Source organism: Bradyrhizobium sp. UFLA05-125 (assembly GCF_059803515.1).
On record NZ_JBANBJ010000012.1, the window covers coordinates 57,672 to 115,342 of the forward strand.

At 58.9% G+C, this 57,671-nt stretch carries 53 protein-coding genes and 2 pseudogenes (2 of these 55 cut by a window edge); 19 read left to right on the forward strand and 36 right to left on the reverse strand.

All coding sequences use genetic code 11. The features are described from left to right. The 16 genes and pseudogenes from phnF to SO156_RS14300 form a co-directional block, all read right to left on the reverse strand. Positions 1-370, reverse strand: the 5' portion of a protein-coding gene (gene phnF / locus SO156_RS14225) for a phosphonate metabolism transcriptional regulator PhnF (protein ID WP_498535212.1). 350 nt of this gene lie to the left of the window's left edge; only the first 370 of its 720 coding nucleotides appear in the window; its start codon is at positions 368-370; the stop codon falls past the left edge of the window. A gap of 380 nt (positions 371-750) precedes the next feature. Continuing rightward, complete coding sequence (locus SO156_RS14230) at positions 751-1,800, reverse strand: succinylglutamate desuccinylase/aspartoacylase family protein (RefSeq protein ID WP_498535213.1); 1,050 nt, start codon at positions 1,798-1,800, stop codon at positions 751-753. A 181-nt stretch (positions 1,801-1,981) separates the two neighbouring features. Continuing rightward, positions 1,982-3,088: a hypothetical protein gene (locus SO156_RS14235; protein WP_498535214.1), complete on the reverse strand. Its 1,107-nt coding sequence runs from the start codon at positions 3,086-3,088 to the stop codon at positions 1,982-1,984. A 140-nt stretch (positions 3,089-3,228) separates the two neighbouring features. After that, positions 3,229-4,494 (reverse strand): extracellular solute-binding protein, encoded by a 1,266-nt coding sequence (locus SO156_RS14240; RefSeq protein WP_498535215.1) that lies wholly within the window; start codon positions 4,492-4,494, stop codon positions 3,229-3,231. Positions 4,495-4,514: 20 nt separating this feature from the next. Next, entirely contained in the window at positions 4,515-5,357 is an 843-nt protein-coding gene (locus SO156_RS14245; protein ID WP_498535216.1) for a carbohydrate ABC transporter permease, read from the reverse strand. Continuing rightward, positions 5,354-6,265: a carbohydrate ABC transporter permease gene (locus SO156_RS14250; protein WP_498535295.1), complete on the reverse strand. Its 912-nt coding sequence runs from the start codon at positions 6,263-6,265 to the stop codon at positions 5,354-5,356. The genes SO156_RS14245 and SO156_RS14250 overlap by 4 nt, the downstream gene beginning before the upstream one ends. Positions 6,266-6,324: 59 nt before the next feature. After that, a complete protein-coding gene (locus SO156_RS14255) occupies positions 6,325-7,497 on the reverse strand; it encodes an ABC transporter ATP-binding protein (protein WP_498535217.1) in 1,173 nt (390 codons plus the stop codon). A gap of 794 nt (positions 7,498-8,291) precedes the next feature. Next, positions 8,292-9,167, reverse strand: a complete 876-nt coding sequence (locus tag SO156_RS14260; RefSeq protein ID WP_498535218.1) for a DUF2156 domain-containing protein — start codon at positions 9,165-9,167, stop codon at positions 8,292-8,294. 436 nt (positions 9,168-9,603) lie between these two features. Further along, complete coding sequence (locus SO156_RS14265; RefSeq protein WP_498535219.1) at positions 9,604-10,053, reverse strand: CopG family transcriptional regulator; 450 nt, start codon at positions 10,051-10,053, stop codon at positions 9,604-9,606. 9 nt (positions 10,054-10,062) lie between these two features. Continuing rightward, a complete protein-coding gene (locus SO156_RS14270) occupies positions 10,063-12,039 on the reverse strand; it encodes a conjugal transfer protein TraG (RefSeq protein ID WP_498535220.1) in 1,977 nt (658 codons plus the stop codon). 91 nt (positions 12,040-12,130) lie between these two features. Further along, positions 12,131-13,858, reverse strand: coding sequence for a relaxase/mobilization nuclease domain-containing protein (locus tag SO156_RS14275; RefSeq protein WP_498535221.1), 1,728 nt, complete (start codon positions 13,856-13,858; stop codon positions 12,131-12,133). A gap of 241 nt (positions 13,859-14,099) precedes the next feature. Continuing rightward, positions 14,100-14,837, reverse strand: a complete 738-nt coding sequence (locus SO156_RS14280; RefSeq protein ID WP_498535222.1) for a lytic transglycosylase domain-containing protein — start codon at positions 14,835-14,837, stop codon at positions 14,100-14,102. A gap of 173 nt (positions 14,838-15,010) precedes the next feature. Further along, on the reverse strand, positions 15,011-15,517 hold the full coding sequence (locus SO156_RS14285; RefSeq protein ID WP_498535223.1) for a S26 family signal peptidase: 507 nt from the start codon (positions 15,515-15,517) through the stop codon (positions 15,011-15,013). Further along, positions 15,517-15,981 carry a DUF2840 domain-containing protein gene (locus SO156_RS14290; RefSeq protein WP_498535224.1) on the reverse strand — a complete coding sequence of 155 codons (465 nt, stop codon included), beginning with the start codon at positions 15,979-15,981 and terminating at the stop codon, positions 15,517-15,519. Before SO156_RS14290 ends, SO156_RS14285 begins: the two co-directional genes overlap by 1 nt. Before the next feature lie 359 nt (positions 15,982-16,340). Then, positions 16,341-17,207 (reverse strand): annotated as a pseudogene (locus SO156_RS14295) (replication initiator protein A); the annotation flags it as partial. A gap of 3 nt (positions 17,208-17,210) precedes the next feature. After that, entirely contained in the window at positions 17,211-17,489 is a 279-nt protein-coding gene (locus tag SO156_RS14300; RefSeq protein WP_498535296.1) for a helix-turn-helix transcriptional regulator, read from the reverse strand. A gap of 1,268 nt (positions 17,490-18,757) precedes the next feature. Between SO156_RS14300 and noeE the strand changes: the two genes are divergently transcribed. After that, complete coding sequence (gene noeE / locus SO156_RS14305; RefSeq protein ID WP_498535225.1) at positions 18,758-19,933, forward strand: nodulation protein NoeE; 1,176 nt, start codon at positions 18,758-18,760, stop codon at positions 19,931-19,933. A 533-nt stretch (positions 19,934-20,466) separates the two neighbouring features. Here noeE and SO156_RS14310 read toward each other — a convergent pair. The 3 genes from SO156_RS14310 to SO156_RS14320 form a co-directional block, all read right to left on the reverse strand. Next, complete coding sequence (locus SO156_RS14310; protein ID WP_498535297.1) at positions 20,467-20,988, reverse strand: DUF2285 domain-containing protein; 522 nt, start codon at positions 20,986-20,988, stop codon at positions 20,467-20,469. 58 nt (positions 20,989-21,046) lie between these two features. Beyond that, positions 21,047-21,178, reverse strand: a complete 132-nt coding sequence (locus tag SO156_RS14315) for a transcriptional regulator domain-containing protein (RefSeq protein WP_498535298.1) — start codon at positions 21,176-21,178, stop codon at positions 21,047-21,049. Positions 21,179-21,395: 217 nt separating this feature from the next. Next, on the reverse strand, positions 21,396-21,671 hold the full coding sequence (locus SO156_RS14320) for a DNA -binding domain-containing protein (RefSeq protein WP_498535226.1): 276 nt from the start codon (positions 21,669-21,671) through the stop codon (positions 21,396-21,398). Between the two features lie 150 nt (positions 21,672-21,821). On the opposite strand from SO156_RS14320, the gene SO156_RS14325 reads away from it, so the two are divergent. Beyond that, positions 21,822-22,076 (forward strand): helix-turn-helix domain-containing protein, encoded by a 255-nt coding sequence (locus SO156_RS14325; RefSeq protein WP_498535227.1) that lies wholly within the window; start codon positions 21,822-21,824, stop codon positions 22,074-22,076. A 103-nt stretch (positions 22,077-22,179) separates the two neighbouring features. On the opposite strand, the gene SO156_RS14330 is transcribed toward SO156_RS14325, so the two are convergent. Then, a complete protein-coding gene (locus SO156_RS14330; RefSeq protein ID WP_498535228.1) occupies positions 22,180-22,500 on the reverse strand; it encodes a DUF736 domain-containing protein in 321 nt (106 codons plus the stop codon). Positions 22,501-23,480: 980 nt separating this feature from the next. Between SO156_RS14330 and SO156_RS14335 the strand changes: the two genes are divergently transcribed. The 3 genes from SO156_RS14335 to SO156_RS14345 all read left to right on the forward strand — a co-directional run bounded on the left by SO156_RS14335 (position 23,481) and on the right by SO156_RS14345 (position 25,311). Next, a complete protein-coding gene (locus tag SO156_RS14335) occupies positions 23,481-24,362 on the forward strand; it encodes a type IV toxin-antitoxin system AbiEi family antitoxin domain-containing protein (RefSeq protein ID WP_498535229.1) in 882 nt (293 codons plus the stop codon). Between the two features lie 37 nt (positions 24,363-24,399). Continuing rightward, positions 24,400-24,891 carry a nucleotidyl transferase AbiEii/AbiGii toxin family protein gene (locus SO156_RS14340; RefSeq protein ID WP_498535230.1) on the forward strand — a complete coding sequence of 164 codons (492 nt, stop codon included), beginning with the start codon at positions 24,400-24,402 and terminating at the stop codon, positions 24,889-24,891. Positions 24,892-25,044: 153 nt separating this feature from the next. Beyond that, positions 25,045-25,311 carry a thioredoxin domain-containing protein gene (locus SO156_RS14345; RefSeq protein ID WP_498535231.1) on the forward strand — a complete coding sequence of 89 codons (267 nt, stop codon included), beginning with the start codon at positions 25,045-25,047 and terminating at the stop codon, positions 25,309-25,311. 587 nt (positions 25,312-25,898) lie between these two features. Here SO156_RS14345 and SO156_RS14350 read toward each other — a convergent pair. Both SO156_RS14350 and SO156_RS14355 read right to left on the reverse strand, forming a co-directional pair. Continuing rightward, complete coding sequence (locus tag SO156_RS14350; protein WP_498535232.1) at positions 25,899-26,963, reverse strand: PDR/VanB family oxidoreductase; 1,065 nt, start codon at positions 26,961-26,963, stop codon at positions 25,899-25,901. 10 nt (positions 26,964-26,973) lie between these two features. After that, positions 26,974-28,047, reverse strand: a complete 1,074-nt coding sequence (locus SO156_RS14355) for an aromatic ring-hydroxylating dioxygenase subunit alpha (RefSeq protein ID WP_498535233.1) — start codon at positions 28,045-28,047, stop codon at positions 26,974-26,976. Here SO156_RS14355 and SO156_RS14360 point away from each other — a divergent pair. Both SO156_RS14360 and SO156_RS14365 read left to right on the forward strand, forming a co-directional pair. Beyond that, positions 28,038-29,183, forward strand: coding sequence for a LysR family transcriptional regulator (locus SO156_RS14360; RefSeq protein WP_498535299.1), 1,146 nt, complete (start codon positions 28,038-28,040; stop codon positions 29,181-29,183). The genes SO156_RS14355 and SO156_RS14360 overlap by 10 nt on opposite strands. A gap of 451 nt (positions 29,184-29,634) precedes the next feature. Then, positions 29,635-30,222, forward strand: coding sequence for an Mpo1 family 2-hydroxy fatty acid dioxygenase (locus SO156_RS14365; RefSeq protein WP_498535234.1), 588 nt, complete (start codon positions 29,635-29,637; stop codon positions 30,220-30,222). A 124-nt stretch (positions 30,223-30,346) separates the two neighbouring features. On the opposite strand, the gene SO156_RS14370 is transcribed toward SO156_RS14365, so the two are convergent. The 3 genes from SO156_RS14370 to SO156_RS14380 all read right to left on the reverse strand — a co-directional run bounded on the left by SO156_RS14370 (position 30,347) and on the right by SO156_RS14380 (position 33,775). After that, entirely contained in the window at positions 30,347-30,667 is a 321-nt protein-coding gene (locus SO156_RS14370; protein WP_498535228.1) for a DUF736 domain-containing protein, read from the reverse strand. A 532-nt stretch (positions 30,668-31,199) separates the two neighbouring features. Continuing rightward, positions 31,200-31,643 carry a hypothetical protein gene (locus tag SO156_RS14375; protein ID WP_498535235.1) on the reverse strand — a complete coding sequence of 148 codons (444 nt, stop codon included), beginning with the start codon at positions 31,641-31,643 and terminating at the stop codon, positions 31,200-31,202. A gap of 986 nt (positions 31,644-32,629) precedes the next feature. After that, complete coding sequence (locus SO156_RS14380; RefSeq protein WP_498535236.1) at positions 32,630-33,775, reverse strand: TlpA disulfide reductase family protein; 1,146 nt, start codon at positions 33,773-33,775, stop codon at positions 32,630-32,632. Positions 33,776-34,559: 784 nt separating this feature from the next. Between SO156_RS14380 and SO156_RS14385 the strand changes: the two are divergent. Both SO156_RS14385 and SO156_RS14390 read left to right on the forward strand, forming a co-directional pair. Further along, positions 34,560-35,066: pseudogene (locus SO156_RS14385) on the forward strand (IS701 family transposase); the annotation flags it as partial. 1,332 nt (positions 35,067-36,398) lie between these two features. Beyond that, the gene (locus SO156_RS14390; RefSeq protein WP_498535237.1) at positions 36,399-36,839 is read left to right on the forward strand and encodes a VirK family protein; all 441 of its coding nucleotides are present in this window, start codon (positions 36,399-36,401) and stop codon (positions 36,837-36,839) included. A gap of 315 nt (positions 36,840-37,154) precedes the next feature. Here SO156_RS14390 and SO156_RS14395 read toward each other — a convergent pair whose 3' ends face one another. The 4 genes from SO156_RS14395 to SO156_RS14410 form a co-directional block, all read right to left on the reverse strand. Continuing rightward, positions 37,155-37,457: a group II intron maturase-specific domain-containing protein gene (locus SO156_RS14395; RefSeq protein ID WP_498535300.1), complete on the reverse strand. Its 303-nt coding sequence runs from the start codon at positions 37,455-37,457 to the stop codon at positions 37,155-37,157. A gap of 102 nt (positions 37,458-37,559) precedes the next feature. Then, entirely contained in the window at positions 37,560-38,417 is an 858-nt protein-coding gene (locus SO156_RS14400) for a group II intron reverse transcriptase/maturase (RefSeq protein ID WP_498535238.1), read from the reverse strand. A gap of 414 nt (positions 38,418-38,831) precedes the next feature. Next, positions 38,832-39,035 carry a hypothetical protein gene (locus SO156_RS14405; RefSeq protein WP_498535239.1) on the reverse strand — a complete coding sequence of 68 codons (204 nt, stop codon included), beginning with the start codon at positions 39,033-39,035 and terminating at the stop codon, positions 38,832-38,834. Positions 39,036-39,627: 592 nt separating this feature from the next. After that, positions 39,628-40,566 (reverse strand): DUF2493 domain-containing protein, encoded by a 939-nt coding sequence (locus tag SO156_RS14410; protein ID WP_498535240.1) that lies wholly within the window; start codon positions 40,564-40,566, stop codon positions 39,628-39,630. A gap of 1,482 nt (positions 40,567-42,048) precedes the next feature. Between SO156_RS14410 and SO156_RS14415 the strand changes: the two genes are divergently transcribed. The 7 genes from SO156_RS14415 to SO156_RS14445 all read left to right on the forward strand — a co-directional run bounded on the left by SO156_RS14415 (position 42,049) and on the right by SO156_RS14445 (position 46,057). Continuing rightward, entirely contained in the window at positions 42,049-42,489 is a 441-nt protein-coding gene (locus SO156_RS14415) for an IS110 family transposase (RefSeq protein WP_498535241.1), read from the forward strand. Then, the gene (locus tag SO156_RS14420; protein ID WP_498535242.1) at positions 42,453-43,082 is read left to right on the forward strand and encodes an IS110 family RNA-guided transposase; all 630 of its coding nucleotides are present in this window, start codon (positions 42,453-42,455) and stop codon (positions 43,080-43,082) included. The genes SO156_RS14415 and SO156_RS14420 overlap by 37 nt, the downstream gene beginning before the upstream one ends. A 332-nt stretch (positions 43,083-43,414) precedes the next feature. Continuing rightward, positions 43,415-43,759: an ArsR/SmtB family transcription factor gene (locus SO156_RS14425; RefSeq protein WP_498535243.1), complete on the forward strand. Its 345-nt coding sequence runs from the start codon at positions 43,415-43,417 to the stop codon at positions 43,757-43,759. Between the two features lie 11 nt (positions 43,760-43,770). After that, complete coding sequence (locus tag SO156_RS14430; protein ID WP_498535244.1) at positions 43,771-44,241, forward strand: ArsI/CadI family heavy metal resistance metalloenzyme; 471 nt, start codon at positions 43,771-43,773, stop codon at positions 44,239-44,241. 16 nt (positions 44,242-44,257) lie between these two features. Continuing rightward, complete coding sequence (arsC, locus tag SO156_RS14435) at positions 44,258-44,677, forward strand: arsenate reductase (glutaredoxin) (protein WP_498535245.1); 420 nt, start codon at positions 44,258-44,260, stop codon at positions 44,675-44,677. Continuing rightward, positions 44,677-45,348: an aquaporin gene (locus SO156_RS14440; protein WP_498535246.1), complete on the forward strand. Its 672-nt coding sequence runs from the start codon at positions 44,677-44,679 to the stop codon at positions 45,346-45,348. The genes arsC and SO156_RS14440 overlap by 1 nt, the downstream gene beginning before the upstream one ends. A 523-nt stretch (positions 45,349-45,871) precedes the next feature. Next, positions 45,872-46,057, forward strand: a complete 186-nt coding sequence (locus SO156_RS14445; RefSeq protein WP_498535247.1) for a hypothetical protein — start codon at positions 45,872-45,874, stop codon at positions 46,055-46,057. Between the two features lie 85 nt (positions 46,058-46,142). Here SO156_RS14445 and SO156_RS14450 read toward each other — a convergent pair whose 3' ends face one another. The 3 genes from SO156_RS14450 to SO156_RS14460 are packed head-to-tail and all read right to left on the reverse strand — an operon-like array spanning position 46,143 to position 47,130. Beyond that, positions 46,143-46,319 (reverse strand): hypothetical protein, encoded by a 177-nt coding sequence (locus SO156_RS14450; protein WP_498535248.1) that lies wholly within the window; start codon positions 46,317-46,319, stop codon positions 46,143-46,145. A 56-nt stretch (positions 46,320-46,375) separates the two neighbouring features. Continuing rightward, positions 46,376-46,882, reverse strand: a complete 507-nt coding sequence (locus SO156_RS14455) for a Fic family protein (RefSeq protein ID WP_498535249.1) — start codon at positions 46,880-46,882, stop codon at positions 46,376-46,378. After that, positions 46,879-47,130, reverse strand: coding sequence for a hypothetical protein (locus SO156_RS14460; RefSeq protein ID WP_498535250.1), 252 nt, complete (start codon positions 47,128-47,130; stop codon positions 46,879-46,881). Before SO156_RS14460 ends, SO156_RS14455 begins: the two co-directional genes overlap by 4 nt. A 356-nt stretch (positions 47,131-47,486) precedes the next feature. On the opposite strand from SO156_RS14460, the gene SO156_RS14465 reads away from it, so the two are divergent. Beyond that, the gene (locus SO156_RS14465; RefSeq protein ID WP_498535251.1) at positions 47,487-47,714 is read left to right on the forward strand and encodes a hypothetical protein; all 228 of its coding nucleotides are present in this window, start codon (positions 47,487-47,489) and stop codon (positions 47,712-47,714) included. 161 nt (positions 47,715-47,875) lie between these two features. Here the strand turns inward: SO156_RS14465 and SO156_RS14470 are convergent, their stop codons facing one another. From SO156_RS14470 to SO156_RS14485, 4 genes are read right to left on the reverse strand one after another with little or no spacing between them, the layout of a single operon-like run. Beyond that, entirely contained in the window at positions 47,876-49,066 is a 1,191-nt protein-coding gene (locus SO156_RS14470) for a Wadjet anti-phage system protein JetD domain-containing protein (RefSeq protein WP_498535252.1), read from the reverse strand. Between the two features lie 12 nt (positions 49,067-49,078). Further along, complete coding sequence (locus tag SO156_RS14475; protein ID WP_498535301.1) at positions 49,079-52,516, reverse strand: SbcC/MukB-like Walker B domain-containing protein; 3,438 nt, start codon at positions 52,514-52,516, stop codon at positions 49,079-49,081. Next, positions 52,516-53,157 (reverse strand): DUF4194 domain-containing protein, encoded by a 642-nt coding sequence (locus tag SO156_RS14480; RefSeq protein WP_498535253.1) that lies wholly within the window; start codon positions 53,155-53,157, stop codon positions 52,516-52,518. Before SO156_RS14480 ends, SO156_RS14475 begins: the two co-directional genes overlap by 1 nt. Then, complete coding sequence (locus tag SO156_RS14485) at positions 53,147-54,664, reverse strand: Wadjet anti-phage system protein JetA family protein (protein WP_498535254.1); 1,518 nt, start codon at positions 54,662-54,664, stop codon at positions 53,147-53,149. The genes SO156_RS14480 and SO156_RS14485 overlap by 11 nt, the downstream gene beginning before the upstream one ends. A gap of 640 nt (positions 54,665-55,304) precedes the next feature. Here SO156_RS14485 and SO156_RS14490 point away from each other — a divergent pair. Both SO156_RS14490 and SO156_RS14495 read left to right on the forward strand, forming a co-directional pair. Beyond that, positions 55,305-55,526, forward strand: a complete 222-nt coding sequence (locus SO156_RS14490) for a hypothetical protein (protein ID WP_498535255.1) — start codon at positions 55,305-55,307, stop codon at positions 55,524-55,526. A 381-nt stretch (positions 55,527-55,907) separates the two neighbouring features. Beyond that, positions 55,908-57,671, forward strand: partial view of a glycoside hydrolase family 127 protein gene (locus SO156_RS14495; RefSeq protein WP_498535256.1) — the 5' portion only. The gene runs 195 nt beyond the window's last position; 1,764 of the gene's 1,959 nt are visible here — the first part of the coding sequence; it begins with the start codon at positions 55,908-55,910; the stop codon falls past the right edge of the window.

A 57,671-nucleotide genomic window follows, 5' to 3' on the forward strand; every position in this document is an offset into this window, starting at 1 on the left:
TCGCTAAGACAGTGAGCTGACCCTTTTTCAGCTTCAGGGCGGAGGCGATCAATTGGGGTGGCGCGGTTTCGGCGAAGAACAGCAATCTGCGGCTTGGCACACGAGAGTTGGCAATCAGGTTCTCCTCGAAGCGGACCTTTAATCCTAGACGATAGACTAAGGCACCTTCCACGACGAAAGTGCCCCGCCCCCGCTCGGATCGTACCAAGCCCTCGCCAGCGAGGTGGGTGAGCGCGCGGCGGATGGTATGCCGATTGACACTGTAGCGCTTAGAAAGCTCCTCGTCCGTCGGCAGTTGGACCCCTGGTGCCAAGCCGCCTTTGTCGATCTGATGGATCAGGTCGTCCGCGATTTCACGCCAAAGCGTCACAGTCAGCTCACAATTTTGGTCGCCTGCTTAAACCTATTCAGCTAGGTTTGCCGCACGTCAAGTGGTTGCGAAGTCGCTTGATCTAAAAATCGCATCGCCAGGTTTTGGGCCGCCGGCGAAGGCAGGGCGAAAGGGTACAGAGGAGAATCGGAATGCCTCCGACGCCACTTCTGCCCAATGGCCCACACGCAGCCGCTCGCTCGCGCGGGATGGCTGTCACGATCATGTATCGGCCATCCGTTAATCCGGCCACCGTAAGAGGGCATTGCAGCATCTCCCGCTTGAGATGACCTGCGAGCCGCAATCGAGCTCGGTTCAATATCAGTTCGGCGGGAGAGCAGGGGGTGCGATCTTTTTGCGGCTGAGATGCGCGGCGCGGACTAGCCTTCCCAGGGCACCCCGAGGATGAATAGTTCATCGCCAAGGTCGGTCAGAGCGACTGAGCGTATTGCGAACACCGTCCCCGAATCTCGGAAATGCGCGACAGCGGGCGGTCGCCACGGCGTTCGCGGGAAGTGGATCGCGCCGGCACGCTGACCGGCTGTGACCGTCGCGCCAAGCTCGACAAATGGCTCAAACAGTCCGGTCTCCTCAGCGTAGACATATCGTCGGGTCGGCAGGCGAGTCATCAGTGGTGTCGGGGGTGGAGCCGGCACATCTGTCAGCGGGCGCGTGACCACGCCAAGATCGAACAACAGGCGCCGCAGCCCCTGTTCGGCCAGGCGGAGCGCATCAGGGGATACGCGACCTGCGCCCCCAAGTTCAGTTGACATGTGCGAAACGCCGGCGCGTTCGCAGGCACCAAACAACTTTTGGTCGTTGCCCATCAGGCCTTTCACGATGATGCTTGTCGGCATCCCAAAGACCCTCAAGAAATGCTGCCCGCGTGCGAGACGAGCGGCATCGGCGGAATAGAAGATGTGCGCCGAGGGAACGAATTCAGACGAACAGCCGCCCGAATGGAAGTCAAAGACGTGATCGACCCGGGGAAGCAGTTCATTCTCGATATAATGGGCCATCATCCGGGTTGGGCTGCCGTTCGGATCACCCGGAAAGCTCCGGTTTAGATTGCCATCGTCGAGGGGCGAGGTGCGGCGCCCGGCATAGGCGGCCGGTGCATTGGCGGCAGACAAGATGAGGATCTTCCCACGGACGTCGCTGATTTCGAGTTCGCGCAGCAATTTCATCAGCATGACCTGGCCCTCGAATTCGTCGCCATGGTTGCCAGCCATTAGGAGCACGCGCGCGCCGTCGCCGTTTTTGAAGCGAGCGATCGGAATTGGAATCCAGCTAGCACCGTGGAGGTGACGCGAACTTGGCAGTCGGAGATAGCCTTCAGCCTTGCCTTCACCATCCAGGTCAATGTCGGTCCAGATGCGGCTCCGACCTTGCGGGTATTCATCACCGGCATTGAATAGTGCCTGCGTCATGAGGGTTCTCCTAACAGTTCTATGGGATCGAGTTTCCGACGAAGGCTTAGTCGCGCGACATGTTCTACGGCTCTCGAATGCGGCCTGCCCAGGTCGGACTTGCCCGCGACATGGTGCGGGTCAGGTCGATGAGTTCTTCGAACGCGTAGAGCGGCGTTGGATTCGTATTCAGCTGCTAGCTTTATGGTCTTGTGCTGCGGTTTGGTTCGAGGATATCTTTGATCTCCGTCTGCAATCGTCGAACCTCAACGATAAGGTGCGCCATTTGGTCCACTGTTGCTTTCGCGCCCGCTTTTCCGACAAAAAAGAAATGACCTCCGGGGACCTCCCGATAAAGCCGATTAGGAAGCTCGCGGGTCAACTCTCGCAGATATTCCCATTGTTTGGCTTCCAATTCTGAGTGCGCCGCGATAGCCCGGATCATCTGCACGTTGAAAAAACTCCAGGCGCTCTGATCGCCGAACGCGTGCCCTTCATCAGATCTATCGGTGGGTGCGATCGTGGCCGTCAGTGGAAAAGAGGCAAACTGAGTGGCCCTCATATCGGCCTCGGCCGCTTCCTTGTCCCAAATTACCCCGAGCTTGGTGTAGCGCTGTGCAGAGCCTCGGAGCATGATCGGAGTGTTACAAAGATAATCGCGCAAATAGATCTCTTCGTCGAGAAGCTGCCGACCGTTACGCCGCGCTTGATCCGCCAAACTCCAGAGGAAGCGCTGAATATGACTATCTCGAATGCCGTCCGGCGCCGAAGCGGTGGTTCGCGCCCACAAGCCGCTAGGTGTAAGCGGCTCGCCGCCATGCTTGACCAGACTGAGACCTGGAAGTGGAGACGTAGCGGACAACGAAATAAAGCAGACGACCTCAATTCCCTGTTCCAAAAGTCTCGCGTTGACCGCTGCGGCCGACCGCCCTGCCATGCTCCACATGGCGACGATGACCGGACGATTTGGAGTTTTTTGTAGAACCTCGGCGGTTGCCGTCGCAATCCATTGCGCCCAACCGTCAATCGTGAGAGTGGGGATGATCGCGTCGATGGCTGGATGGTCACTGGGATAAGACAACGCCGCCAGTCCGATCCCTCGTTCTTCGAGCCAATAGTCCAGAAAATCAAAACGAGAAGACGTCGGGTCACCATATGCAATGCGCCCCAGATGCGCGCCGCCCGGCAGAAAGATGACGAGAGGCTGATCGTCGTGACCTCTGCGCAGATATCTCAGGCCTGCGACGCCGGTACGTAGCAAGCGCTCCTCGCCGGCGAACCAGATCGTGTCAGCCTTTTCTCTTGTCACAGCTATGCTTCGCTCGCACATCATTGCTACCGGGAAAGAGAGAATTTGGGAGTCTACTCAACCATCATCAATTTCATTTCATTCAGCGGAGGTCTGCCGAGTGATAGCGCTTGCGATCGGATGCCGGCCGCGCAGGCTTCTCAGTGAGGCAGAAGACTCTCGACGTCTTTCCTCAGGCTTGAAAGAGCTGCGGCAGGATCCTGCTTCTGCGAGACGACGAGTTGGCAACAGTCTTCAATGAGCCTGCCGATCTTTGAGTTGTTCTCGCCTGGGAACGCGTACCAACCGGTCATCATCGGAATGCGCTGATTAGCGACGCGGTGTTGGGGGTGTTCCTCGAAAAATCTACCAAGCCCGCTGAAATCCTCCATTGCTGCGGTATTCACCGATGCATAGCCGGTGGTTTGAACCATGATGCTTTGACCGACCGGTCCCACCGCGAACTTGATGTATTCCCAGGCTGCTTTCTGCTTCAAGGGATCATCGGCCAGGATGACGATGGCGTTTCCGCCGGCGGGAAGTCTGACGCTCGTCGAAGAGACCGGAAATGGTCCGACTTCTACATCGAATTTGCCTGCCGCCGATTGCTGGTAGCCACTTAGCCCACTGCTTGCGCCGGAGATGATGCCTAGCGTGCCAGCCCGAAACGCCTGCCGAGCCTGGTCTGTGTCGAACGCCGGCTGGCCTTCCCTCCCAAGGCGTTGCAATAGTTGCAGGGCCTGCTGGCCCGCCGGCCCATCGAACTCGATTCTTTTTTCGTCTTCACTCATCATTCGGCCGCCAAAGCTGCCCACGAGCGTTTGAAAAGACCAGCCGCGATTGGTGTGTTCGACATAGACACCGCTGTAACCCGCTCCGAGGGCACCGATCTTCTTGCCGAGTTCGATTACGCCATCCCAGTCGGCAGGCAAGCTGTTGGGGTCCCCGCCGGCCTTCTTGACGAGATCTGCGTTGTAGAAGAGCACCGGAATAGAAATCGCAAAAGGCAAGCCATAGATTTTGTCGCCGTAGGACGCCCATGACGTGATGGCGTAAGGAACGCCAATCGTCTTCCAAGCCGGATCGTCCGCGATGAAACCACTGAGCGGCACTGCAATTCGGCGATTGGCCAAACGCCGGATCTGGTTCAATCCCTGGTGAGAAACATCAGGGATTTGCTTCGTTATGCTCTGCCTCAACGTTTGCTGAACGAGGTCGTCGTAGTCGGCGAGGGGAAGATCAAGAACGACCTTGATATCTGGACGCGTATCCATGAAACGCTTCGCAAGCGCCTCATAGAGGTTTTTAAGCGAGGCTGGCGCATAGGAAACCCGGATCGTTGTTTGGGACTGCGCAACAGCCTTTAAAATCGGCACGGCGGCTACAACCGTTGCTGTCGAGAGAAAGATCCTGCGTGAAAGTAGCATCGGCCTGCTCGATTAGTCTATTATTTGACCGCTCCCCCCGTCATTCCTTCGATGAACCACTTCTGCGCGGCAAGGAAGGCGATGACGAGGGGTAGCACGACGAGGGTTGAGGCGGCCATTAGGGGACCATAGTCGTTGCCGGCTTCTTCGTTTTTGAAGGCCATGATGCCGAGCGGTGGCGGCATCAGTGACTGGTCACGTACCGCGATCAGCGGCCAGAAAAGATCGTTCCAGTGGCCGACCACCGAAAAGATCGAGAACGCTATGATGGCCGGCACTGCCATCGGCACCATGATCCTCCAAACGATGGCGGTTTCTGAGAGACCGTCGAGCCGCGCGGCGTGAACCACGTCATCTGGAATAGTCTTGAAGAACTGCCGGAACAGGAAGATGCCGAAGGGTGAGACGATATAGGGGAAGATGAGCGCCGCATATGTGTTGAGGATGCCGAGTTGGTAGCCGAGGATGAACAGCGGCAATGAGAGCACCTGGTGTGGCAGCAGCAGACCGACGAGCACCATGGCGAAAAGCAGACCACGGCCAGGAAACCGCAGCTTGGCGAGCGCATAGGCGCAAGGGGCGCAGACGAGGATCTGAAGGCCGAGGATCAAAGCGCATACAATCAGGCCGTTGCCCATATAGCGCAGCAGCGGCGCTTCGGTCAGCGCCTTGGCATAATTCTCGACGCCATAGAATTGCGAAGGCCAGAAGGAGAAGGACGCGCGAAAGATCTCGCCCGGCGGTTTGATCGACAGTGACACCATCCACACGAAGGGGACAAGAGTAAGCGCTCCAGTGACGAGCAGCAGGGCATGTCGAAGAATAGCGGCCGGCGGCGACAGACGATGGCTGGTGGCGCTCATTGGTAGTGCACCTTCCTGTCAATTAGGCCCGCCTGAACGAGGGTAAGCGTCACGACGATGGCGAGAAAGACGACGGCAACGGCAGCACCATATCCTGTACGCAGATACTCGAAGCTCTCGCGATAGAGCGTGTAGAGCAGGACTTCGGAGGCGTGGCCGGGCGCGCCCTGGGTTAGCACTTTCACGGTGTCGAAAGACTCGAATGCCCTTAGAGCCACGACGATGACCACGAACATCGAGACTGGCCCGAGCAGCGGCAGTGTGACAGTGCGCAGCCGGTCGAGCCAAAGCTCGGCGCCGTCGACATCAGCAGCATCGTAGAGATCCTGCGGGATGTTCTTAAGACCGGCGAGAAACAAGACCATGGCGTACCCGAGGTTCTGCCAGATGCCAATGACGGCCAGGACCAGGAGTGCGGTATTCTCGTTGCGCAGCCAGTTGGCGGTTGGCAGGCCCATGGCGGCGAGGGTCTGGTTGACGAGGCCGATCGTGGGATGCAGAAGCGCTTCCCAAGCAATGGCCATAGCCGTGAGCGTAGCCATGAACGGTAGAAAATGGATGGCACGGTAAAACGAGCGACAGGACTTTCCGCGTTCGATGAGAAGCGCAATCAGAAGACCAAGGACGACAGTGCCGGGTACGACGATTAGAACATACACGACAGTGTTGAGCAGTGAGCTCCTGAAGCCCTCGTCAGCGAAGACCTCGCGAAAATTGGCAAGACCGACGAAGGAAAGAGAACGCGCTCCAAACTGCCAGTCGGTCAGCGCGATAACAAAGACGCTGATCACCGGCAGGAAGAACAGAACGAGGAGGAAGAAGACGGCTGGCCCGGCCAGCATCCAGGCCGCCAGCGCTTGCGTGAAGGCCCGTCTGCGGGCTGATGCGGCGGCGGCCCATCGGAACATTCCAACGGTACCGGTCGCCGCCGGCTTATCGGAGGCGCCAGAAAGAGCAATATGCTCGTTCATCGGGCGATTTCCCGGATCAGTGTGACTGATCCCCGGCCGGAGTTCCGGGGCATGCGCCGCCCGTCACGGGCAAAGAGAAGCACGCGGTCCGGCCTGACGCCTACGTGCAAGGTCTGGCCGGGGGCGATATGAGGCGCCCGTTCGGCGAGCAGCCTTGCGTTCAGAGGGTGATCGACGCCCGCCAGATCGAGGTGGACGAACAGATCCGAGCCCATATGCTCGATCATGCGCACTGAACCGGTCAATGCGCCCCGGCCGCCGTGGTCGGCGAGATGAAAAGCCTCCGGGCGGATGCCAAGAGTGAGCGGAGTGCCGGCGAGTGCATCGGTCTCGATCGAAAGCGTCGATCCGGCTACATCGATCAGTCCGCGTTCCCGCACCACGCCGTCGAGCACGTTAATCTTGGGTGAGCCGATGAATTCGGCGACGCGCCGGTCGTCCGGATCGGCATAAATATCCTGCGGGGGAGCGACCTGCAACAACTCGCCATCGAGCATCACCGCCACTCGGTCCGACAGGGTCATGGCCTCGGCCTGGTCATGGGTTACATAGATAAAGGTAACTCCGAGCCGCTGGTGAAGCTCCTTGATCTCGGTGCGCATTTGCACGCGTAGCTTGGAATCGAGGTTGGATAGCGGTTCGTCCATCAGGAAAACGGTCGGATGGCGTACCATCGCCCGGCCGACCGCCACGCGCTGGCGCTGGCCACCGGAGAGCTGTCCTGGTTTGCGGGCCAGCAGGTGGCCGATGCCCAGCAGCGTGGCCGTACGGGTGACTTCCGCATCGATCTGGGCAGCGACTCGTGCTGTTCCTGGCAGCAAGCGACCGAGAAGAGGGAGCCTCTGGAAGGTCGAGAGCCTACGCATCCGAAGCGGCAGCGCCATGTTGGAGGCGACCGTCATATGGGGATAGAGCGCGTAGGACTGGAACACCATGGCCACGTCCCGTTGCTTTGGCCTGAGGCCGTCCACGACCTGCTCGCCGATCGAGACGGACCCCACATCCTGCACTTCGAGCCCCGCAAGGATGCGCAGCAGTGTCGATTTCCCGCAACCCGAGGGACCCAACAGCGTCAGGAACTCACCATTCGCTATGGATAGCGAAACGTCCCGCAAGACTGATGTGGATCCGTAAGTCTTTCGGATGCTGTCAATCAATACCGATGCCATAACCGTTATTTCCACATGTTCGTGACGTCTTTGCGGAGCTCGAGAATGAAATGCACCTAGTTTGGACGATTGTTGCGCGAGGCCTTAGAGACTCGAATTGCTACAGCCGAATGACGCTAATCGCATAATTCGATATTAATTTGCTAAACCGCGATGACTTGATTAAGGGCGCTTGGGGGATGAAAGTGTCGGATTAGCAAGAGCCGTCGCTGAATGAGGTACGTACTTTGGTAGAGATCGCTCTCAAACCGAGCTTGATACGAGCGGCAAAAGCTGCGGCATCATCCGACCAGAGTTCGACCAGCAGTGATCTCACGGCGATGGAAACCTATCTCGGCTGAAGGCTGAACAAGTGCGGGGCCGAAACAGCGGATTCATGTACTTCGGTCGGCGCTTCGCCGACGCCCTAGTCGAGCTAGCGAGAAGGGATGCGGGCGTCGCGGATACACCAAGGCAGAGGCAGAGGCCGACGCGAACCGCACCGTCGTGTGCACCTCACTCTTTTCGGTCTAAGTCTTTAGGCATGTTCGCGCGAGATCGGACGAGCCGCGATCGACGTCATCAGATCCCTGTCGAACTGTCGGACGTGCGCTCTTGCCGGGAACGAGCAGCGCCGATGACAACGTCAGCCACACATAGGCACACCGATAAGATCTTGCGAGTAGAGATTTTTCGAAAGCCCACGCTGATCAAGTGCTTCCGAGGCTTCGCTGTTAAGATTGACAGCGTCAATCGTCGAGTTCTCCACCGAAAGATGATCGATGATCGCTGTGCGTCGGTACATCCATAAATCACTATAAGGATATCAGTGCACTGTACTTTTCTACGAGTCCGGCGGGCTGCCAGCCGAGCTTCGCTTCGCGCAGGCCAGGAATTCCAAGATCCTGCTCTCGATTGAGGAACCTTGCTTCGGCTGCAATTTCTCCCGCGAAGGCATGAAGAACGTACTGGTAGGCGCCCTTGAACTCCCGCAAAGCCTTTTCATAGTGTTCAACAAACATTTCAGAGTTGAGCCGTTCACCGATGGCAAAAGCCACTAGCGTCTGATCTATCTCCACTACCACTCCCCTAATTGCCAAAGAGTCAAAGTGCTGAAAAGCAGCCTTAACGGCGGCGGTCTCCTCCGCGGCCGAACTTCGGTCGGCCTCCTGCTCGCTTAGCCATCTCTCTTGAAGCTGGATGCAAGCTGCCGCATCGCATGTCTGCAGCGATCGCACTCTCGGATTGAGACCGGAAAACCTCTTGATCTTGTTTCTCTTCACTTCGAACTTCTTGCCCCTCAACGTTGTCAACTCCTCGATGTTGTAATAGTAGTCACTGTTGTCACGATCGAATACGATGGGGACGCTTCCTGAAAGATCATCCGAAAGGGCCTTTGGAATCCTCACCCATTGATACGTTCGGAGTCCGGGAAGCGGCTCCAACATGATTTTCTTCGGATGCTCGCCTATCGGTGGAAAAAATTGCGGTTCGGTGTCGGATTTGCGCTGATAGGACACCAGGAGGTGATCATGATATACACAGAACTGGTGTCTCTTCGTGCCGGCCCAGCACAGGATGTTTGCAAATGTCATTTCAGAGCATTTGGGAGGATACTCGGCAAAGTAACGATCGAACTTGATTTTATGCCCAATCGATACCGCTTGCATCTCGTCAAAGATGCTTTTCATGGCTGTCCGTTTCCGAAGATGGTGCATTCTGATGGACCACGCCATGGTGAGCCCCCCTGCAAGCAGTCATCATCGCATGCACCACCTTCCGGGATGCAACTAAACGACGCCGCTGCCGCCACTTCAATCTACCGACTCTGGTAGTCAATATCGCTGGCAAGTTATTCAAGCGCTTAGAAGCGGCTTCAGGTACGTAACGGCAGCCGCAAGCGAGCGCTTGATGACGATCGCATTCTAGCGTACCGAAAGAAAGGAATGGCGGATTGATCAGGCGGAGCTTGCTTAGCCCCTCGTTCTTTCAGGGCCTGCGGCGTCCCTAGTCGTGCTAACCTTCGTCAGAGAGCTCAAGGACGGTGACTGCACTAACACCGGCGAAACGCCTTCGACTGCTCGACGATTACGATCGCAGTCTGGCGTAGTTAGAATGGCGACTTGATCAGGTGGGACCGGCTTTGTCCTGTGTCGGATCAAGGCTCCCCGCGTCATACGATTCGAGACTGACTTCCTTAAGAACGCTCGATCCGCTGGAGAGCCGCCGTCCGAGCGCTTCGACGAAGCGATCGTAGCGTTCAGCGCCCTTGGCGCGCGCTGCAGGGCTCGACTGCTCCGGTAACGCTGGGGTCGCCGTCAACCAGAAGCGGATGAACAGGGCAATCGTTTCCAGCGTAACACCGTCATTACGCTCAAGGCGCTCGAGCACACGGACGATCCGGTCGAGTCGCTTGGCTATCGCTGCTTCCCGCCGCTCGGACTCATCGGGAGACAGGAAGGAGGCAATGGCGGCCTCGGCAACCAGCGACTTCGGCTTGCCCTGACGTTTTGCGAATGCCTCAAGACTGCGAAAGATCTCTGGATCAAGATAGATGCTGAGCTGGACCTTCTTCATCTCAGCCCCTCAAAGGCCCATCTTATCGTCTGGGTCGAGGCTGACCGAACGTGCCAGCCCCTGCATCGAGCGGTTGAGGGGCGTCGCTTGCGCGGCATCAGCATCGCTGTCATCGAGCCCGGCATCGAATTCGTTGTCGGCGCGCGGCGCTGTGATCACGACCTCGTCCTGCTGCGGCAGTTCGGGCTCGCGGCGAATGCCGCCGTTCGCATCGCGAACGTTGCGCTTTAACGCGGTAAGCAGATCGATCGAGGGCGGAATCGGTGTGTGGCCCGACCAATCGTCGGGCTGCGAGATCAAGCCGACTGGAATGCTGCGCGACGTGCCTAATATCCGGCTTTGAAACTGGAGATCCTCGTAGTACCGCACCTTGTGGGCGCGCACGGGATGCACGCCCGAGACCATCACAATGGCCTCGTTGGGCGAGAGCTGCATGACTTCCCCGGGTGTGAGCAGCGGACGCGATGTTTCCTGACGGCTGACCATCAAATGGCCGAGCCATGGCGAGAGCCGATGTCCGGCATAATTCTTCATCGCGCGCATTTCAGTTGCGGTTCCGAGCGCGTCCGACACGCGCTTGGCCGTACGCTCATCGTTGGTCGCGAAGGCAACGCGGATATGGCAATTGTCAAGGATCGCGTGGTTCGCCCCATAGGCGCGCTCGAGCTGGTTCAGGCTCTGGGTGATGAGAAAGCTGCGGATGCCATAGCCTGCCATAAAGGCGAGCTGGCTCTCGAAGAAATCAAGCCGGCCGAGGGCTGCGAACTCATCGAGCATCAGAAGCAGCTTCTGGCGCCGTCGGTCGGTATCGAGGCTCTCTGTCAACCTCCGCCCGATCTGGTTGAGCACAAGACGCATCAGGGGCTTTGTCCGTGCGATGTCGGATGGTGGCACCACAAGGTAAAGCGAGATCGGTCGGGACCCGTCGACAAGATCGCGAATGCGCCAGTCGCTGCGCCCCGTGACCTTGGCAACAACCGGGTCGCGGTAGAGCCCCAGGAAGCTCATCGTGGTCGACAACACGCCGGAACGTTCATTTTCACTCTTGTTGAGGAGCTCCCGTGCTGCCGACGCCACGACCGGATGAACACGCTCTCCTAAATGGGGCGTCGCCAACATTGCATTCAAGGTCGTTTCGATCGGGCGCAACGGGTCCGACAGGAAGTTGGCAACGCCGGCAAGCGTCTTGTCTGGTTCCGCATAGAGGACGTGGAGAATTGCCCCGACCAGCAGGGAATGGCTGGTCTTCTCCCAGTGATTGCGACGCTCAAGCGCGCCTTCGGGATCGACAAGAATGTCGGCAATGTTCTGGGCGTCACGGACCTCGCAGTCGCCGCGGCGAATCTCGAGCAGTGGATTGTAGGCCGCGCTCGCCGGATTGGTCGGGTCAAAGAGTAGCACTGGCCCAAAGCGGGCGCGCCATCCGGAGGTCAGCTGGAAGTTCTCGCCCTTGATATCGTGGACGATCGTGGAGTTCGACCAGGTCAATAGTGTCGGAATGACAAGGCCGACGCCTTTGCCGGAACGTGTCGGGGCAAAGCATAAGACATGCTCGGGTCCATCGTGCCGGAGGTAGCGGCCATCAAAGAGGCCGAGCACGACGCCATCTAGCCCCAGAAGTCCCGCACGGCGAACCTCCCGCGCATCCGCCCAACGGGACGACCCATATGTCGTCACATGCTGAGCTTCCTTTGCCCGCCACACCGAGAGGAAGATGGCAACGCCCACGGATGCGATCCCGCCGCTTGCGGCGATGCACGCTCCCTTGACGAAGATGACAGGTGCGTAGGCGTCGAACTCGAACCACCAAATGAAGAAGGCAGCCGGTTGGTAGATGGGCCAGCCCGCGATCCTGAACCAGGCAGGCCCGAGTTGCGGCTGGAAAGCCAGACGCCAGGCCGTCCATTCGGTGGCCGCCCAGAGGAAAGCGAGCACGACCATCGAGACAAAGAGCAGTTGACCCCAAAGAATCTTCGTCGCGGGCATGGCCAGAATTGATGCGCACCGCGAGGGCGCCATTCAACGGCAGTCGTTTCGAGGTCGCGGCGCTGCGCAGCATGGCGAAGAGATCGGCGGGTCAGAGCGAAAGGTCGCGCTTGCGCCCAAAACTCCAGTCAACAGCGCCGGGACCCGCGATGCCGCTGACCTGTTTGCCCAGCTCACGCTCCAGCGACGGGACCCAGGGCACGAGCTGGAAGCCTAGCCCGTTGTCGATCATGGCAAAGCGACCCGAGGCGAGCGAAATCCTTTGGCGGTAGACCCCCGCGATGGTCTCTCCCGCCTCAGCGGGCAAATGCGCCAGCCCAGTTTCGGAGGCTAGGCGCCGGCCCACGGTATCGAGCTCACGGCTACGCAGAGTGCCGATCAGGTTGCGGCCTAGCGTGACTTTGTCGCCATCCCGGCGGGCAAGCCCCTGCTCTACTAGCGCATCGATCCGGCGATCGAGCGCGGACCGAACCTCGGCGCCGAATCCACCACGCGCAAGATCGACGGGCGCACGATCAACCAGGCGCCGATCGAGCCAGGTCGCCCCTGCCGAAGCCACCTGCTGGTCGAGATTAAGGTCCGAGCGGACGGCAAGCGCGATTCGCTGCCGGTCCCTCGTGTCCTCGAAGCGACGCAGCTCGACAATACCGCCAATCGGCCCGTCACCCGTGGCGTCGATGTCGGGGAGCCTAAGGTGATGCACGCGCCCGTCGATCCCGTCGACAACGGCAAATGCCGATCCCTTAAGCTCATCATCAAGCCCGCGGCTGATAAGGCGGCCGATGACAGGACCGCCATGACGTTCCCCCTCAAGCGCCCAGGAGGATGGCGCACGAGATGCACCGTCCTTCGCGAGTGTCTTGTGCAGCCGTTTGATGATATCGCCGCGCTCCCCAAGCGCACGCAAGCGCAGCTCCAAATCAGGGGCGAGAACCCAGCGCGCGGGGCCGGCGGGCTCGGCGAGCCCCAGCCGCTCAAGCGTCCGCATCCGGCCAATCCGGATCTCACGCAGCGGGTCGGACCCATCGCCACGCTCTGGCCGCAGATCGATCACACCGTCCGTCCGTCCCGCTTCCCGGGCAAGCGCGCGGTCGAGCCGGGTCCAGCGTTCGGCCGCCACCTCTGCCTCAAGGCCGCGCCGAACCTCAAGCTCCGATCGGGGACCAAGCTCGCGCGTGACTAGATCACTTGCGCGGGCCCGCAGGCCTTTGCTGATATAATCGCGGCTGATCACAAGGTCGGAACCGTCGTCGGCCCGGCCCCGGACCAGGATGTGAATGTGGGGGTGCTCAGTATTCCAATGGTCTATGGCGACCCAGTCAAGCCGTGTACCGAGATCGCGTGAGGCCTGGTCCATCAACTCGCGCGTAAAGCTCCGTAAGCTCCCCAGTTCGCCGGCGTCATCCGGCGAGACGATGAAGCGGAAATGATGCCGATCGTTCTCACAGCGCTCAGCAAAAGCTCGGCCATCTGCGCCATCTCCGGCAGCATCGAATAGCTCGCCACGCGATCCGTCACGGGTGACGCCGTCACGCCGCAGGTAACCGATATGGGCCCGCAGGCTGCCTGGCGAGCGCATCCGCCGCACGACACGCGCCTTGACCATGGCACTGCGGCCGCGATCTTGCAGGAGCCGGTTGGCCCTAAGGGTCGCAGCGCGCCCACGCCCAAACCTGCCGCCACGACTGCCGGCACGACGTGAAAGACCGCCAGCCTTTTGCGCGGCTTGCAAGGCTTGCGCCAGGAAGGGCTTTGCTCGCGGCCAGCGTGTCGAGCGAATTTGGCCTGGGCGAATGCGGAAATCATCGTTGCGCGTCATCTTGGCCCCCGCAATGTGTGGAAAGCCGAGCCAAAACAGCGTCGTGGCGAAAATGACAAGTTGTGCCGGATCTTCGCAAGGTTTGGAGCGTATCTGAATTCACTAGCAATTCTCACCCAACCGACCGGCCGCACCTTGCGGCTTTTATCCTGCCATCCGCGGTCGACCATTCCCTGCTCGTCCCCTAACACTCTCCAACGCGCGACAAACTTCGACAACACGCGACGAAATGCGATTGCGATCATCGGGACACCGCTTTGGTTGATCGCGGCACAAAGAGCCCGGTCGCACCCGGTACGAAGACAGGCCTTCCTGTGTTCGCCGGGTCGTTCGGAGTGTTCATCGAATGCAGAGCTGATGTCGATCCGGCATCAGCCGACGAGCTGTCGGAGCGGTCATAGAATAATGCTGCCTGCCGCCACGGAAGGATGCGTCGGATGGCATACGCCGCATGCTCGTTCCGCTCAATGCCGATCAATCTGACGAGCCTTGCAACGTAAACCTGGGTTTCCTGGGGTAGTGGTCGCCCTGTCGCCAGATGCGCCTCGTAACGCTCTGGGCCCGCGTTATAAGCTGCGAGAAATCCTTGCCATCCAAACCGGTCGAGTATCTCGCGAAGGTAGGCCGTACCTGCGAGAATGTTGTCGCGAGGGTCAAAGGGATCGACACCCAGGTTGTAGCGAAGGCTGAGGTCGACCCAGGTCTGGGGCATGATTTGCATCAGCCCCAATGCTCCCCGGGACGATACGGCGTCTTCGTTTCCGCTGCTCTCGACTTGCACGACGGCACGGATCCACTGTTTCGGGATCGCAAATCGGCGGGAGGCTTCGGCCATGAAGGCTGCATATGCATCGACATGCAGGGAGCTGAGCGAACGAGAACCAAGCGCCGGGATTGCGGTCTCAGCCCAAGCTTCGGACGACAATTCGAGGGCCAGCAGAGCTCCTAAAACCCAAGCCGCAATTGCAAAGATTGACACGCGCGCGCTTGCGCTCGCGAATGTGAGAGGTAGAAGATTCAGCCGCTGAGTACCAGGCGATCGCCGACAAGCACAGCGCACGATCTTCTTCAAAAGTCTGGCCGAGACGGGGCAATGGTGCAGCGATCCACCAACCGACGAGACTGCATATCCACGGAGCGGGTCCAACAAGATCAGTCTCCCTTTGTCGATACGGGCAGTGCTTGTCCGATGACGGCGGATGCCGGAATTGGCCCGAAATAGCGCCCATCGAACGAGTCCGCCGACTGCCAGTTCATGAGAAAGACTTCGTCTGGCGGTATGAGGCGGCATCCGAGCCAAACCGGCAGCGGACGGCCACGTGCATCGCGCTCCCGCGCCTGACCCATCTCGATGCCGTCGACGGAAACGACGAGGCCATTTCTGCAGACGGTTTGCCCCGGCAACGCCATGACGCGCTTGAGCATGGGAACACCGATCGGCAGATAGCCGTTCAAGTCCATGAAGGTGGCAAGCGGCTCGGGCGGGCGAACCGCCACGAGCTCAGTCACAGTCAATCGTCGCGATGGCTGCAGACGATAGAGGCCGATCGGAACACTTTCTGAAGCATTCCAGATGTACGATGGAGCTGCATCTCTGTCCGAGCACAACGCGAGAGCTGCCGATCCGCAGATCGCGAGAATAATCGTCAGCCGTCCCATCAGAGGCCCCGTCTTCGACGGTGCAGCCAAGCCTGGTGGCGCGCTCGGGTGTAGGTTCGCGGGGCTTCGTTGACAGAGAGACGGTTGTGAACGTGATGCCAATAGTCTGGCGCAGCATCGGCCGGATTGATCTCAAGTGCCTCAACCGCATCGATCAATTGCAGTGCGCGCTCGACTTTTGTCCATCCTGACAATCGCAGCAGACTTTCCCCGCCGGGATATACCCAAGGGACAGTTGAATATCGCTGCCGCGGCGCCGCGGCGCGCAGAATGTCGATACGCGACAGAACGGTTCCAAAATCGTTGGACGTCCAGCGCACGAACGCGAAAATGCTGCCGGCAGCAAATGAAAGAACGCGGCGATGGTGGTCAATGATCTTTTCCGATACGGGCCGGCCGAACCGAATTCGGTTCTCGATTCGCCCTTTGACCCACAAGAGTTCGACAGTTGTGACATCGCTCATTTGACGGCTCCTTTGTTCGGAGACGTCTCTGGTTCGCGCCAACAGACGCGTATCCGCTGGCCCGCGGCTGCAATAACGTTGGCTGCCGCCAAGTGGTTATAGCGAAGCGCAACTAGGCGCGGTCGCGAAGCCCTCGCGGCGGCCACCTTGCTGATTGCAGACGAAAGCGTCTGATGTGTTAGGAGGAACCGGAAGGATTCAGGGTTAGCAGAGCTAGTGGAGCGGGCAGCCACTGCGCAGCAGAACGTTACGAGCGCTTTCCGTCCCCGATGGCACGAAGGTCCGGCCCCTGAAGGGGCGAAAGTTGTGGCCAATAGCGCGATGCAGCTCTCAGCCCTTGCCTCGGCTCCGAGATGCGCCCGCCTTTGCAGCCGTTCTGCAATGGGACGGACCTGAAGTGGCGCGAAGTTCGATCGGTCCACAGCGTCAGTGTCATGCGTAATGACAAGCCGATATTGGGGTAGGGTTTGACGACGGTCGATCTGGCGCGGGTCGTAAGCAAAGTGCTCCAGGGGGAACAGGCTTTTCGGCTTGGCGTGGAGATGAACGAAATCAACGCGCCAGCCGCCCGTTTGACCACCATCACGTTTGCGTTTGAGGCGATCGAGGCAGCGTTCAAATCCGTCAGTCAGATCGAAACAGGCACGGGCAATCATTAATACGAGGGGCTCATTGCGAACACCCGTGGAGAACCGATCCCGCCCGATCAGATCGATTCCGCAGGCATGACCGTGCATATCTGCCGTCTCCTTCCATTCGTTGATCCCAGAGAAGCGATGGCGTCGGCCCTCGGTTGATTGGCGCATCGACGTCACGAGGGTTGTTGATTGCAGCCGGTCGTGTGTAGCCTTGCGGCGTTCGCAGACGCGCACGCCGGTAGCCCAACCTACGAAGGTTGGGATCTCGTATGGGGTGGCTGCCATCAGGTGGGATGTTGTCAGGCCGGCATCCCGAGCCTCGAGAATCTGCGAACCGGCGGAAATCAAAACGTCCGCACTCCAAATCGGAGCCATGCCATGTTCCGACATAGCTTCCGCACGAAACGTGATTGCCCCAGCGCGGAAGTTGATCGGTAAAACCCGTATCGACGTTGACGGCAAGGAGAACGGATATGCCGTCAGGTCTTGCGCATCGCATGGTGAGAGGTCGCCAGGCAATGAGCGCAACAGATCGCGTTGACCGCGATCAGAGTGACGCCCATGGGCAGAGGATATGCAGTCCGACATGGGTCAGCGCCGCTCCTTGCCTGCATACGGAATCGGTGTTTGCCGTTTTGCAGGCAAGACCGTGCCTATGCCGGGATCGCTGGTTGATTTCTTGGCTCCCCGGTCCGCCCAGGCTTTGAGGTCCTCCAGCGCATAAACAACGCGGCCGCCAAGCTTGCGATAGGTCGGCCCTGTGCCATAGGTGCGATGCTTTTCCAGAGTTCGGCCGGACAGGCCGAGAAAGCGTGCCGCTTCAGGGGTGCGCAATAATCGCGGCGGCAAGCTGGCGGTCGGATCGGGCATTTGAGCAGCTCCCGTGCTCGTCTGGAGGATGCGCGCGTTTGATCGCGCGCCGACGAGCATCATGGCGGAGTAGAAGTGCTTAGGGGATGCCGAAGATGCAGTCATGATTTTCGGCACCCCCGGCTCCGTTCCTGACAGCTGACAGGCAGAGCACTCTCCGTCAGCCAACGCACATCAGTTGACAAACGTTGCGCAAAGCGATGGTTCGCCGCTGCATCGTTGGCGCGTTTAGAGGCGCGCTCCCGGACAGTCCGAGGACTGACATTTGGACAGTGGCCGGACACGCGATGGCGTGTGTCCATCGAGGGCGCGCAGCACCAACCTCAAACTCTGGCGGCGCTGGATGATAACGTAATGGAGGTTCTGGCGGACGGCCCTCAATGCGTGCCGCAGACGATGTGAGCGTCTGCGCCTGTCTTTAAAGCCGCATCGAGCGGCAGTTTTGCCTGAATAACGGGCACCGAATCGACAGCCTTGTCTCTTTGAGACACAGAAGAAGCTGACCCGAGACGGCATCTATCCATCGTCCAAATGGTTCGATCAAAACCATTGATTTTGCCAATCTACGAATGGTCGATAATAAAGGTCAGTTGGAGAACTCAGATATCGGGATCATCTTCGCCCCAGCTCTGGGACGAATTCTAAGGTCTGCGACGCGTATCGGCCGAGGCGAACCCATGACGACCGTCATCTTCGGCGGACGCGCGAGCGGCGTCGTGCCGGCTCGAAGCGAAGGACTTCCTCTGGGTCGCTTAAGCACATTTCCAATAAACCACAGTATGCTTTTCCGAAGCTCCCCACGTTGATATGGATAAACACCGCGCGTCTGAACGAAACTTGCGCAGCTGCAGCTTCGCAGGGATTGGTCGCCACCGATTGTAGGTGGAGTGCTGCAGTCTGGCCAAATGAATCGATTTCATGGCAGCCAGATTGCCAAATATGAATAGTCCAGTCGTCGAGATCCGATGCGAATGGGAGCCATACATGATGCAAATCTGCCCGCCCCCTTAAATCACCGGCATTTATGTACGCCCCTAATCGGACCTGCCGCGCTTGGGGCGTCCGAACCCCACAGCATGCAGCGCAAAAGCCAAGCGCGACCATAATTTCGTCTGACTTTGTCGCGGCAAGTCGAGATCCTTACGGATGACACGTCATCTGAGCTGGATAGTTGAAGCCTACCTGAAGCGGCATTCCTGATAATGCCTCTTTCGATCGGTCGAAGGACTCAGGACGGGCGCTCGGTCTGTCCAAGGATAGGATATTGAATGATGAACCAGGATGTAAACCATTCGCCGGCGGTGTGCTTTCTTCTGGGTCTTCCCCGCTCGGGGACGACGCTGCTGGCGCATTTGCTTCAGCGGCACCCAGATATTTCGGCTCCGCCTGAGCCGTGGCTCATGTTGGCACTTGAGGCCTTCGGTAAAGTGGACCATCGTCACCCAGCCGGCGCATCCCTGGTTCAGATCGCAACGTCGGAGTTCTTGGGACGAATAGATCGAACGATCGTCACTCGCGCTTTTGCCGATGCTGCTTATGGCCGGTATTTGGCAGCTGCGGGCAAGCGCACCCTGATAGACAAGACTCCGCGCTATTGGACGGTGCTCGATTTTTTGGATTCCCTCTATCCCGAGGCGCCGCGACTGGTTCTCATGCGTAACCCCTACGCCATTGCCGCGTCGCTGAAAACGACGTGGGGCGTTCCCCTTCTGTCGGCAAGTTATCCGCCTGCGATCGCTTCGTGTGTTGCCGATATCGTCTTGGGCCAACCGACGCCTGCCATCGCATCTTCTCTCGCCGATCTCGTTCTGGGTTTACCTGCGCTTGCAGCGTACCGCAGTCGGCCTCAGACGCAGGTGGTGCAATACGAGGTCCTTGTGGCGCGCCCCGATGAGGAAATCCGGCGCGTGCTTGCCGGCCTGGGTTACTCCCCAACGGAGATGGCATCACCACCGATGGAGCAAATGGACTATCTCCGGTCCAGCACTTTCGGGGATCGCAAGATCCTGGAGAAAAAGGCTATCGATGACCGTTCAGTGCAGGCTTGGCAAACCGACCTGAGCATCGAAGAGATGCAGGTCGTGACCGATCTCGTTGGGACAGAGCTTTTGATAGAGCTCGGTTATGAGCAGGACCTTCGGTTCGCCGAACGGGCCGGCGTCGTTGATAAGGGTCCGGAAGTAACCCAAGGTTATCGCCAGTTATTTCGAGCCTGCTGGGATTTTCTGGAAGGCAAGACAGAAGGATCATTCGACATCCCCGCTGACGGCACCGTATTCGGTAATGGTTCGCAAGCAGAAGAGAACTCCACGTCGGCTTTCGGTCCCTCGATATTTCAGCAAGCGCAACGTCTGGCCGCCTCCAAGAAAGAGGAGACCTTACAGGTGGCAAATTCAATCGCGGCCCAGTTGAATGAAACGCTCACAGCTTCGAAGGCCGATTGAGATGCGCCGCCAGAAGGCCGTTCGTGATGGCGTGCCCGCATGATGATGTTGCGCGCCGAGATCGTGAGGCTTGGGGGGCGGACCTCATCATTTCAGAGGCCAATCGCGGCACAGGCTCAGCTGTCATGCGCAAACAACATGAAAGTGGAGAAGTACAAATTGCGGCATTTGAGGCACGGATGGCCAAGGTGTCTGGCACAGGTCAGAACGATTGCTCGCTTGCTTTCCTCGGAATATCCCGACCCCATGGGGCACACGCCACACACAAGCTGCTCTTCTACAATTGAGCTCGCTGAATTCAGAGCGCGGCGGTGCCATCGAACGTCCGAAGGCTTTGATCTGCCCTACCCAATCCAGATTGGCCAGTGTGGCGCCCGAGTAGACGTTCGCATACTCCAAGCTAGTTGAACCCTCGGGGGGCGTGGCGACAGCGGCAGACATGCCGGCAGCACTCCCAAGACTTAAACTCGCAGTTCCACGAAGGCGCTAAGGGAGTGCGTTCCAAGGTTGGGGATCGATTTTCAGTATTGGTTTTATTCCTTGCGAGAAGGTGGACGAAGGAATGCGCGATAGCCGCCGCGCATCAGCGCCAAGCCGGCCTGAACCAAGCGGATAACTCGGCTGCGCAGGTCGTGGGTTTTCCAGGCGCGCTCGGAGACCCGTCTTGCACCAAACAACACCTCGGCAACGGCACGGTATGTGGCGCCGTCCATGCGCCCATCGAATGCGCGCAGCGCCAGCGCCAATCGTTTACGTCGTTGGGCTGATAGGTGATGAAACGGCGGTCCTGGCGGGCGACCGTTGATCGCAAGCAAGAACCGATATGCGGCGTGGGCACGGATCTTAAACTCGGCGTCAGGCGGCAGTTCGAATGCATAAGAGGCACCGAACAGCGGGGCCTGTTTCAGCCATAGATGATGCTTGGTTCCGTGAATGCGCAATACAACATGCCAACCATCCGCTGCCCGTCTGATGCGACGCGATGCAGGATCAGCAAGCGCAAGGCCAGCGGCAACGATATCCGAGCCGGAAGCGCTCCGAACGATCGGCAGCACCGCCGGCAAAGCCTCGGGCGCCCAGAAGATAGTCTGCTCGTGAAAGGACCCCTGCGGGTCATGAGCGAAAGCAGAGGCCCCATCTCCTCCGAAATTCGGGAGTCACCCGCCCATGTTTCGAAACCGTGTCCCGATAGTCAGCTTGATACTTGGGATTGCGGCGGAGGATTTCCCAAGCGAAATCCGACATCTCGCCAGTTTTGACGCTCTGATACGACTCCGGTGAGCGCCAGTCGAATTTAGACACTGCTGTGATCTCCCGCTGAAACAAAATTGCGGCGCAGTGTCTATAAAGCCCAGGGTTGCTGTGGAAGTCTCTATTTGTGCATCACGTGATGCACAAAGTCGATCACGCCATCAACGGGAAAGATTATTTCTCCGCGTGCAATCGAGGCGATATTTTTTTGCTATTTGGGAGCGCCAGCGCGAAGCAAATCGCGGTAGCCGTGGTCAGCCATCCATTTTGCGCGCGCCAAATGGCTGTCGAATGCATTGCGAGCGCGCCCTGGCTCGCGATCCGGATCAATATGCAACACGATCCGGGCGACCTCGCTCCAATCGGCACCATCGGCCTCGGCGTCGAGGAGCCGCCAATACGTCACCAGATGCTGCTCGTCATAGGACGTCAGCGCCGCATCTGTCGGTGCCAAGTCCGCGACATCGGGGTCAAGCGGCGTTTGCATGAGAATCCCGCAAGGTATGAGAACAAACGTGTGTCGGTGGCAACTCGATGCTCGGGGAAAGGTCGCTCTATTCCCCTGGCTCGGTCCCAACCCGAGAATACATATTATAGGAGATAAACCTCCTAATATGTAAAGACGCAACTTGCGCAGATGGACATGCGTAAGTTGGTGGGGCGGAATTTCTTAAAGGAGCGGAAGCGGAAAGGCTTCACGCAGGAGAAATTCGCCGAGGCCTCCGGCTTCACTCAACAATATATCAGCAAGTTGGAGCGTGGTCAGCGCAATCCGACTGTGGTGACGCTGTTCGAGCTCGCAAGCACGCTAGGCATCAGCCACGTCGATCTTGTCGTGCCTGACGAGGAGTTTAGCAAACCGCGTGCCAAGTCAGCAAAGCGAAATCCATGATGCGATCGACGCCGATCGATCCGGCCCCGTTGGCGGCTTTTTCTTTCGGCGTCAAAAAGCGCCCCGCCCGACTGGATCGGGCGGGGCGTACTCGGCGCGAGGCTTACTCGCCGGTCTTGCGCGGCCGCGACCAGAGGAGCGTATAGCCTTCGCCGGCTTCATCCTCGAACAGGTTCGCGTAGATCGGCGCGTTGAACGAGGGGTCATCGAGCTTGAGCGAGAGGTAGTCGCGGCCTTCCTCGGAGCGCTTGGACCAGGCCGCTCCGATCTCCGCCCGGCCCACATAGACGCGGTGGCTAGGAGCGTTGTCGTTTGAGCGGTTGGCCTCGGGGACGATGCGGACGCCCCTCGCCTGCAAGCTCAGCGTAACGATCTCGCCCTGGAAATCGGAGCCGACCTTCTTGAAAGAACCGATGCTAGCCATGTGTACTTCTCCTTGAGTTGTTTCGAGCCCCGCGACCACCGCGGCCTCGATGGCGATCTGACGGCCGAAGACGATCGGCGACGCACCCGCTTTTCTGCGGGCCGGAGCGTTAAGCGGAGGACGCCGGCGGGGAGACTTTCTTGTCTCGCGAGGAATGGGCGTAGCCCAGGGGAAGAAAGTCTCAACCGACGGCGTTGCGGCTCAGACGATCGAGGCGCAGCCGGTCTTCGGCCAGATCAAGCCAACGAGGCGAGGTGCGTCCGAGCGCTGAACACAGACTTAAGCGGGAAAAGACGTGGCAGAGCTCGCTTTGCAGTACAAGAAGACGACCGGTTTCGACGTAGAGAAAGAAAGAGCATGCGGGAAAAGGCGACATTGCCGACGGGCAACAACCACAGCCGGCAGCTATCATCGACCGCTCAGACGGGCCAAATGACGGCGGCCGGTACGACCCAGCGCTGCAAAAGGCTGTCGCATTCAAACACTCTCGACGAACGTTTCGCGCTCTTGAGAGACCGGATAGCCACCCGTGAATGATGAGCAAAGGACTATTGCTCGCGTGTCGAGGCGATCAGAGTCGGTCGATGCAGATCCAACCGCCTCGTGCGTTCACTCAATTGAGGCGAGTCGCACCTGTTCGGCGTGAGGACGCGACCGACCGGCTGGCGGTCATTCAATCGCGAGCAGGGCTTGGTGATGTGGTGCCAAGCTCGCGGGTTACCGGCGAGGGGGGATGCGAAAGGTGCGGTCGCGATCCGTCATTGGATGGCTCACTCAATAAGGGCCAGTTGTCCGAAGGGGCATGTCGCGGATAATCTCCGGCCTGCAGATGACCGCAATTCCGAATATCGGAATCGCGATACGCCCCTGCTTCCCCGCGCGGCCGGTCTGGATCGATAGCCAAGCAGGGGAAGGGAAGAAATCCGCGCCGCACATTTCGGGTATTTTATACCCCAGTCGCGACAATAAATTATTGTGCCTTGAATTGGTGCGAAATCTGGGTTATTTTTTACCCCAAACGGATCACTAAAATGCTACACCGTAGACGTAAGGTTGAGCGGTTCTTGTCCTCCCGTCCGGTTTTCACACGGCGAGAGTTCCGCGAAATCGTATCTCCGGGCCAGCCTCTTTCGTCCGCGGATTCTTTACTAAAATACCACGTCTCGACGGGTCGCATACTTCACGCAGCTTCCGGTGTGTACGCCGCCGTGCCGCCGCACCTGATTGGCAAGCCCTTCCAGCCGGACCGCCTATTGGTCGCCTCCCGGATTCGGGAAGACAGCGTTCTAGCGTTCCACACCGCACTAGAACTACACGGACTCTCCTATTCCGAAGGTGTAGAGACCCAGATCCTCAGCAAGGGGCGTCCCGGCGAACTCAAGACGCGCGTCGGAATGGTGCGTTTCGTCGCGCAGCCGGCTGCGCTACGCAGGTCCGGCCGCGAGCTCGATGGCACGGTCGTACTTGACCGGCGAGGCCTAGACATAAGAGTGACCTCTCTGGAGCGAACGCTGGTCGATTGTGTCGAACGGCCCGATCTCGCAGGCGGCAACGAAGAATTATCCAACGCGCTTCAGACAGTAAGCGCGATCGAGATGCGCAAGCTCGTCGAGTTGGTGCTCGCGCGCGAAAATAAATCCGTCGCGGGCGTCCTAGGATGCTGGCTCGAGAGCCGCCGTGAAGATCTGCTCGTCGACGATGGCGTTCTTGAAGAGCTGAAGCGCTCGGCACCGTCGTCGACGAGGCCCGTCCTCGGGGCGACCATCCGAGCCGGTGAGCCGCATCCAAAGTGGAAGGTCATCTTGCCGAATGAATTCCTCCGCCCCTCCTTTGAAGGCGGATCGCCGGAGATGACGTCATGATATCGGTTCCTTCGAGGCCGCCACCATCGAGCGTGTCGTGCGGTTGATTGACGTCCTCGATCGTCTGACCAAGGACAAGGAGATCGGCAATCTGTTTGCGCTGAAGGGAGGGACCGCGCTCAACTTATTCTATCTAGGTCTAGATCGGTTGTCAGTCGACATCGATCTCAACTACATCGGTGCCGAAGATCGCGAAACAATGCTGAGCCATAAGAAATTAATCGAGCAGCGCTTGCCCCGGCTGATGCAGACCTATGGATATCAGCTGATCCGGGATCCTCGCAGCGAGCACGCAGGCGAGAAATGGCGCTTCAGATACGCATCGGGCTACCATCGACCTGGCACGATCGAAATCGACGTCAATTACATGTACCGTATTCCGTTCTTCGGCACAGTTGAAAGGGATTCGTCTGCTCTCGGCGGATACGTCGCAAGAAACATTCGCCTGGTGGATCTTCATGAGATCGCGGCCGGAAAGATCGTTGCGATGGCCGCTCGCAGCGCCTCGCGCGACCTTTATGACGCTTGACGGCTGCTGCACGCCGATGGTCTGGATTGGCAGAGGATCAAACTCGCCACGCTCGCTATCGGGGCAGCGACCAGGGACCTCGATTGGCGTGAAGCAACGCTGGGTCATTACAAATACGACATAAACGAGCTTCGCGGGAAGCTGCTTACTGTCGTGAAGAACGATATGTTCCATGGTGATGGCAATCCCGAAGCCTGGTGCAAGCGCATCCTTGGCGAATGCCAGGAGAAGCTTGCGCCGATGTTCGACCATGACGAACGAGAAATGGCCTTTCTAGATGCGCTATACGAAAATGGCCGGGTCGATGTCGACGGCCTCACTGCGGATGCCGCGACTAAGCGTGCCATCGAGAGCTTCCCTGCACTTCAATGGAAGGCACTCAATATCAGGAACTATAAACGCGGATTGACTCGACCTTAGCCGATGACGATCGGTGCTGTTGGTAGGCCCCGCTAGATTGTCCGTTGCCTACCCTGCCGACGCCGATCTGGCCTAACTAGCCGATTTATGCTGCCATCGAGCGACGACTTGCGGTCGATCTTGTTGGCCTACTTCCCTGAGATCTGATGGTTGTCCAAGACTTCTTCAGACCGATAGCTACGAGGACAGATCAAGCTAAATGGCTCGAACGCGTAGCGGCCGCGGGCCGGAGATGGGACTACGTTCGTTGCTTTTCTACGGCAGCTCGAACTCAGGGCTCTCAGCCGAACATATGGTGGTTTCTTGAAGTCCACTGCTTGTTTGCGGCAATTTCGAACGTTCCTGCAGCGCAGGGACCAGCGCGGTTGAACCGTGGTCCACCTCTTCGCCGCGATTGCGGACAGGTTCTGAACTGACACTCTGGGGAGCTCCGTCCACACGACAAGCCCGGCGGGCGATGCGTCTACGGCCGCTTCACCCGAGCTGTGGTATCTCTGGTCGTCTGGCCGCACCGATCGGCACGAGACAAGCTGCGGTCGCGCTTGCCTGCTGTCGGCTCCGAAAGGGCGCCCCTTCGCTCGAACAGATCAGGCGGTGCGTTGGTCGAGCGAAACTTCCTCGGTGGTCTTATGCGGCCTTGAGGCTCTACCCACGGGGGTGTCGGGGGAATGACGCTGAGTCGGCGTTCGATCAGGCGTATCGACGCTCAGGCAACCGCTCGCCGCGCGCGACACGCAGGTACACAGCTTGCCGTTCGTCGCCCGCTCTTCACTACTGAAGAACACGTCACGATGATCGACCTGGGCCGATGCCTCCAGGATCGGCAGCACGCAAAGGCCGCATTCTCCCCGCCGGCAACCGAAGATCATGCCGACGCCGGCGTCTTCAAGCGCCTCTAGCATGGAGCGGTTGGCAGGCACATCAATTTCCAGACCCAATCGGGGAATCCTGATCCTGAACGGCGCGTCTGCGAACTTGCCGGCATTACCAAACGTCTCGTAGCGGAGCTGTGCAGGAGGCCTGCCCGCTTCGCGCCACAGGCGCTTGGCCGCCTCCAACATGCCAAATGGCCCGCACACATAGAGCTCGCCGCGCGGATCCAGGTGGGCGATCTCGCCGGCGATATCGATGCGCTGTCCCTCTTCACTGACGAAGAGCTGAAGTCGTTCGCCAATATAGCGGCCAAGCTCGTCCGCGAGCGCCAGGTCGCGACGGCTATGCGCAGCATAGAGCAGGCGAAAATTCGCGTCCGCTTGCTTCAGTGCCAGCGCCATTGTGTAGATCGGCGTGATGCCGATGCCGCCGGCCAGCAGCAAATAGTCCGGCCGGCCGTAGCTGAGTTCGAAGCTGTTTCGCGGCTCGAAAATCGTGAGCCGTTCGCCCGCCTTGAGGCGCCACATGCCGACCGACCCGCCCCGGCTGGAAGCGACCCGCTTGACGGCGATGCGATAGAGCCCGTCCCCACAAGGTCCCACCAATGAATAGCTACGAAGCTGCGGCCGCCCGTCGATCGGCACGAGGACGTCGATGTGACTGCCAGGCGTGACCTTGGCTGACGGGTAGTCCGGCCCGATCTCGAAGAGACGGACGTCAGGAGTGAGATCGCGCGTGGCACGAAGACGTGCACTAATCCGTTCCATCGGCTTGGCCATGACTTTTCGCTCACTCGGCCGCAAGGTTTGCGACCACGCGGGCCTGCTCGTCGGCCATCATCTGGTCGATCAGTCGACGTGCCCAGAGCGCGCCCGCATCGATGTTGAGATCGTAGAAGGGCGAACGCGGATTCTTGTCGATGGCGGCCTGCTGCGCCTCCAAGATCCTGTGATCCTGATCGTAGACGCCTGCCCCGCCGTTGACGTGGGCGAGCTGGAGCTCTTTCGTCAGTTGCAGATCATCCTTCCGATAATTTCGAACGAAGTTCCAGAAATAGTGGCAGGTCGTCTCAGTTTCGGGCGTGATCGCCGCCAAGAACGCTCCGCTGACGCCGTGCGAGCGGTCGCCTTGCGGCGCGCCCGTATTTGTCAGCGCCACACCGACGTCGCCGACGACGACCGACGGCGCCTGGAATGTCACGATCTGCCAGCGATCGACGCGGCCCGGCCGTGCAAGCTGACGGCCCCAGAACGGGGGCGGCTCGATGTCGATCATCCAGCGCGTCATCGTCGCCGTGTTGTCCGTGTGGGTCACATCGAAGGGCGCAGCCGTGATCGCCTCGTCGCCGATGCTGCCGGCGTGCACATAGGTCTCGTGCGTGAGGTCCATGAGGTTATCGACCACCAGGCGATAGTCGCATTTCAACTGATAGAACGTGCCACCCTCGCCAACCCATTGGGTGCCACCGTTCCAGTGAAAATCCGGAATTTTGTCGGGGTCCGCCAGTGCTGGATCGCCGGGCCACAGCCAGACCAGGCGATGTCGCTCAGCGACCGGATAAGCGCGTACGCAGGCAGACGGATTGATCGTCTTCTGTGCAGGCATGTAGGAACAGCGGCCGGCCGAATTGAAGACCAGCCCGTGATAACCGCACATGACATCATCGCCCTTGAGATGTCCGAGCGACAACGGCAGCAGCCGGTGCCAACAGGCATCCTCAAGCGCCGCGATGGCGCCGTCCGTGCGGCGATAGAGCACGATGTTCTTGCCGCAGATGGTGCGGGCGGAAAGCTCGCGGGCGATCTCGTGGGACCATGCAGCCGCGTACCAGGCATTGAGCGGAAAGGGTTTTGGTGCGTTCACGGTGCAGCTATCTCCATGATTTAGTCGATGGTCGCGGGCTTGCCGTCTTAACTCCCATTTTCGAGCAGATTGCGTTGGCAATAGCTTTTGGACAATCGGACAGAGTTGATATCCCTTATCTACTCTTTCGATACGGCGGCTTGGGCCAGGCGAGGAGGATGTTTAAGGAGATGGCAAAGGATTGGGATCCACTCGCGATTGATTTTGCCGCGATCCGTACCTTACGCTTGGTGTCCGAACTGGGTTCGTTTTCGAAGGCCGCCGAAGCGCTCGGTACGAACCAATCGACGATCAGCTACACGATGGACCGGCTGCGCGCGGCGTTCCACGACAAGCTGTTCGTGCGCCAGCGCGGCGGCATCGCGCCAACGCCCCGCTGCGTCGAGATCGTCGAGTGTGCCAGCCGCCTGCTCGAGGGCTTTGAGGGCCTCATGCAGCCGGCGGATTTTGATCCGGCTAGCGCGTCCGGGCGAGTCACGATCGCCTGCAACTACTACGAACGCTCGATGATTCTGCCGCGTACAATCGCCGAGCTCAGGCGCCAGGCGCCCCGCCTGGTGCTGGAGATCAAGGCGGCACGCGCCAAAGGCATCGCGTATCTCAAACGCGGCGAAGCTGATATTCTCCTCGGCCCCTACGACGTGCAGGAGGACAGCCTCTATCATCGCAATCTGCTGGATGACCACTACGTGTGCGTCATGCACCGAGGCCATCCGCTCGCCGGCCGGAGGCTGCGCGTCGACGACTATGTCAAGGCGAGCCATGCCGTCGTCACCTACGGAGGCACCTGGCGCTCAGGCTACCTCAGAGAGCTCGATGAACGCGGCCTGTCGCTCAATCGGGTGGTCACGGTACCGAGCATCTCAGATCTCACCCACATTCTCCCCGACACTGATCTGATCTCGACGGTACCAAGCCGCATCGCTTCGAACATCGCCAAATCCGTCATAGCAACGTCGTGTCCTTTCCCGGAGCCGTTTCAGATCGGGATGACCTGGACGTCGCGGACGCATCATTCCGCCGCGCACCGGTGGCTACGGCAACTCATGGCCCGAATTGCCGGCGCTCTGCCGTACAAGGCCGTTCTCGCCGCGCCGTCTGGGCGCACCCGCGACGGTGCCAATTCCAGAGCTTGAATTGCCTGCCTGCCGGCACGTGGGTCTCTCCGCTTCTTTCGAATTTGACACCCCCTCCTGTATTCTCGACAAGCCGCCGACTTGCTGACGGCCCTGCACGACTGAGTCGGTTTCCGGCAGTCCGATTAGACAAGGCGGCTTCATTAAGTTCCAATCGGACGAGCTCTGGCCGTCCCGCCACGCGATCGGAACGAGAAAACCGGGGTTGCCAGTGTCTTGCTGTCGGCTTCAAAGAGCGTTGCTTCCGCGCGGATCGAGCGGGCGCGCACCAAGCTTACTCCTCGGACTTGCGCGGCTACGACGAAACGAGCCTGTGGTCATCGCCATCTTCGTCATCGAACTATTAAAGTCATCGAGAGAGCAAGCTTCACGAATCTACCAAGTATGATGTTTTTGGCAGATTTGACGTGCGGCTTTCCTGCGCGTAAGCACCGGAAACGTTTTTTCGACAATGGGCCAGCATATGCGGTTGGCAGACGATGAATCGTACCGTGGCCGCGGACACAACCAGCAAGGCGAGTGCGGCATGAACTCCTCTTTCCATCGGCTGCTCGCGGATTACGTGGAGTATCATCGCGCCCCCTGGAATTGCGCGATGCACGTCTTCGGCATCCTGTTCTTGTTGCTGGCTTCCACTCTTCCGCTCAGCCGTTGGGTCATCACACTATTCGGGATCCACATCAGCGTGGCGGTTATCGCGCTCTCGCCTGTGCTGATCCTTTGGCTCGTGCTCGACTTCGAGCTTGGCGCCGCGATCCTTGGCGCTGTGATCGCATTGCTTGAAGCTGCGGCCGTCATCCTCAACCATGTGACGACCATCGGGATGTGGTCGCTTACTGCCGTCTTGATTGTGCTCGGCGTTGCATCGCTGATCATTGGGCACTCGGTGTTCGAGCGCCGGCGGCCGGCCATGGTCGACAATCCTCGCCATCTATTGGTCGGACCCATGTTTGTCATGGCGAAGTTGGTTGTCGCGCTCGGCTTTCGGCACGATCTTGACGCCATCGTCGGGAAGCGTCGCCAGGTGCCTTTCCGGTGACCGGGTTTGCTTGCTACCGTCGCTTTGAGAGGGTCATTCTCCCCGTCTCACTTGTCCGCCTGTCCGCTCCAAAAAAATGTCGCCCCGCCCGACTGGATCGGGCGGGGCGCTCTCGGCGCGAGGCTTACTCGCCGGTCTTGCGCGGGCGCGACCAGAGGAGCGTGTAGCCTTCGCCGGCTTCGTCCTCGAACAGGTTCGCATAGATCGGCGCGTTGAACGAGGGGTCATCGAGCTTGAGCGAGAGGTAGTCGCGACCTTCCTCGGAGCGCTTGGACCAGGCTGCCCCGATCTCCGCCCGGCCCACATAGACACGGTGGCTGGGAGCGTTGTCGTTTGAGCGGTTGGCCTCGGGGACGATGCGGACGCCCCTCGCCTGCAGGCTCAGCGTGACGATCTCGCCCTGGAAATCGGAGCCGACCTTCTTGAAAGAACCGATGCTAGCCATGTGTACTTCTCCTTGAGTTGTTTCGAGCCCCGCGACCACCGCGGCCTCGATGGCGATCTGACGGCCGAAGACGATCGGCGACGCACCCGCTTTTCTGCGGGCCGGAGCGTTAAGCGGAGGACGTCGGCGGGGAGACTTTCTTGCCTCGCGAGGAATGGGCGTAGCCCAGGGGAAGAAAGTCTCAACCGACGGCGTTGCGGCTCAGACGATCGAGGCGCAGCCGGTCTTCGGCCAGATCAAGCCAACGAGGCGAGGTGCGTCCGAGCGCTGAACACAGACTTAAGCGGGAAAAGACGTGGCAGAGCTCGCTTTGCAGTACAAGAAGGCGACCGGTTTCGACGTAGAGAAAGAAAGAGCATGCGGGAAAAGGCGACTTTGCCGGCGGGCAATAGCCACAGCCGATAGCTATCATCGACCGCGCATAAAGGGCCGAATGACGCCGGCACAGCGCTATCGAGCGCCACCAAGGTCGCCATGTCCTGAGAAATTCATCAACGAGATGGCCTGGACACCCCGTTAGAGCAAAGCAACCCTAGAGTAGCGGAAGGAGGCTTCCTCTGCCGTCGCGGACGTCAGAACCGGTTGGGGCAGATTTGGTTACCCCGCCCGGCTTCACTCCTCGCTCGAAGACGCCGATCTGCGTCCAGGCTCTCCAGGCGATGAAGATTGCGCCGACGCAAGCGAAGGTCTCACGCCAGAACGGCCATGGTACGGCGATCTGCGATAACGCGAGCGTCACGTGGTAACCAGCAATTCCTGCCGGGACGGCAAAAACCGCGCCGATCATGCCGCGCACAAAGATCAGCCGCGCCATGGAATGGGCAAGCTGACCAATGGCGAGCGTCAAGGCAGCACTGATGATGGCGACAATGAGCGCACCAGCAATTCCGCCGCCGCGATCCAACGCCATTACAGCGGCGCTGACTGCAACAAAGAATGGGAGCGCATATACTGCGAGAGCAAAGGTCAGCCACAACAGGAGGCCGAGCCCAGCGAGATTGAGGGCAAGTCCAAGGGCAAGCACGGTGGTGGTCCCCGTTCATAGATGTAGGGATTGCGCCTTCCACCACCACCACGGCGCAACTTAACGTATAGAACGAAAACGTGATGAAATCGAGACACAAATCCGCGTTGTATGGGAGATGCAACTCTGTTCTCCGGCGATTGAGTTCTCGAGAAAGATTTAGCCGGGCTGTGAGCTTTTGGCTGAATAAGGACGGGCTCACCAGCGGCCCTCGCCAAATTTTGCAAAACAGGATGATCTTATAACCTAGGTCTTTTTTACTGAGTTGGGAGCTCGTTTCAGCGTTAGCAGGCTCCGCTACTTGCGAAATGGTCCGTCACCGAACCTGCTTTTTCGGCGCATTCAACGCAGGAAAGCGGTCGGATGGATGTCCACAATCGATGGCTGACATGTCTTGGACACCATCTCTGCAAAAGCCCCTATCTAGGCTCAAATTCGGGTAGGGTGGTCATCGCACGACCTCAGGAATAGTAAAATTCTGGGCTCCCGATGGCTAAGGGTGCGAAGCGCGCCTTCAAGCCAGCGCATCGGCAGCATCCCTGATCGCGAGGTAGAACGCCAACATTGCGCTACGTTTGAGCACCCGGCTATCGACCTCATTTGATCCGCTTGCCTTCTATTGCAAGCTGCGGTCATTGAACCCGGCCCCTTTGTGGCCCACCGGCATGGCCTTTGTGCTTATTCAGGTCCTTGATGACGAACGAGTCGGCCAGGATATAGTTCTAAACCGCGAGATTATCCCCCGCTCATGGGATCGCGGCGCGACTTCACCAGGAAGAAGCGATTCCGCCGCGAGCCGGCCGGAGTCATCGCAAGATTCGAACCTCGAAGCTGCCGCAAACGATCCGCCACTGTGCTGCATGAACTCTACTTGCGACCGGCCCCCAAGAGAAATGGACGAATTGGCCAGGACACGAATTCCGATTATAACTCCTTCTTCATGCTTCCTCCTCTGCCGGCTGCCCTTTGGTACTTTCAGGAGCTGAAGAAAAAGCCCCGTAACAAGCCTTTTCACCCTTGTAGTTGGCCAGGGCCTCGAGCAGCGGCGGCACGAAGTGCTGTTTCGCTTCCTCCTGCATGGGCTTCGGATAGTCCAGCGATCTCAGCGCCAGTTCGACCAACTCGATCGCTCGTTCTTTCTTGCCGCTCTCATAGTAGTACTGAGCGACCGCCCCATACGACAGGAACTTATAGCCGTCGCCTTGCGGGGGATTTAGGGCCAGGATGTGTTCGGACAAATCCCTCCCCATCGCAAAGCGCTCGGCACGCGGGAGGTGGAAGGTATCCTTCGCCGGATCGAAGAGTTGGCTTATAGCCATAGTCATCCACCCCTCGGACTTTTTGTCGATCGCGTCGCGAACCAATTGGCGCATGACGGACAAGCCGGTCTGCATGTCGCGCATTTTGTGAAGCAACAGATTGGCATGGCTCACGCGGAACTCGATTTTGTCTGGCATCAAGGCGAGGCCCTCTTCGACGGCCAAGAGCGCCGTTTTCCAATCCTCCGCCTCCATCGCCGGCCGAAGTTTGGCGTAGATCTGCTTGGTCAGCGCTCGTTCGCGCGTTACGCGTTGGTTTTCGTCGATCCGCTTCGTATCGGCGATTTTAGATTCATCGCTGGTGCGCCAGATGCCGTTGAGAACTTTCGGCAAAACGTCATCAAGTTGCGCTGGATGACCGATAAAGGCGATGTGGCCGTCACGGTCGACGACGAAGGAGGTGGGAATCCCGGAAGAAGAACTGGGCTCCATCCAACTCTTGTTCATTTCGCCTGCGTAGTCGAACGCGATCCAATAGTTCAGGTTCGGGAACTTTTCGGTCAACCACGCGTCCAGCTTGGTTCGAGCCTCGTCGGCTGTTGGAGCTTTTTCGTGGGCTGCGACTCCGACGACCTCAAGCCCGCTGTCCCTGTATTTCTCTTGCAGCTGCACCAGATGGGGCATCGCCGCCACACATGGTCCGCACCAAGTTGCCCAAAATTCGACGACGTACACTTTCCCGGGCTGGAATTTCGTGAGGGGCTGTCCACGCAGCCAGCTCTCCACTTCGATCGGAGGAGCCCGCGACTCGAAGCGTAGCACCATGTTGTTCTCCAAAGCTATCGCGAAATGTTGCGCGAGTTTATGCGCGAGTTTGTTTCTCTCTCAGAAACGACGCACACCAGCTCAAGTGAAGGAGAGCATCGCTCGTCTTACCGTCTGCTCAGACCTCACTGAGTGTTGCTGCATCCTCAATAGCAACGGACGCGCCAGCGCCGTCTGCGCGCATAAGGGTCTGATTACGCTTTGAAACCTCCACGGCGCCCCAACACGGCCGGTGTTTTGAACCTGACGGGCTTTGTACTATGTCAGAAACTGGACACGAATCGCGAGTGTCGCGCCCGCCGAAAAGAGCGTGGTGTAGCATTGTGAGCCGCCGAACGGAACTAGCTATGGCTCTCCGCCATCAAGCAGGATTAGAGGAGAACGACGATGCAGATCCGGGTCGAAGGAGCCAGGGTCGTGTTCGTGGCAGACAACGATGAAATCGTTCGCGGGCACTGCAGCTTGTGCTGCATGACGAGATCGAGACCGATGAGTTGGCGCCCCCGAAGACGTCTACGACAAAGGCCTCTACCATCAACGGCCGGTCGCACGAGATCGCCTGTGCCATGCGGGCGGAGCGGCCCCATAGACCGAGATCGCGGAAGCGCTGAGCGGGGAGCCGCGAGTGGCGCCGTGTTGCGCGAGAAGGCATTCGGTACGAGATCTGAGAGAGCTTTCATCGAGCCGTGAGTTCCCACACAATGCGGACGTGCCCGCCTGGTATCGATGGTCGGAAATATGCACATCATTTCGTCGGTAGCGGCACCCGGTCGGATTAGAAGGTGCTGGGCAAGGTACGCTAGATGGCCCTGCCGGCGTTGAACGCCAGGGCCCGATCGAAGCTTGGATCATCGAAGACACCGGATTCTCAAGCAGGGGCGACATTCGGCTGGAGTTGCACGGCAAGATTGCGGGCAACTCGGCAAGCAGGATAGTTGCCAAGTGACGGTGTCACTGTCGATTGCCAACCACCACGCCAGCCTGCCTGTCCCCTTTATCTTCAGAAGGAATGGGCTGAGGTTGCGATCGGCGGCGCAAGGTGGGCATTCCTGCCGAAGTAGGCTTCCGGACAAAGCCGGACATCGCGCTGGAGCAGTTGCAGTGGGCCTGTGCGACCGGCCTTCCGCGCGGTGTCGTGCTGACGGACGCAGGCTATGGCAACAACAGCGATCTGCGCGCGGAGATCACGGCGCCGGGATTGACCTATGTGGCAGGTCTTCTGTCGACCACAACGGTATGGGCGGCCGGCACCGGCCCCTTGCCGCCGGAGCCATGGTCGGGCCGCGGCCGGCACGATCACTAGGAGCATGAGGAGCTTCATTCGTCCTCAGTGTGGGTGCCCCTCTCCGCGGCCGATGAACTCGAACACCGAATCTGCCTTTTTGATCTCGCGTGCGATATGCTCCAATATCCGGATCATAGATGCTGGCGTCGGTGCAAGACCTGCTCGATGGCAGGCAAGTTCCAAATGATGCATCACCTGTTCGTGGGTGGGAGCGACCCGATTCTGCAGAGCGCTGATTGTCAATGATGCGAGCATGTACTCGACTACGCATTTTTCTGCTCGACTCAATACTGATTGCCCTCTTGATCGTCGCCTCTGTCCTGAAATCAGTTATCGGCAAAAGTGTGTGCACTGCGAGCAATCTGCACCAGTGAGCACGCACGTTGCGGATGGGCAACGCGCTTGATGCGGTGAGTTTCGCTTAAGCGTCCTGGCGTCCGCGAGCGAAGAGGCACCGGCGCGCGAAGGACTTGGCCGAGATCGGGCCAAGACGTTTGTCTTGGCCCGAGGCGCGAGCCACTCGAGGGTTTAGTCGAGAAAAGCGGAGAACGATCAGAAATCGCGACGCGGATCTAAATCTTCATCGTCTCTGAGGGGCCCGCACTCTTCGGCGTGCCTGGCCAGCTTGTCGTATTCCTCGGCGATTTTCAGAAGCCTGTCTCTGGGTTTGCCGGGCTCCAGCAAATCGGCCTTGGTCCGCGTTGCTTGCGCACGACGTCGCCAGAGATGCGGATCGTAGATTGGTCTGTATGGGGTCATGTAAAAGAAGATGCAATTCGTAGATCAAAAAAGTGCGACAGCCGCCCTCCGTATCATTACGTAGGGCCGCATCAGCAAAGCGTCGATAATGTCGCAGCACCGCCCCGTAAGCTAAGATTCTTGAGCGCTGCCTAAGCCGCTTTGCAGAGCGATGCGCGCGGCATCATTGGCCGCCTTGCAATGCTCCATGATGAGATCAAAGAGCTTAGGCATGAAAGTTCTCGAGATCTTGCCTCGTACTCGTCTTTTAGAAGATCTGCGCTTTTCAGACGGAGACGTCAGCAGACGGCGGCATTTCGCCGCCCCGGCGCGAAGCGAATGGTTTTCACTCCCTTGCAACTGCGATTACCGGGATTAGACGGCGCATCGGATATCGCAAAACCGTGACGCCACTTCGTGAACCTTACGTACGAGGTTGTGACGTTAGGTTGGCTTCGCTGCCGCTTGTGTGTGGTGGCAGCACATGTTGTCGTAAGGACAACATACCTGATGTCGGGAATGCGCCAAGCTGTTTGCGAATATGACATCGGGCAGGTTGCTGCTTGCGCGGCTAGTGGTCCTTGTGGAGGAGAAGAGTATATGCAGTTTAGTGCGAGAGGCCTGTCGATCCTGTTGTCCTTGCTTTTGGCTGCAAGCGTGAGCACGATCGCCAAGGCTGATGATCCCTCGCCGAAATACGCCGAGGTGCTCAGCGCCCTGCAGGCCGGCAAGGATGTCAGGCTCGTACTGGATCTCAGCCGCTGTACCACCGTCGATGGCGGTAAGCCCGGGCCGGCTGTGCAGGGCGGACTAGTTATCAGCGCCTTCAGGGTGAGCACGCAGCACGGCATCAGCTTTGCCAATGCGCACCAAACGGTGGACAGCTCGGGACACCCGGTGACGGAATACATTCGCCACAGCCTCAGCCGCGAAGGCAAGCTCACAGTGCGGGCCTCCAAGCTGACTGTCGGGGCGACCGAAGTCGTCAACCAGGGCGAATTCGTCTGCGAACTACCGGACGGCGCGAAGTTCGTCTGGTAATAGGAAGAACTGCGCACGACCGCGGTCCGGTTTCGCCTTCCTAGCGGCGGGATTCGGAGAGCAAGCGAGCGCCAAAAGATCCGCGGTGGGGACCATCATTGCTGATGGCCCCTGCACGGATTCTTCGAGCAGAACCATTTTGAGCGCTCGACTCCCATTTTGAGTGTCTCACAGAAACGCGCTTGCGACGAACCACGAGTCCTTCGCTTCAGCGAAGCGCCCATTGCGCGGACGTCCGCTGAAGGGGTGAGTAGGCCGGGGACCGCCGGCCTCTCGTAGAACCGAGCGTGACACTCTCGCGTCACTCGGCTCCCATCAGGCAAACACGCCGGTCATACCGAGCCGCCAATGTACGAAAAGGCTCGCGCTCGCCCGCGACAGCTTTTGCAAAAACTGGCTCGCGCGAATCTTGTGGGCTTTAAAGCGTTTGAACTTGCGCGTCGCCCAAGCCAATAGCGTCTGATTGACGTACCGGAGCAAGGGAGCGAGCGCCGACGGCGCATATCGCCCATAGTAGTTGATCCACCCCCGAAGGAGCGGGTTCAGACTATGGGCAATTTCGGCCAGCGACAACTCGGTTCGACGTCGGATGTTCAACTCCCGGATCGTCGCCCGCATAGACTTCAGTGCAGAGGGGCTCACGGCGGGTTGAATCCGCAGAACAACGTATTGTCCCGCGACTTCTTAACCAGCCGAGGCCGAAAGCAGTATCCAAGGAAATCAAACTTGATGTTCGGATACTGACCTTTGCGCGTTTCGTCCGCAGTAGACGATCTTGGTTTTTGTCGGATGCATTTCCAGACGGCACTCCGCCAAACGTGCCTGAAGCGCGGCCTTGACGGCCTGGGCTTCTAGCTCGTTTCGGCAATGAATAAGACCGTCATCGGCATATCGACACCATGGAAGGTCGGAGTATGTCCGCGCCATCCAGAGATCAAACGCGTAATGCATGAACAGATTCGAGAGAATCGGGCTGACAACTCCGCCTTGAGGGGTACCACACGTACGCTCCACCCTCGTTCCATCCTCGAGTTCCATCGGCGCCCTCAGCCATCTTTCGATGTAGAGCAACGCCCATCTGCATTGCACGTGCTTTCGGACAGCACGCAGCAAGAGTTCGTGGTCGATATTGTCGAACAGACCTTTTATGTCGAACTCTAGAACCCAATCGTATTTCCAGCAGCGCCCACGCGTGACACCTATGGCATCGAGAGCCGATTTCATCGGTCGATATCCATACGAGTCTGCCAGAAAGATTGGATCCAGATCAGGCTCGATGAGTTGTTTTACAACCGTCTGAGCTACGCGATCTGCTACGGTGGGCACCCCCAAAATCCGCTCACCTCCAGACTTCTTAGGTATGGAGACGGCGCGCACCGGCGGCGGAAAGTAGCTCCCCGAGCTCATTCTGTTCCAGAGGTCGGCGGGTTCACTTTCGTTCGTCTCCCGGACGCACACCTGCTCAGGATCATACCCTGAGCTTTTCCTCCAACGCTCACGACCACGGCTTTTGACCGCAGCCGCCTGGAGTGGTTTGAGACCCGCTCCTGAAAGCCGATCTCGGGGGCCTGCCCCCATCTTCCACGCAGCTGTACGACAGGTGTTATCGTCTCATATTCCCTCCTTTCTATCTGTCTCTGCAGCACACTGAAGCCGAGGAACTTGAAGGTTTACCGTCTGCCATACCGGCGCGGACTGCGACGGTTCGCCGCGAAGCGGCTAATGGTCACGAACCAGTCTTCCAAAATGTTCGCCTTCAGCCATTCCTGGATAAGGCCAATCATGCACGGATCAGCCGTCTGGTGCTTCGGAAAACAAATCGGCGCGTCCGTTGTCCTTCTCCCCAACCGACGCCGTAGATCCTGTGCATCTCGGCGTGGGCGCGGCAGATCATTGCTCGCTTGATTTGACGACCCGCAACTGCTCCGATCGCGAGCGCAAATAGGCAGGCCAGATAAGCATTCGTCCAATCCCGATAGACATTTGAGGCCATCAGGGAACAACGCGACCAGTATCGCGCTTCTGCGGATCAATCGCATTTTCTAAAAATCGCCCCCAGCCCAGGTGCGCACGAAAACCGCTATCCGACGAAAAAGCAGCACGGCAGGCGTTTTGCGCTCGACGTCTTTGGTAGGTGCAGGAATTCAACGCAAAAGGGCCGCCCAGCGAGAAAAACACGCGGTCAAGCTTGGACATTTGTCCGAGGAAACACTGGACAGGGGCTAGCCGCGGACTCGCATTTGTTATAGCAGCGCCTTTCCGGCAATGTATGGCCTCGCCATGTTGCTTTATCCAATGAGCGTTCAGATGGAAAACTGTGTGATTGTGCGTGCCTACGGAAGACTATTGGATCAGTTGCGCGAAGAGGCATCCCGCGTTTCACGAGGACACAAGGCGGACTGGTCGATTGAGCGTTGCGACAAAGGGGCACGGTTTTGTTTCGAGGACGCGGAAGCGAAAAAGGCGTTCGCATCGATGTGCGAAAACCTCGGTGTTTCGTATACGGAATCTTAGGTAGGTGATCCGAATCAGAGGCCGGCTGACGGAAGGTAACCGATGAATACCGCGGGATAGCTTAGCACCTGGCCATTGGCGTGCGTCTGCTCTCGCGAAGCGGCAGCAATCGGAGCAAGCGCTCTCTGTGCATCATCGCAAGCGCAAATAGTGGCACTCCAAACAATCGAAGAGAGCCGCCACCGAATCCCGGTCCGATGCACGCGTTGAGTTTCGCCACATCGCTCCGTTCAACTTGCTGCGCCGCCGCTTTCATCGGCCGCAAAGACGGCGCTCACGCGCCGTCCCTGCCAAACTTCCAGACCGGAATGCCAAGCTTTTTTGCCTTATCGGCGAGGTTATCCTGAATGCCTGTGCCGGGAAAATGCATGATTCCGATCGGCATGACCTCCAGCATCACATCGTTGCGCTTGAATGGTGCGGCCTTCGCATGTTTCGTCCAGTCCGGCCTGAAGGCGATCTGCGGCACTTTCCGATTGCTGGCCCATTTTGCAGCGATCAACTCGGCGCCTTTCGGCGATCCGCCGTGGAGCAGAACCATATCGGGATGCTTCGCGCGGACCTTGTCAAGCCGATCCCAGACGAGCGAGACGTCATTGAAATCGAGCCCACCGGTGAACGCGATCTTTGGTCCGGGTGGAAGCATGACCTCGGTTTCGGCCCGACGCCTGGCAGCGATAAAATCGCGACTGTCGATCATCGCGGCCGTGAGGTTACGATGGCTGACGACTGAGCCGGAGCGCGGCCGCCAAGGCGAACCCGTGTGGACTTCGAAATATTCGGCGGCCAGATCGCGAAGGAGCTCCATGGTGTTGCGGCGTTCAATGAGCGTGATGCCCTGGGCAGTGAGCCGTTCGAGCTCGACGGATCGCACTTCCGAACCGTTCTGCTCGCGTTGGCTCCTCTGCTGCGCTTGCTCGTTGGCATCGAGCTCGCGTTCAATGCGGTCCGCTGCGCGATGAAAAAGGTTGACGGTCGACCACAGCAAGTCATCAAGGTCGCCTTCGAGGCGCGTGTCATTCAGGGTCGAGACGAGCGCATCGAAGATGTCGGCGATGGCGCCGGTGATGGCCTTGCTTTCGGGAAGCGGCCGTGGATCGGGCTCATCCTGCAAGGGATGGAAACCGAAGAGCTGAAGTTCAGCGAGAACGTGATCGGTCGGGGACGAAGCATGTGGCGCCTCGAAATGAGGGTCGTCGTGGTCGGTCGTCATGGGTGAGGTCCTTTGCCGAATCGGCCGCGCCCATCGCGGCCTTCGTGGCGATCACCTGACGGCGAGCGGAACGGACCAGAACCCGAAGCGAAGCGGCGGGCCGAAGCAGAGCGAAGGATGGAAGAGGCACGGCTATTTTGTTTCGCGCTGCAAAGGCGCGGAACGCGCCGGCGGAAAATAGCCGTGACTTCTGCCATTGCCGGGCCGTACCGCTTGCCGTGCGATCGCCCTTGAGAAGGCAAGGGGCGGCTCTATCGGCGATGGCAACCTCACAAGGAGCGATCATGACGAGCATTGCGAGCATCCGCTTGAACGGACCTCGAAACGCGATCGGACGCATGAGTCGCGCGGCGTATTGCACAGTATGAGCTGCAAGCCAGGCGAAATTCATCGCGGCCGAAGCGTGCATATCCTCCTCGGGGCGCCAGACTACGATGCGTCGAACATGGAAGACAAACGCTAGAGTCTACTAGCGTGTTGCTCTGCCCATTCGGTCGGCTTCCGCCTCAGTACAGAACTCGCGCGCGCCACGGTCATTCGACAGGTTGATCTGAGCGAATTGACCGGACACGCGATAGATGCGCTGTCCCCGTCGTATCACGCTCCCCTTGATCACGCATGACGGCGATGACACAGCCGGAAGCGCGACTTCGCCGAGAAGGAGGCTTTTAGCGTTGATCGGCTAAGATCGCACCAAGAACGAGCGTCGTCTTGTTCCGGTGCCGCCGATCCCACGGCGCGGATGCATGTTCCTGACCAACGACACGCACGGGCTTTTCTAGCTGCATGGAAGTATCGGACAAACGAGAGCGCCCTACGTGATCCCACCATCCACGGGCCTGCATCCTCGTCCTCAATGAAGAAGCTACGCAAGCGACCTTGCGTGTTGATCGCCCCCAGCGGTTACATGTCCAACGCCGCACGCTTGAATGCATGATCAGCTTGTTACTTGCAGCAATAACTGCAAGTCATCTCTGACCTCTGGCATCGAAGCAAATTGATCTGCTTCAGGCGCATTGATGCCTGAAAGGTGGATGCTTGCTTGACCGATCCCGATCACATCGCCATCGAGGATGCGGGCAAATTCCGCTGACTTCCGGCACGAGACCGGAGAGGTTACGAGCGCGAGCAATGAGATCACAAACGCGCTATATATCATCCCGTAAACAATGAGACTTGTCGCGTGGGATCAGGCGTGCGCCAGGGGCGCATCGCCTCACTGAAAATGGCACCCGCAGGAGCGTGAGCATAGCGACGCCGAAGGCGGCACGCGGGACCGAGTGCAGCGACGAGACCGGTTAAAAGGGCACCCGGGACAGGGGCAGTGATAACGACGCCGGCATACTTCATGGCGGCGGGCCCCTTTCCCGAGTGCCCCCGGCGAGGAGCTCAGTGTTGTGTTACGCGAGCTGGGGTAATCCGATCCCAGCCAGCCTTCGCTACTCTGCTGGGACCGATTCGGCCCAGCAAGGGAGACGCAACATGGCTTTGTTTGTCGGACTGGATGTTTCGCTCAAGACCACTTCAATTTGTGTCGTCGAGGCGGACGGCTCGCCGGTATGGGAAGGCAAGACCGAAAGCGAACCGACCGCGCTTGTTAAAGCCCTGATAGGATGGCGCGAGAAGATCACGCGGGTCGGCATCGAGGCTTGCCCTTTGTCAGAATGGCTCTACGGCGCGCTGGTCGAGAGTGGTTTTGAGACTGTGTGTATCGAAACGCGCCACGCTCAACGTTTCTTATCCTCGCGGCCGAACAAGACGGATCGTAGCGATGCGCGCGGCATTGCCGAGATGATGCGGCTTGGCCACTACCGGCCGGTGCACGTCAAAAGTAAGGCTCCGCAGATATTGAGGACTGTCCTGATTGCCCGTAGTTCGTCGATCATTTGCTGGCGATCGAAGACAACATTCGCGGCTTGCTGAAGGTGCATGGCCTTAAGTTGGGGCTTGTGCATCGCGCTCGCTTCGCCGCCAAGGTCGAAGCGATGCTTGCTGATGCGCCAGAGTTGAGATTGGCAATTGAACCCTTGCTCGAGATACGCAATGCGATGCGGGTGAAGAAGGCTCTCTTGGACCGTCAGCTTTCGCAAATGGCACGCAAAGACGAGGCCTGCGGGCGCTTGATGACAGTCTCGGGTGTTGGTCCAACCGTGAGCCTGTCCTTCAAGGCAACGATTGACGATCCGACGCGCTTCAAAGATTCCAAGGCTGTAGCGGCACACTTGGGGCTGACACCTCGTGTCTATCAGTCTGGTGAGATTGACCGGTCTGGAAATATCAGTAAGTGCGGTGACAAGATGATGCGCCACGCCCTTTATGAGGCAGCCAACTCGCATCTTCGGATTGCGAAGAAGTGGTCGGTTCTGCGAGCTTGGGGCGTGAAGCTCGGCGAGCGCATAGGTGCGAAGAAGGCATGCGTCGCAGTAGCCAGAAAACTGGCTATCATCATGCACCGTATGTGGCTGGCTGGCACGGACTTCCGCTTTGGCCAGCCGCCTGCCGCGCAAATGACTTAACGATCGTTCCGGCCTAGCCATCTACTCTGCCGAGGACGTAGGGAAGGTCAGTCCGTTTCGATCCCTGTGCGGCTTCAAGCACGTGCTGTGAGCTTGGACGACCTCGCCTCGCCGGATCCCATCATGGAGCGAGCCAATTCGGCCGACTCCGAACAGAAGCGCGGACCAGGCAGAAGCGGTGAGCGGCAACGATCGTTACCCAGAGGGCGGAGACGCTTCGGGGCTCCGGTCGCGGGCGTATGCCTGCGAGTAGAGCGTGACCGACGGAACGGCGGGCCGCCCCCCAACAAGCAGTCTTGACGCTTCTATATCATTTCTATATTCGTTGAAATATGGAAAAGACAGATGCCGTCACGGCGCTTGCTGCGCTAGCGCAGGACAACCGCCTCGATGTGTTCCGGCTGCTGGTGCAGGCGGGTCCCGAGGGCATGCCTGCCGGTGCAGTCGCCGAGGCCCTCGACCTCGCGCCCAACACACTCACCTTTCATTTCGATCGGCTGCGAACGGCGGGACTTGTCACTGTCCGTCGCGAAGGCCGCTCGATGATCTACGCGGCGCAGTTCGAAACCATGAACGCGCTTCTCGGCTTCCTCACTGAAAACTGCTGCGGCGGCGCTCCTTGCACGCCTGTTGCCGCCTGCAAACCCGTGCGCAAGCGCACCAAAATCCCAGCCTGAAAGGACACGCCATGAAGCGTCTGCATGTTCACGTCTCGGTCGAGGACATCCCGCACTCAATCGGCTTCTACTCGGCGCTGTTCGCGGCGCAGCCAACCGTCGTCAAATCCGATTATGCGAAATGGATGCTGGAAGATCCGCGCGTCAATTTCGCGATATCGACGCGCGGACGAGAGCCGGGCCTCGATCACCTTGGCATTCAGGTCGAGAACACAGATGAGTTGCACGAAGTCTATGGCCGGCTGCGCCAGGCTGGCGGCAACGTGATTGAACAGGGCCAGACGACGTGCTGCTACGCGCAATCTGAAAAATCCTGGATCGATGATCCCGCCGGTATCGCCTGGGAGACCTTCCACACAACCGGCGAAAGCACCCTCTATGGCGATGGCACCGGCGAGAACCGGGCGCGTGTTGCCCATGAAAAGCAATCCGCTTGCTGCGCGCCGCAGGCTGCCCCGCAAAAATCGTCAGCCTGTTGCTAACGAAGGAGCGAGCGCGATGGATGCGATCATCTACCACAATCCGGATTGCGGTACATCGCGCAACACGCTCGCGATGATCCGCAACGCTGGTATTGAGCCGCACGTCATCGAGTATTTAAAAACGCCGCCGTCGCGTCCAATACTCAAGCAATTGATCCAGCGCATGGGGATTTCGGCACGTGATCTCCTACGCGAGAAGGGCACGCCGTTTCACGAACTGGGGCTTGGCGACTCGAAGCTGAGCGACGATGAATTGCTGGATGCGATGATGGAGCATCCGATCCTGATCAATCGCCCGATCGTGGTAACGCCAAACGGCGTGAGGCTGTGCCGGCCATCGGAGTTGGTGGTAGACCTATTGCCGCCGCAGCACGGCGTGTTCGTCAAGGAAGACGGCGAGCGCGTCGCCGACCCGCGCGGCCCGGCGGCGGTCTGATGCCTTCGCTCGGCCATCGTCTCGTGGCTGAAACGCTCGGCACGGCCTTCCTTCTCGCCGCCGTGGTCGGCTCTGGCATAATGGCTCAGAGGCTCGCGGGCGGTAACGTCGCGCTTGCGTTGCTCTGCAACACCATCCCGACCGGCGCGATCCTGGTTGTACTCATCTTAATCTTCGGCCCGCTCTCCGGTGCCCATTTCAATCCCGCCGTTACGCTGGCCTTTGCGTGGCGCGGCGATTTGTCGTGGCCCACCGCGGTCCTTTACAATTTTGCGCAAATCGCCGGCGGCATCGTGGGCGTTTGGACTGCGCATCTGATGTTCGAGCTGCCGCTCTGGGAATTGTCGCTGACGGTACGGACCGGAACCGGGCAATGGTTGGCGGAGGGCGTGGCGACCTTCGGGCTCCTTCTCACGATCTTCGGGTGCGTCGCCCGGGCGCCGAGCGCCGTCCCCTATGCCGTCGGCCTTTACATCACCTCGGCCTATTGGTTCACGGCTTCGACTTCGTTCGCCAATCCTGCCGTCACCATCGCACGCTCACTGTCGGACACCTTCGCCGGCATTGCGCCCGGCAGTGTCCTGGCGTTCATAGCCGCACAACTGTTTGGCGCGGCCATAGCGACGGCGCTATCGGGTTGGTTATGGAGCTCGCGGACGAAGCCCGCCTAAATTCCCGCGCCTCTTGGTGAGGGGGTGACGACAGAGCTTTGATAGCGAAGTGGCCGCCACTATCAAAAAATGAGCCCCCGGGGTACCGCAAAAGAGCTTGACGTTCCAGGTCATAGCGCTTTCCGCAAATATTCGGTTGCGTGGATTGGAACGATCGTACCGATTAAAAGATCCGTAGGTCCGTCGCGCCCGAAATATAGGTGTAGCGAACCGAGATAGCCCTGAGCGATCGGTGTAATAGCACTCTTGCGAGTTGAAAAGTCAGCGTCCATTCGGCGCAACTAACCGGGAGCACTCGCCACGCGGCAGCAGAGCCGGGATCAAATTGGCCGTTCTCTAAGCATGATCCGGACCGGAAGGGCCACGTTAGTGCAAGGTGTGAAGCGGTTTTCCCTCGTGACATCAGCGGAACGCGTTTGCGGCGTTTTCAAGCAGGGAGACGAAGGCTTACCACGCAAAGCTCGTCATCGCGCGTGACAGGCTGCCTCGGGAGAGCGATCTTTACCTGGAATGGTGCGCGTTTATGCAGTGGGGCCGTCTTCTGGAAGAAAATGCCGGGAATCGAAAGGCCGCTGGACAAGTGGAAGTCTGGGAGGAGCCTATCCCGGAGCATGGCGACCGCGAGCTCGGCGTGATTTTTGCCGACAGCGGCGAGCATGTCCTGGCGCTGATTGAAGAAGCAATCACCCACCTGCGCACGACGCGTTGAGAGAAGGGACTGCTAGCACTTTCACGTGGTCGCCAAACAACTGCTATTGATATCTGTAACGGACCACAAGTGCGTCTAAAGCGATTCAGCCTTTCTGCGGTGAGCCTTCCGCACCCTGGCGCTTGAGTTCTTGCGCTTCGTATTGTGCCCTCGGCGCCGAGTCGCTCGTCTCGCCCGCGACCGCATCCGCGTTGCTGCCGTCAAGGCCCGGCGCGGCCTTGATGGCGTCCCCAACGTCCGTCATCTCCGAGCCCTTGCGCATGAACGGCTTCAGGTAGGCATCGAGCTTGCCTTTGCCAGGTTCTTCGAGCTCCTGCGTCAGGGCGGCGAGGTATTGATCCTTATCGGTGGCGGCCCAATCGATACCGATGCCCGCGCGGCCGCAAGCTCCGCATGGATCAGCATGATCGTGCGGCCGTCGCCGTCGAGGAAGGGATGACCATAGGCGAGATAGCCCATGACTTCACCCGGCTTCTCCGCCACGAACGCCTTGCCCTGTCCCTTATCAAGCGCGTAGTCGATGGCTTTGCGAATATCGTTGGGATGGGCGAAGATAACGGAGCCCTTCTTCACAAAGATATGGGACGCGTTTGCGTGGCGATCCTCCCCGGCCCACGGGAACACCGCCTCGAAGAGCGTTTTGTGCGTTTGCAGAACGTCGGCGTAGCTTAGAGATTTCTGCGCCTTGAGATGAGCCAACGCTGCATCGATACCGGTCAGGAAAGAGTTATGCAGGAGGCGCTGAACGATTTCCGGATCTTTGGCCTTGGCGACGTTGCGCAAATAGCCGCGCGTCGCAAAATCCCCGAACGGATCGAACGTCACGGGCGATTTTCGCGCAGATAGCGCGCCTGCAGGCGCACGGCCTGGACGCGGCTCAGGACGCCCGCCCGCTGCAACGCCACGATGGTATTTTCGACATCGTCAAACGTGACGTCATCGCCGGAGAGCCGGGTGACATGTTGAGCAAACATATCGTTTGATGACACAACGACTGCCACATTATTGGCGCTCGCCAGCCCCTGGATCACACGGGCCGTAAAATGCGGGCGGTTGGAACGTGGGACAGACATCGGCGCACTCCTCGCGCCCAATATAATATGCCAAGGGCTGAAAATCCATTAACTTGCGCCCTTGCAAGCAAAATAAGCCTTTGAAAAGACTTGGAATCAAGCCTCCTTGAGGAAATCTTCCCCGATCTGATGCGCGCCGCACGAAGGAGATTCCCGCCGCCGCCAAGTTTAAGTTGCCCAATGCTTGGCCGCCAACTGGCAACAAGCTAGCTCGTGAACGTTCCCCGGGGCTTTGGGACAAGAAGCGACTCTTATAGGTTCGCCGCATGTCCATTCATATCGAACGAACCGACGGCCCTCCCGATCTGCCCGCCGCTTTCGCGCATTTTGTCCTCCATCATCTTCGCGGGCGGTCCTTGGACGATAATAAGGACGAAGAGGCCAAGCTCGGAAAGTTTCCGGACTTTGCCTGCTATCGTGACCTGGTGCTGATCGAGATGAAGCATCTCGAGACGGACCAGAAGGAAAGGATCAATGAGACCTACAAAAGTCGAGTGCCCGCGAATGAGGTGCCGTTCTACTACGGAAAGAGACGGCTCGACCTCAACCAATTCAGCAAACGAAGCCAGCGTCCGGAGACGTAACAGGACAATTTTTGCCTCGACGGTTCTTGGTTCGCTGACTGACGTTCATTGGGAAACGGATAACGTCGGTGCTCATAAAAGACCTCTCGGTTTGCTTCACAAGAGACAGGTGAATCTTGACAAAAAGCAGTCCGGTTCGCCGTCTCGGTCCCCACTATTCACTACCGCTCGGGCACTACGGCGCATTCGCAGAAGGGGAGCCTGGGATCAAGCTCCTCCTGTTCTAGCCACTTGGCGTCATCACCCCTAAGATAGGCGACGAGGTCGGAGATGGCAGACGGGACTGCGCCTATCGGCAGCCTGGTACGATCGGCCGGCAGCTTGCCCAGCCTGTCGGCCAAATCTGCAGACATAAGGTGAGGCTTCAAATCCCTCGCTAATGAGCTCTCTATGGTGCGGAAGATCCAGGTCCCGTCCGGATCGATATCCGACCAATGGAAGAATGGAACGTCGGCAGGCAGCGCTGTCGCGATCGATTTCAAAGCATCCTGGGTCGCAAGCGACGGATATCCACCCACGTAAATGGTAATGCCGGTGCGCTGCGGGTCTGCCTCCATGACGTGGCGACTAAAGCTCGCGAAATTCTCGACAGTAAGCACGTATTGCGGTCGCTCTGGAAATCTCAGTCGCTCGGCCTCGCCGGGCGGTATGCCGAAATACATGGGCGCGGCGGCTGACAACTCCGCGACATCAAAATCTAACCGCCCGGAGAGCAACATCGCCGGTGCGAACTTCTCCAGTCCTAACGTCCGGAGCGCATCCCGCGGACGAGCGGCCGGCGGAATCTCAACCAGCCCACTTAAGATCCGAACAACCGGTCCTTCGAGCCGTTCAAGGGCTTTGCTATCACCGGCAAAGCGTCGCGAAAAGGTCCGGTAGTCCAGACCGACGTGCCGATGCTCAAAGATTGCTTTCGCCATGACGAAGGCCGGCTTGAGGCGATCGGAGTCGTCGAGCGAGAAACCCTGCCACTCCCGGCCGCGAGACCAGGCCGACCGAAGCGCCTCCAACGAAGCTTCGAATTGGACCGGCAGTTGCAATCCCTCCAGCAGACGGTCCGTCGCCGCCTCCACAAGCTCTCCGACCGGTCTCCGTCCGAGCAGTTCGTACACCAGTGAGGCGTTCTCTAGCCTGGCGTGCTTGATCTGCTCGCTTTTAACCCCCCGCCCTCTGGTTAAGCGGATACCCCCACGTCCCTCCGCGTCGCGAAGCTCCCTGACAAACCTGTCCATTTGAGCGACATCAATAAACCCGTCGTAGTCCGGATAGGCGATCGGGCTTTCGGCCCCGCCTTCATATCGGTCCAGCAGATCTGACATGAGCAAGCGTGAGTCGGTGAACTGCCTTGGCATCCCCTTGGCATCCTATTCCGCGGCCATCTTTTTGAGCTCGTCATCCGACATGGGGTCGGGATCCATCGCTTGAAGTTCTCTGCGAGCGCGCTCCTTGAGTTCGGCCACCGTGACCCGAGCGCTTTCACCAATTCGATCCACTTCGACTACGGTGTCGATATGCTCGAGAACAGCGATCCTCTTCTCATTCGGCGCCGCAATGATGATCTGGAGCCCGAGCTTCTTATAGAAGCTCATCATCTGTCGTTGATTTTTTCCGTCCATTTTGGAGAACGCTTCATCGAAGATCGCTACCGACATGCCTGAAGGACGACCTGTTCCGGACTTGCCGCTGCCGTAGACAGAGGCGAGCGACGCTCCGATCGCGACATAGATCGGAACCTGTTGCTCGGCACCGGACCCCGTGCCGCGTCGCGTCTCCCATCGCGTCGTCCGGCTTGTGACGATGTCCTGCATATGGATCTCAAACGTGAAGAAGTTGCGATAGTCCTCGAAAAGACTGAAATCCTTGTCGGGATCCTCAAGCAGCGCCTCGATCTCCCGTAAGGTGTCCCGATGAGGAAAGTCCTCTGGGACCTCGTTCCCCTTGAACAACATGTCGAGCGCCTCTGGCGAGGTCTTGCTTATCTCGACGATCCTCAAAAACGGCTGAAATTCGACCAGGCGCGCGTGGTGGAATGAATATCGTTCATTGTGGAAAGGATGATCGGCCAAGCCAAGATTCATTGCCGATAGCTCCCGCTCCATTTTGCTGATGCGAGATGTCAAAGCGTTGATGAATTCGCCTCGCAACAGGGTCTTCGCCTTGTCGGCCGCGTCCCTTGCCTGTCGCTCGTACCGCCGTAGCTCGTTTTCTTCCATTTCCTGGATCAGCGTCTCCATCCAGGGCCTTACTTCCTGCAGAGGCTCGCTCTCGATGCCGACATGCGAAACGACACCGAATTTATCGAAGTAGGCTCCAAGCGCCTGCCGAACGTGTCTTTCGATCTTGATCCGCTCATCATCGGCGCCACCGGCCGCTTTCGATGCTTCGGAAGCGATCATCCTGTGTCGATCCAGGACTGCCTTCGGGGATAGATCATCAAACCGAGACCGATAGAATGCTCGTCCGGAAGTCCGATCGCAAAGCTTTCGATACTGGCCATACGACGACCACGTCACCTTGACGCTGAGCTTCGAGCCCGACGTGCCCTCTCCCGATTCAATGGTGTGCATCGCGATGTCGGCCGCTCTTGTATGCTTGCGATGAGCGTCTTCCTGCGGGGTCCTCTGCCCCGCGCGATGGCGCTTCAGTTCTAACTGGGCGTGTCGCTTTTGCGTCAAGCCGCCGTCACCTGCACCATCCAGCGCTGCGATCCGTTGCTCGAGTTCTTTCCGCTCCAGAGCCGACTTTTCGTAGTCTCCGACGATGGTCTTGAAGGACGGCAACTTGTCGTCAAAGATCCTCCCGAGCTGTACGTACGCCGCATCAGCGAGCTTGGCGGCTCCGTCGGACCTTAGGTGTGCATCGGAAAGCTGTTCGGCCTGGTCTTTCAGATCGCGAAAAGCCTGCGCCTGCGCCGCCTTGCCGATTTTGAAGTCCGAGGGCTCGGACGCGCGATGCGTCCGCACCAAGCCATCATCGTACAGACCATCCTTCATGATCGCCCGACCCGGCTCGTTGAACTGGGCGAGCGTATCCGCCAATCGCACCGTCCCATGCCTCCGGACGATGAATGCGATGGCATCCCGGTCCTCGGACTTGAAAAGCGCAGGAAACATTCCAGGGCGCGGTCCGGGACCGCTCGGATCGAGCTTGTTCAGGCTCACTAACGAAGCACGCCGGAACTCTCGACGTCCTTCTTTGAAGAGAGCCGTGGCGCGCGCGATATCGGGCCGATCGACGAAGACCGCCTCCCGGTCACGGCCTAAGAGGCCCTCCGCCGCTGCCGTCCAGGAGACATCCGATAGTTCAATGAGGTTGCACAACACGCGGGGCGACATCCCGGCCTGCCGCAACTTGAGGCACAAGCGCTCTGTGTCTTCATGCAAATAGATCGAGCTTCCACCGCTCGCATGCTGACGAAGCCGATCTTCCAGCAACCGTGCTCGCGCCCTTTCTTCCTCGGCCTTTCGAATCAGGTCGCGGCGCGCCTGATCCACCTTCAGCACCAGCGTCCGATCGGAGGCAAGCAGTCGCGTTTCCGCATCCAGCAAGCTGCCGGTCGGCCGCTCAACGGACACGTCGGCCGCGGCCCGCGTCAGCCCGGAAATCAATGGGATGAACTCGTCGAAGCCAAAATCCCTCATCGCAATCAGCGCCTGCAGAGAACGGACCGACTCCAACCTTCGCTCGAATTCAATGATTGCACGCTGCCCTGCCTGCAAGGCGGAGGTCAGCGATTGAGCGAGCGTGCTCCTTCCGCTCTTTGCATCATGCTCGGAGATTGCGATATCCAGCCTTCTGATTTCGGTCTCAATTGCCTTCAAGTCGCTATCGATGAAATCCATCTCAGCCTTGGCCGCGTCGCGCTTCGCCGCCTCCTCCGTGAACTTCGCGACTTCGGCGAGGTAGGCCGTACGTGCCCCAAACCAACTGGCACGTTTCGATATCCATTGTTCCCGGGCCTTGCGTTCATGGGACTCGGCAAGTTCCATAAGAATGGCTTTTAGCGCGATAAGCGCCTCAAGCTTCTCCCGCATCGTGCGGATCGTATCGTTGATGTTACGGTAGGTGCGGATCGATTCCCGAAGCTCTCCCACCTTCATGTTGTTCTTTTCGAGAATGTAGTTTCTCACAAACTCGGTGGCGGTCTGATCGTGATCCAAGGTCATCGCATTCACGATGGCCTTTTGGAGCGAGTTCGCGTTCTGCTCTCCCACGATCGACGCATGCGGGACCAGCTTGCGCATATACTCTCGAACGTAGTCAATCGCCTTGTCACGGTGGTTGACGAAGTTCTCTTGCCCGACCGCCGAGACGATACGATTGCGAACATCATCCCATTCTGCCGCAAATCGCTTGCCGTCCCGCATCTCGATGAAGTCCGCGGCCTTCAATATCTTGCCGGTAACAACGAAGCGGCCGAGCACGGTTTCATTGGTCTCCGACCGCCTGGCCTCAATCGCCATTCCGATCGATACGGGAGGGCGCTTGCCTTCGGTGTCGACAAATCCGAGACAAATGTAGGTGCGCGCCTGCTCTCGCTTACGCTCATCCTCACCCAAAGCGCCAAGGCAATAGTCCACAATAGTTCGTTTGGAAGCGCTACGACTTATCCCCTTGTCGCCAGCGACCGCGTTGAGGCGCTGAACGTTCTTGTTCCCGCCGGTCAACACCACTTGAGCCATGTCGAGAATGGTCGACTTGCCGGACCGGTTCTCGCCGAACACGCCGGCATGTCCCGTCAGATCGAAATCCTCGATGTCGAAGAGATGCCAGTTGACCATGGACGCATGACGCAGCTCCATCACGAATCGTCTCCATCAGTCCTCTGGGGCGCGCTCACTTCCTGAGATCGGACGTAACGTTCAATCCGTTGCAGGGCGTCCGAGCCGCTGATGAGTTTTATCATCGGACGTATCGCTACCTCGAAGTCCTGAGCCTCACTGTCGAAGTCGCCGACGTCGACGAGACTCCTTTGAGATGCCTCCTTCAAGATCTCCCGGAAGCGCCCCAGGGAGATTGCGCTTGAGCCGTTCGGCTGAACCATATCCTTGTAGCGGTCGAACAGATTGTTCACCGTGGTGACGACTATGGCGCGGTCCTCGACCGCGCCGACATTAACCTCGTCTTGCCAGTGGGCGGCCAACACCAGGATAACGATGGTCTCGTCGAGCTTCATTCGGGGCAACGGCACGTCTTCGCCCATAGCGGTGATGCCGGCCCACTGGGCTTCAGTGTCCCGGTGCACGCGATACCCGCAACTGTCGAAGAACTCGTCGATCACCGACCGGAAGCGGCCGTCCATGATCACATTGTAGACCGTACCGGTTCGCGGATCGCCAGCGAAAATGAATTGCCGCCTCAATAGGAAGTGCACCGCCTTCCTGACGTCAGCGGCCTTTTCGGCGCCCAAGCTGCGCTCGATCGCTTCGAAATCACTGAGCATGGCGGCGCCTCGCAGCTGCATGGCGCCTGACTATGAAATTGGAACACCGCAACCACTCGCTATCATGCGGCGGGGAATCCGGAGCAAACTCGAGCTCGAAGTGAAGACCAACTTCTGGGGGAATTTCGTTCGTCAGGGCGAACCTGCGTGCGGCGTCAAAGGCCAGGAAGTCGTCAACCGTTTTGAGCGCCATAAATCGAGCTTCCCTTGTGCCCGCGACAGGCACCTGACTTTCGAGAAAACGCTGAACCTCCTTGGGACCGGGCGCAATTCTCTCGATGTATCGCCGACGCAGTTGCTTACGGAGCTCGTAGAGGGGATCGTCAGGCCAATCGCCTAAAGGTTTCAGTTCAATAGGTCTGCGCGGCTCGCGGCTCGGCGCATGATGGAATTCCGACCAAGGGGACCTAAGCGGCTCGAGGCTCCATTCGACGGTGGCGTTCCCGTGGCGCCCACGCGCGATGAGCGCGTCAAGGCGGCGCACCAGATCCCCTGCCCGTCCCACCAACCCGTGGGTCCCGCGCTCGGCGTATTTGATGGTGTTCCGGACGCGGGCCTCGAGTTGGCGGCGAAAGGCCTCAATTCGTTCGAACATTTCGCCGATTTGACCGAACGTGCTTTCGATCGCGAGAAGATCACCTTCGACGTCGAGGATCGCCTCCGACATGGATGGCGAAATGCTCGCATTCACGTACTCCTCCGAAAGCACCTGCATGGTTGCAGGCGTATGGGCAATTCGTCTCGCTAGATCGACGATAGTGTCCCTGAAGCGGTAGGGGTGATTGAACGTCAGGATCGATTCGAAATCCCGTAGCAGGAGCTGCTCTACGAATTCTTCAAAAAACGCCTCGAGCCGATCGCCGATCGTTTTGGCGTCCATAACCGTACGACGGATCCGTTTCAGGTCCGATAGGATGGCCCGCAGGCTCTTCGTGAACTGATCGACCTGGTTACGCGCCTCCCGCAGTGCTAGCGCAACATCCCGTTGCTTCCTATCAACGACCGTCGGGTTGAGTTTCTCCACGGCCTCGAGGTTTATGCGGACGGTAACGATAAGACCACCGAACCTTTGGGAGACATCCTTGTTCAGGCTGGCCAGGCGCTGGATCACGAGAAGCGGCCCCATCGACATATCGACGGTCACACGTAGGCCGTATTCCTCCTCCTCGAGCCAGCCCCACGCGATCAGGCGATGGTAGAGTTGACGCGCAATGAGAAGCGCCCGATCCGCCGTGTCAGTCTTGGTCGCCGCAGCGCGCTTAATCCGTCTGCGCCCCGCGGACACAACCTCCGGCAGTGGCTCGCCGAAGTCGTCGCTCTCATTCCAAAGGGACGGGTTGGCCCGCATCACGTCGTAGATTGCGTGCGTGACCTCCTGCGGGGTCGGGAAAGCTGGAGCGCCAGTGAAGAAGCGGTCGTACAAGTCTAACAAAATGAGGGAGTAAAGATGCTTGTGCTCTCGTGAAAACGCTAGAAATGCATCGTCATTTAAGTATCTGAAGAGCAAAATATTTCCCCGCCAATAGTCGTCCCTAACCGGCAGGACGCCCCGATATCGTTCCCTTTCCGTTCATGATAGTTGGACAAGCTACGGTTGTCCATCCGTCGAAAGGCTGCGCTGTGCTTCAGGGTGCAACGCGGGAACGCCCCCCTCCCAGAACCGTCAAGGGGTGGCCGGGTCAGGGACTTAAGCTCTGGTTGCCCTGACCCGAGGCCCCCCGGATTGCCTACGGCCTTCCGAGACGACGGACATCTCGCGCACCCCTCACGTCGAGCCAGGTCACCGGTGTCATATATTGCGGATGGACCTTAGATCAGGCGCTCCAATCTGCCGGTACCAAGCAAATGAATTCTATCGCTCGCTCGCCAATGGCCTCGAGGTCTCCAATTGTGTCTTGAGCCGAAACCTGCAGAAAACGAGCGCGCAGCCGCGAGCATATGCCCCCCCGAAACGGCTCGTCCTGGACGACGATCAGCCACGAGGATGCAGTCGAACCGCGCACTCACAAAGGACATCTGGCCCGTAGCCGAGAAGCTCGCGCAGAGCGCGGCTGTGCGCCAACGAGCGATCGCCTACGTCACCGAAGATCATTTGGGGTCTCTCCGCGGCGATCTCCACACCAGCGCCCCCATGGGTCTGATGGGCGATGGACGCGAAGTTGCTCAAGCGCCTTCATGACGGCGGTGTTGTGGTTCACGGCGTGCCCGGCTTGCATTCGAAGGTCATGCTGTTCGGCAGCCACGCGATCGTAGGCTCTCTGGCGGCGGCCAGAACCACGAAACGCGTGGCGCCCCGCCGGAACTGGAGCATCAGCAAGGCGGAGCGAAAATCCATCCGCGCCAAAGGTGGCGCACAGAATCCACGTTGAACCCGCTATGGACTGGTGGACACCGACGAGGTGATTGTTGCGGACAATCTGCGCCCGTTCCGGCACGGAAATTGCTGTCTTGAGCGTTTGAGCGTGCTGGTCAGCACGATGTACGGAGATCGACAATGTCGTTCGCGTCGAGCGTCATCAAACGTCCCATTCTGTTCGACGAAGGTGAGTTTACTCTCCGCCGCTGGTTCAGATTGCATGACCAAAGAGACGCTTCGATCGGTCCTCACGCCGCGGTTCCAACGCACGCGAAATGAGCTGATCAGATCAGGCAGGACGTGCTGGGGCTGCCAATTCATGACCCCGCAATCTTTGATATCGCACAGGCCTTCGTGACCTATGAGCCTGTGCATCCAACACGAAAGAGAGCGAATGAATCGGCCGACGGTTACGGAAGTCAATCTCCATGACTTAACGATCACGGATCCGCTTATTGGAAAATGCCAGCAATTGGTGAGGGACGTGACGATTCCTCATCAGTGGGAGGCGCTGAACGATCGTATTCCCGAAGCCACGCCGAGCCATGCGATAGAAAACTTCCGGATCGCCGCCAACCGAGCAAAGGGCGAGTTCTGCGGCACGGTTTTTCAGGACAGTGATGTCGCGAAATGGCTGGAAGCGGTCGCCTGGTCGCTGTGCCAAACATCCAACCCAGAACTGGAGAAAACCGCCGATGACCTGATTGAACTGATTGCGGCCGCGCAGTGCGGCGACGGCTATCTGAACACTTTCTTCACGGTAAAGGCCCCTGGGGAGCGCTGGAGCAACTTAAGCGAATGCCACGAGCTTTACTGCGCCGGCCATTTGATTGAAGCTGGCGTCGCTTTCTTTCTAGCTACTGGAAAACGGCGGTTGCTGGAGGTCGTTTGCAGGATAGCCGACCGTATCGCCGCGGATTTTGGGCCAGAGCGCCATCAGTTACACGGCTATGATGCTCATCCGGAAATCGAACTTGCATTGACAGGCCTCTTCGAAGTGACCCAGGAGCGCCGATATCTCACACTCGCCAATTATTTCGTGGAGCAACGCGGCACTGAGCCGCACTTCTATGACATAGAGTATGAGAAGCGATCCCGTCACCGCAAATCACACGCCCCGCCCCTGGTGGTGAAAGATAAAGCCTATAGCCAGGCGCACTTGCCGGTCTCGGAGCAGCGAACCGCAACAGGTCACGCGGTTCGCTTTGTATACCTCATGACTGGGGTTGCCCATCTGGCGCGTTTACTTCAGAACGAGCAGCAACGCCAAGCTTGCCTGCGGCTATGGCAAAACATGGTGCAGCGGCAGATCTATGTGACCGGCGGTATCGGTTCGCAAAGTGCCGGCGAAGCGTTCAGCAGCGACTACGATCTGCCGAATGATACGGTGTACGCGGAAAGCTGCGCGTCGATCGGCCTGATGATGTTCGGCCGCCGGATGCTCGAGATGGAAGCGGACAGTCACTATGCCGATGTGATGGAGCGCGCGCTCTATAACACTGTTCTGGGCAGTATCGCCGTGGATGGACGCCACTTTTTCTATGTCAATCCACTCGAAGTTCATCCCAAAACGCTGCGATCCAACCGCATCTATAGTCATGTCACACCGGTGCGACAGCCCTGGTTTGGCTGCGCCTGCTGTCCGCCGAACATTGCGCGCCTTTTCACATCAATTGGCCATTACATCTATACGGCACGTTCCGACGCGCTCTATATCAATCTCTACATTGGCAACAGCCTGGCGCTGCCGGTCGGAGAGCAGACGCTGCGCCTGCGCGTGAGCGGCAACTATCCCTGGGAGGACCGTGTAGAGATCTTCGTAGAATCGGACCGGCCAATCACGCACACGCTCGCCCTGCGCCTGCCGGACTGGTGCACCGCGCCGGAGGCCAGGCTGAACGGCGAGGTCCTCAATTGCGAGTCGCGCAAAGGCTATTTGCACATTCACCGCACGTGGCAACAGGGCGATCGCCTCAAATTGCTGCTGCCGATGCCGGTACGCCGCGTGTATGGTCATCCGCAACTTCGCCACTTGGCTGGCAAAGTGGCTATTCAGCGGGGTCCTCTGGTTTATTGCCTGGAAGAAGTCGACAACGGGCCGGAGCTCCACAATGTTTGGCTTGATGAAGATAGCCGGTTTTCGCTGAGCGAAGGCACT

What these genes read in the sequence shown, in the direction of transcription:
- SO156_RS14325 (WP_498535227.1), top strand. Translation starts at nt 21,822, where the DNA reads ATGGACATGCGTAAGTTGGTGGGGCGGAATTTCTTAAAGGAGCGGAAG.
- SO156_RS14475 (WP_498535301.1), bottom strand. Translation starts at nt 52,516, where the DNA reads ATGGAGCTGCGTCATGCGTCCATGGTCAACTGGCATCTCTTCGACATC.
- SO156_RS14410 (WP_498535240.1), bottom strand. Translation starts at nt 40,566, where the DNA reads ATGACGACCGACCACGACGACCCTCATTTCGAGGCGCCACATGCTTCG.
- SO156_RS14315 (WP_498535298.1), bottom strand. Translation starts at nt 21,178, where the DNA reads ATGTCGGATTTCGCTTGGGAAATCCTCCGCCGCAATCCCAAGTATCAA.
- SO156_RS14250 (WP_498535295.1), bottom strand. Translation starts at nt 6,265, where the DNA reads ATGTTCCGATGGGCCGCCGCCGCATCAGCCCGCAGACGGGCCTTCACG.
- SO156_RS14425 (WP_498535243.1), top strand. Translation starts at nt 43,415, where the DNA reads ATGGAAAAGACAGATGCCGTCACGGCGCTTGCTGCGCTAGCGCAGGAC.
- SO156_RS14415 (WP_498535241.1), top strand. Translation starts at nt 42,049, where the DNA reads ATGGCTTTGTTTGTCGGACTGGATGTTTCGCTCAAGACCACTTCAATT.
- SO156_RS14405 (WP_498535239.1), bottom strand. Translation starts at nt 39,035, where the DNA reads ATGTCCAAGCTTGACCGCGTGTTTTTCTCGCTGGGCGGCCCTTTTGCG.
- SO156_RS14440 (WP_498535246.1), top strand. Translation starts at nt 44,677, where the DNA reads ATGCCTTCGCTCGGCCATCGTCTCGTGGCTGAAACGCTCGGCACGGCC.
- SO156_RS14260 (WP_498535218.1), bottom strand. Translation starts at nt 9,167, where the DNA reads ATGAAAAGCATCTTTGACGAGATGCAAGCGGTATCGATTGGGCATAAA.
- SO156_RS14450 (WP_498535248.1), bottom strand. Translation starts at nt 46,319, where the DNA reads ATGCGCAAGGGCTCGGAGATGACGGACGTTGGGGACGCCATCAAGGCC.
- SO156_RS14400 (WP_498535238.1), bottom strand. Translation starts at nt 38,417, where the DNA reads ATGGGGGCAGGCCCCCGAGATCGGCTTTCAGGAGCGGGTCTCAAACCA.
- SO156_RS14255 (WP_498535217.1), bottom strand. Translation starts at nt 7,497, where the DNA reads ATGGCATCGGTATTGATTGACAGCATCCGAAAGACTTACGGATCCACA.
- SO156_RS14330 (WP_498535228.1), bottom strand. Translation starts at nt 22,500, where the DNA reads ATGGCTAGCATCGGTTCTTTCAAGAAGGTCGGCTCCGATTTCCAGGGC.
- SO156_RS14470 (WP_498535252.1), bottom strand. Translation starts at nt 49,066, where the DNA reads ATGCCAAGGCAGTTCACCGACTCACGCTTGCTCATGTCAGATCTGCTG.
- SO156_RS14275 (WP_498535221.1), bottom strand. Translation starts at nt 13,858, where the DNA reads ATGACGCGCAACGATGATTTCCGCATTCGCCCAGGCCAAATTCGCTCG.
- SO156_RS14290 (WP_498535224.1), bottom strand. Translation starts at nt 15,981, where the DNA reads ATGAGCGATGTCACAACTGTCGAACTCTTGTGGGTCAAAGGGCGAATC.
- SO156_RS14245 (WP_498535216.1), bottom strand. Translation starts at nt 5,357, where the DNA reads ATGAGCGCCACCAGCCATCGTCTGTCGCCGCCGGCCGCTATTCTTCGA.
- SO156_RS14240 (WP_498535215.1), bottom strand. Translation starts at nt 4,494, where the DNA reads ATGCTACTTTCACGCAGGATCTTTCTCTCGACAGCAACGGTTGTAGCC.
- noeE (WP_498535225.1), top strand. Translation starts at nt 18,758, where the DNA reads ATGATGAACCAGGATGTAAACCATTCGCCGGCGGTGTGCTTTCTTCTG.
- SO156_RS14395 (WP_498535300.1), bottom strand. Translation starts at nt 37,457, where the DNA reads ATGCGGGCGACGATCCGGGAGTTGAACATCCGACGTCGAACCGAGTTG.
- SO156_RS14490 (WP_498535255.1), top strand. Translation starts at nt 55,305, where the DNA reads ATGGACGCGAAGTTGCTCAAGCGCCTTCATGACGGCGGTGTTGTGGTT.
- SO156_RS14390 (WP_498535237.1), top strand. Translation starts at nt 36,399, where the DNA reads ATGCAGTTTAGTGCGAGAGGCCTGTCGATCCTGTTGTCCTTGCTTTTG.
- SO156_RS14480 (WP_498535253.1), bottom strand. Translation starts at nt 53,157, where the DNA reads ATGCTCAGTGATTTCGAAGCGATCGAGCGCAGCTTGGGCGCCGAAAAG.
- SO156_RS14460 (WP_498535250.1), bottom strand. Translation starts at nt 47,130, where the DNA reads ATGTCTGTCCCACGTTCCAACCGCCCGCATTTTACGGCCCGTGTGATC.
- SO156_RS14285 (WP_498535223.1), bottom strand. Translation starts at nt 15,517, where the DNA reads ATGGGACGGCTGACGATTATTCTCGCGATCTGCGGATCGGCAGCTCTC.
- SO156_RS14370 (WP_498535228.1), bottom strand. Translation starts at nt 30,667, where the DNA reads ATGGCTAGCATCGGTTCTTTCAAGAAGGTCGGCTCCGATTTCCAGGGC.
- SO156_RS14270 (WP_498535220.1), bottom strand. Translation starts at nt 12,039, where the DNA reads ATGCCCGCGACGAAGATTCTTTGGGGTCAACTGCTCTTTGTCTCGATG.
- SO156_RS14350 (WP_498535232.1), bottom strand. Translation starts at nt 26,963, where the DNA reads ATGGCCAAGCCGATGGAACGGATTAGTGCACGTCTTCGTGCCACGCGC.
- SO156_RS14230 (WP_498535213.1), bottom strand. Translation starts at nt 1,800, where the DNA reads ATGACGCAGGCACTATTCAATGCCGGTGATGAATACCCGCAAGGTCGG.
- SO156_RS14445 (WP_498535247.1), top strand. Translation starts at nt 45,872, where the DNA reads ATGCAGTGGGGCCGTCTTCTGGAAGAAAATGCCGGGAATCGAAAGGCC.
- SO156_RS14320 (WP_498535226.1), bottom strand. Translation starts at nt 21,671, where the DNA reads ATGCAAACGCCGCTTGACCCCGATGTCGCGGACTTGGCACCGACAGAT.
- SO156_RS14430 (WP_498535244.1), top strand. Translation starts at nt 43,771, where the DNA reads ATGAAGCGTCTGCATGTTCACGTCTCGGTCGAGGACATCCCGCACTCA.
- SO156_RS14380 (WP_498535236.1), bottom strand. Translation starts at nt 33,775, where the DNA reads ATGGTGCTACGCTTCGAGTCGCGGGCTCCTCCGATCGAAGTGGAGAGC.
- SO156_RS14265 (WP_498535219.1), bottom strand. Translation starts at nt 10,053, where the DNA reads ATGAAGAAGGTCCAGCTCAGCATCTATCTTGATCCAGAGATCTTTCGC.
- SO156_RS14300 (WP_498535296.1), bottom strand. Translation starts at nt 17,489, where the DNA reads ATGCCCGATCCGACCGCCAGCTTGCCGCCGCGATTATTGCGCACCCCT.
- SO156_RS14365 (WP_498535234.1), top strand. Translation starts at nt 29,635, where the DNA reads ATGGGCCAGCATATGCGGTTGGCAGACGATGAATCGTACCGTGGCCGC.
- arsC (WP_498535245.1), top strand. Translation starts at nt 44,258, where the DNA reads ATGGATGCGATCATCTACCACAATCCGGATTGCGGTACATCGCGCAAC.